This window comes from Roseibium algicola (genome assembly GCF_001999245.1).
In the GTDB taxonomy this organism is placed as follows: Bacteria; Pseudomonadota; Alphaproteobacteria; order Rhizobiales; family Stappiaceae; genus Roseibium; species Roseibium algicola.
The window spans coordinates 6057507-6113877 of the sequence record NZ_CP019630.1; the positions used below are offsets into that span (position 1 = coordinate 6057507).

58 protein-coding genes (2 of these 58 only partly in view) are annotated in these 56371 nt (G+C 57.4%); 32 read left to right on the forward strand and 26 right to left on the reverse strand.

The features are described 5' to 3' along the window. From B0E33_RS27965 to B0E33_RS27980, 4 genes are all read right to left on the reverse strand, one after another. Positions 1-1283 carry the 5' end (the start) of an EAL domain-containing protein gene (locus B0E33_RS27965; protein WP_208997728.1) on the reverse strand. It extends 1483 nt beyond the left edge of the window, so 1283 of the gene's 2766 nt are visible here — the first part of the coding sequence; the start codon lies at positions 1281-1283; its stop codon lies beyond the left edge, outside the window. 76 nt (positions 1284-1359) lie between these two features. Beyond that, on the reverse strand, positions 1360-2421 hold the full coding sequence (locus tag B0E33_RS27970; RefSeq protein ID WP_228148045.1) for a FecR domain-containing protein: 1062 nt from the start codon (positions 2419-2421) through the stop codon (positions 1360-1362). A 336-nt stretch (positions 2422-2757) separates the two neighbouring features. Continuing rightward, a complete protein-coding gene (locus B0E33_RS31680; RefSeq protein WP_439126695.1) occupies positions 2758-3699 on the reverse strand; it encodes a FecR domain-containing protein in 942 nt (313 codons plus the stop codon). 518 nt (positions 3700-4217) lie between these two features. Beyond that, positions 4218-4937, reverse strand: a complete 720-nt coding sequence (locus B0E33_RS27980) for a glycerophosphodiester phosphodiesterase family protein (protein ID WP_077293029.1) — start codon at positions 4935-4937, stop codon at positions 4218-4220. Positions 4938-5360: 423 nt separating this feature from the next. Between B0E33_RS27980 and B0E33_RS27985 the strand changes: the two genes are divergently transcribed. The 5 genes from B0E33_RS27985 to B0E33_RS28005 all read left to right on the forward strand — a co-directional run bounded on the left by B0E33_RS27985 (position 5361) and on the right by B0E33_RS28005 (position 9967). Continuing rightward, on the forward strand, positions 5361-5945 hold the full coding sequence (locus tag B0E33_RS27985; RefSeq protein ID WP_022999451.1) for a YceI family protein: 585 nt from the start codon (positions 5361-5363) through the stop codon (positions 5943-5945). A gap of 52 nt (positions 5946-5997) precedes the next feature. Beyond that, positions 5998-6582, forward strand: a complete 585-nt coding sequence (locus B0E33_RS27990; RefSeq protein WP_077293030.1) for a cytochrome b — start codon at positions 5998-6000, stop codon at positions 6580-6582. 23 nt (positions 6583-6605) lie between these two features. After that, positions 6606-7163: a YceI family protein gene (locus tag B0E33_RS27995; protein ID WP_022999453.1), complete on the forward strand. Its 558-nt coding sequence runs from the start codon at positions 6606-6608 to the stop codon at positions 7161-7163. A 151-nt stretch (positions 7164-7314) separates the two neighbouring features. Then, on the forward strand, positions 7315-8952 hold the full coding sequence (locus tag B0E33_RS28000; RefSeq protein ID WP_077293031.1) for a fumarate hydratase: 1638 nt from the start codon (positions 7315-7317) through the stop codon (positions 8950-8952). A gap of 421 nt (positions 8953-9373) precedes the next feature. Beyond that, positions 9374-9967 (forward strand): L,D-transpeptidase, encoded by a 594-nt coding sequence (locus B0E33_RS28005; protein ID WP_077293032.1) that lies wholly within the window; start codon positions 9374-9376, stop codon positions 9965-9967. An 83-nt stretch (positions 9968-10050) separates the two neighbouring features. On the opposite strand, the gene B0E33_RS28010 is transcribed toward B0E33_RS28005, so the two are convergent. After that, complete coding sequence (locus tag B0E33_RS28010; protein ID WP_077293033.1) at positions 10051-10620, reverse strand: TetR/AcrR family transcriptional regulator; 570 nt, start codon at positions 10618-10620, stop codon at positions 10051-10053. 392 nt (positions 10621-11012) lie between these two features. On the opposite strand from B0E33_RS28010, the gene B0E33_RS28015 reads away from it, so the two are divergent. Next, positions 11013-11483 (forward strand): nuclear transport factor 2 family protein, encoded by a 471-nt coding sequence (locus tag B0E33_RS28015; protein WP_077293034.1) that lies wholly within the window; start codon positions 11013-11015, stop codon positions 11481-11483. A gap of 116 nt (positions 11484-11599) precedes the next feature. Here B0E33_RS28015 and B0E33_RS28020 read toward each other — a convergent pair whose 3' ends face one another. The 3 genes from B0E33_RS28020 to B0E33_RS28030 form a co-directional block, all read right to left on the reverse strand. Continuing rightward, complete coding sequence (locus tag B0E33_RS28020; protein WP_077293035.1) at positions 11600-12310, reverse strand: DNA helicase; 711 nt, start codon at positions 12308-12310, stop codon at positions 11600-11602. A gap of 187 nt (positions 12311-12497) precedes the next feature. Beyond that, on the reverse strand, positions 12498-12866 hold the full coding sequence (locus B0E33_RS28025; RefSeq protein ID WP_055656473.1) for a gamma-butyrobetaine hydroxylase family protein: 369 nt from the start codon (positions 12864-12866) through the stop codon (positions 12498-12500). A 75-nt stretch (positions 12867-12941) separates the two neighbouring features. Further along, the gene (locus B0E33_RS28030) at positions 12942-14378 is read right to left on the reverse strand and encodes a cryptochrome/photolyase family protein (RefSeq protein WP_077293036.1); all 1437 of its coding nucleotides are present in this window, start codon (positions 14376-14378) and stop codon (positions 12942-12944) included. Between the two features lie 402 nt (positions 14379-14780). Between B0E33_RS28030 and moaA the strand changes: the two genes are divergently transcribed. Continuing rightward, the gene (gene moaA, locus B0E33_RS28035) at positions 14781-15770 is read left to right on the forward strand and encodes a GTP 3',8-cyclase MoaA (protein ID WP_031268810.1); all 990 of its coding nucleotides are present in this window, start codon (positions 14781-14783) and stop codon (positions 15768-15770) included. Positions 15771-15831: 61 nt separating this feature from the next. Here moaA and B0E33_RS28040 read toward each other — a convergent pair whose 3' ends face one another. Further along, positions 15832-17070: a multidrug effflux MFS transporter gene (locus B0E33_RS28040; RefSeq protein ID WP_022999463.1), complete on the reverse strand. Its 1239-nt coding sequence runs from the start codon at positions 17068-17070 to the stop codon at positions 15832-15834. Between the two features lie 356 nt (positions 17071-17426). After that, on the reverse strand, positions 17427-18581 hold the full coding sequence (locus B0E33_RS28045) for an Mrp/NBP35 family ATP-binding protein (RefSeq protein WP_077293038.1): 1155 nt from the start codon (positions 18579-18581) through the stop codon (positions 17427-17429). Positions 18582-18935: 354 nt separating this feature from the next. On the opposite strand from B0E33_RS28045, the gene B0E33_RS28050 reads away from it, so the two are divergent. The 8 genes from B0E33_RS28050 to B0E33_RS28085 all read left to right on the forward strand — a co-directional run bounded on the left by B0E33_RS28050 (position 18936) and on the right by B0E33_RS28085 (position 25591). Then, positions 18936-19616, forward strand: coding sequence for an SDR family oxidoreductase (locus tag B0E33_RS28050; RefSeq protein WP_077293039.1), 681 nt, complete (start codon positions 18936-18938; stop codon positions 19614-19616). A 26-nt stretch (positions 19617-19642) separates the two neighbouring features. Then, a complete protein-coding gene (locus B0E33_RS28055) occupies positions 19643-20233 on the forward strand; it encodes a GNAT family N-acetyltransferase (RefSeq protein ID WP_208997927.1) in 591 nt (196 codons plus the stop codon). A gap of 204 nt (positions 20234-20437) precedes the next feature. Next, positions 20438-20896 (forward strand): BLUF domain-containing protein, encoded by a 459-nt coding sequence (locus B0E33_RS28060; RefSeq protein WP_055653875.1) that lies wholly within the window; start codon positions 20438-20440, stop codon positions 20894-20896. Between the two features lie 137 nt (positions 20897-21033). Further along, the gene (locus B0E33_RS28065; protein WP_077293041.1) at positions 21034-22203 is read left to right on the forward strand and encodes a benzoate/H(+) symporter BenE family transporter; all 1170 of its coding nucleotides are present in this window, start codon (positions 21034-21036) and stop codon (positions 22201-22203) included. A 67-nt stretch (positions 22204-22270) separates the two neighbouring features. Beyond that, positions 22271-23149 (forward strand): formate dehydrogenase accessory sulfurtransferase FdhD, encoded by an 879-nt coding sequence (gene fdhD / locus B0E33_RS28070; RefSeq protein ID WP_077293042.1) that lies wholly within the window; start codon positions 22271-22273, stop codon positions 23147-23149. Further along, on the forward strand, positions 23146-23799 hold the full coding sequence (mobA, locus tag B0E33_RS28075; RefSeq protein ID WP_077293043.1) for a molybdenum cofactor guanylyltransferase MobA: 654 nt from the start codon (positions 23146-23148) through the stop codon (positions 23797-23799). Before fdhD ends, mobA begins: the two co-directional genes overlap by 4 nt. Further along, a complete protein-coding gene (mobB, locus tag B0E33_RS28080; RefSeq protein WP_077293044.1) occupies positions 23796-24317 on the forward strand; it encodes a molybdopterin-guanine dinucleotide biosynthesis protein B in 522 nt (173 codons plus the stop codon). The genes mobA and mobB overlap by 4 nt, the downstream gene beginning before the upstream one ends. After that, a complete protein-coding gene (locus tag B0E33_RS28085) occupies positions 24314-25591 on the forward strand; it encodes a molybdopterin molybdotransferase MoeA (RefSeq protein WP_077293045.1) in 1278 nt (425 codons plus the stop codon). Before mobB ends, B0E33_RS28085 begins: the two co-directional genes overlap by 4 nt. 36 nt (positions 25592-25627) lie before the next feature. Here B0E33_RS28085 and B0E33_RS28090 read toward each other — a convergent pair whose 3' ends face one another. Continuing rightward, complete coding sequence (locus B0E33_RS28090; protein WP_077293046.1) at positions 25628-26623, reverse strand: MBL fold metallo-hydrolase; 996 nt, start codon at positions 26621-26623, stop codon at positions 25628-25630. 177 nt (positions 26624-26800) lie between these two features. Here B0E33_RS28090 and B0E33_RS28095 point away from each other — a divergent pair, with 177 nt between their 5' ends. Continuing rightward, positions 26801-27712: a LysR family transcriptional regulator gene (locus tag B0E33_RS28095; RefSeq protein WP_077293047.1), complete on the forward strand. Its 912-nt coding sequence runs from the start codon at positions 26801-26803 to the stop codon at positions 27710-27712. 109 nt (positions 27713-27821) lie between these two features. Here B0E33_RS28095 and B0E33_RS28100 read toward each other — a convergent pair whose 3' ends face one another. Continuing rightward, on the reverse strand, positions 27822-28463 hold the full coding sequence (locus tag B0E33_RS28100; RefSeq protein ID WP_077293764.1) for a glutathione S-transferase family protein: 642 nt from the start codon (positions 28461-28463) through the stop codon (positions 27822-27824). Positions 28464-28649: 186 nt separating this feature from the next. Between B0E33_RS28100 and B0E33_RS28105 the strand changes: the two genes are divergently transcribed. The 5 genes from B0E33_RS28105 (at position 28650) to B0E33_RS28125 (ending at position 33135) form a co-directional block, all read left to right on the forward strand. Continuing rightward, the gene (locus tag B0E33_RS28105; protein WP_077293048.1) at positions 28650-29063 is read left to right on the forward strand and encodes a hypothetical protein; all 414 of its coding nucleotides are present in this window, start codon (positions 28650-28652) and stop codon (positions 29061-29063) included. A gap of 264 nt (positions 29064-29327) precedes the next feature. Continuing rightward, positions 29328-30104 carry an ABC transporter substrate-binding protein gene (locus tag B0E33_RS28110; RefSeq protein WP_031268815.1) on the forward strand — a complete coding sequence of 259 codons (777 nt, stop codon included), beginning with the start codon at positions 29328-29330 and terminating at the stop codon, positions 30102-30104. A gap of 129 nt (positions 30105-30233) precedes the next feature. Further along, positions 30234-30947 carry an ABC transporter permease gene (locus B0E33_RS28115; protein WP_031268816.1) on the forward strand — a complete coding sequence of 238 codons (714 nt, stop codon included), beginning with the start codon at positions 30234-30236 and terminating at the stop codon, positions 30945-30947. Next, positions 30944-31771 carry an ABC transporter permease gene (locus tag B0E33_RS28120; protein WP_022999479.1) on the forward strand — a complete coding sequence of 276 codons (828 nt, stop codon included), beginning with the start codon at positions 30944-30946 and terminating at the stop codon, positions 31769-31771. Before B0E33_RS28115 ends, B0E33_RS28120 begins: the two co-directional genes overlap by 4 nt. Before the next feature lie 197 nt (positions 31772-31968). Then, positions 31969-33135, forward strand: a complete 1167-nt coding sequence (locus tag B0E33_RS28125; RefSeq protein ID WP_077293049.1) for a trans-sulfuration enzyme family protein — start codon at positions 31969-31971, stop codon at positions 33133-33135. Between the two features lie 12 nt (positions 33136-33147). Here the strand turns inward: B0E33_RS28125 and B0E33_RS28130 are convergent, their stop codons facing one another. Then, positions 33148-34038, reverse strand: coding sequence for a LysR substrate-binding domain-containing protein (locus B0E33_RS28130; RefSeq protein WP_022999481.1), 891 nt, complete (start codon positions 34036-34038; stop codon positions 33148-33150). A gap of 100 nt (positions 34039-34138) precedes the next feature. Here B0E33_RS28130 and B0E33_RS31045 point away from each other — a divergent pair, with 100 nt between their 5' ends. The 3 genes from B0E33_RS31045 (at position 34139) to B0E33_RS28140 (ending at position 35993) form a co-directional block, all read left to right on the forward strand. Continuing rightward, on the forward strand, positions 34139-34291 hold the full coding sequence (locus B0E33_RS31045; RefSeq protein WP_022999482.1) for a hypothetical protein: 153 nt from the start codon (positions 34139-34141) through the stop codon (positions 34289-34291). 97 nt (positions 34292-34388) lie between these two features. Then, complete coding sequence (locus B0E33_RS28135) at positions 34389-35270, forward strand: NAD(P)-dependent oxidoreductase (protein WP_022999483.1); 882 nt, start codon at positions 34389-34391, stop codon at positions 35268-35270. 12 nt (positions 35271-35282) lie between these two features. Further along, positions 35283-35993: a DNA alkylation repair protein gene (locus B0E33_RS28140; RefSeq protein WP_077293050.1), complete on the forward strand. Its 711-nt coding sequence runs from the start codon at positions 35283-35285 to the stop codon at positions 35991-35993. Positions 35994-36028: 35 nt separating this feature from the next. On the opposite strand, the gene B0E33_RS28145 is transcribed toward B0E33_RS28140, so the two are convergent. From B0E33_RS28145 to B0E33_RS28160, 4 genes are all read right to left on the reverse strand, one after another. After that, positions 36029-36529, reverse strand: coding sequence for a DUF302 domain-containing protein (locus B0E33_RS28145; RefSeq protein WP_077293051.1), 501 nt, complete (start codon positions 36527-36529; stop codon positions 36029-36031). Between the two features lie 99 nt (positions 36530-36628). After that, positions 36629-37702 carry an FAD-binding oxidoreductase gene (locus tag B0E33_RS28150; RefSeq protein ID WP_022999486.1) on the reverse strand — a complete coding sequence of 358 codons (1074 nt, stop codon included), beginning with the start codon at positions 37700-37702 and terminating at the stop codon, positions 36629-36631. Between the two features lie 4 nt (positions 37703-37706). Beyond that, positions 37707-38942 (reverse strand): aromatic ring-hydroxylating oxygenase subunit alpha, encoded by a 1236-nt coding sequence (locus B0E33_RS28155; protein ID WP_077293052.1) that lies wholly within the window; start codon positions 38940-38942, stop codon positions 37707-37709. 148 nt (positions 38943-39090) lie between these two features. Continuing rightward, on the reverse strand, positions 39091-41127 hold the full coding sequence (locus B0E33_RS28160) for an NADH:flavin oxidoreductase (protein ID WP_077293053.1): 2037 nt from the start codon (positions 41125-41127) through the stop codon (positions 39091-39093). Between the two features lie 169 nt (positions 41128-41296). On the opposite strand from B0E33_RS28160, the gene B0E33_RS28165 reads away from it, so the two are divergent. The 3 genes from B0E33_RS28165 to B0E33_RS28175 all read left to right on the forward strand — a co-directional run bounded on the left by B0E33_RS28165 (position 41297) and on the right by B0E33_RS28175 (position 43345). After that, positions 41297-41950, forward strand: a complete 654-nt coding sequence (locus B0E33_RS28165; protein WP_022999489.1) for a TetR/AcrR family transcriptional regulator — start codon at positions 41297-41299, stop codon at positions 41948-41950. Between the two features lie 54 nt (positions 41951-42004). Continuing rightward, on the forward strand, positions 42005-42868 hold the full coding sequence (locus B0E33_RS28170; RefSeq protein ID WP_077293054.1) for a helix-turn-helix domain-containing protein: 864 nt from the start codon (positions 42005-42007) through the stop codon (positions 42866-42868). A 66-nt stretch (positions 42869-42934) separates the two neighbouring features. After that, positions 42935-43345 carry a VOC family protein gene (locus B0E33_RS28175; RefSeq protein WP_077293055.1) on the forward strand — a complete coding sequence of 137 codons (411 nt, stop codon included), beginning with the start codon at positions 42935-42937 and terminating at the stop codon, positions 43343-43345. Between the two features lie 65 nt (positions 43346-43410). Here the strand turns inward: B0E33_RS28175 and B0E33_RS28180 are convergent, their stop codons facing one another. Beyond that, complete coding sequence (locus B0E33_RS28180) at positions 43411-43902, reverse strand: Lrp/AsnC family transcriptional regulator (RefSeq protein ID WP_031268819.1); 492 nt, start codon at positions 43900-43902, stop codon at positions 43411-43413. 158 nt (positions 43903-44060) lie between these two features. Next, positions 44061-44705 carry a uracil-DNA glycosylase family protein gene (locus tag B0E33_RS28185; RefSeq protein ID WP_077293056.1) on the reverse strand — a complete coding sequence of 215 codons (645 nt, stop codon included), beginning with the start codon at positions 44703-44705 and terminating at the stop codon, positions 44061-44063. 130 nt (positions 44706-44835) lie between these two features. Here B0E33_RS28185 and B0E33_RS28190 point away from each other — a divergent pair, with 130 nt between their 5' ends. Next, positions 44836-46392 carry a sensor histidine kinase gene (locus B0E33_RS28190; RefSeq protein ID WP_022999494.1) on the forward strand — a complete coding sequence of 519 codons (1557 nt, stop codon included), beginning with the start codon at positions 44836-44838 and terminating at the stop codon, positions 46390-46392. 43 nt (positions 46393-46435) lie between these two features. Here the strand turns inward: B0E33_RS28190 and cobT are convergent, their stop codons facing one another. Then, positions 46436-47461, reverse strand: coding sequence for a nicotinate-nucleotide--dimethylbenzimidazole phosphoribosyltransferase (gene cobT / locus B0E33_RS28195; RefSeq protein WP_077293057.1), 1026 nt, complete (start codon positions 47459-47461; stop codon positions 46436-46438). Positions 47462-47567: 106 nt separating this feature from the next. On the opposite strand from cobT, the gene cobS reads away from it, so the two are divergent. The 4 genes from cobS (at position 47568) to B0E33_RS28215 (ending at position 50639) form a co-directional block, all read left to right on the forward strand. Continuing rightward, on the forward strand, positions 47568-48440 hold the full coding sequence (gene cobS, locus B0E33_RS28200; protein WP_077293058.1) for an adenosylcobinamide-GDP ribazoletransferase: 873 nt from the start codon (positions 47568-47570) through the stop codon (positions 48438-48440). A 79-nt stretch (positions 48441-48519) separates the two neighbouring features. Beyond that, positions 48520-49674: an alpha/beta hydrolase gene (locus B0E33_RS28205; protein ID WP_208997731.1), complete on the forward strand. Its 1155-nt coding sequence runs from the start codon at positions 48520-48522 to the stop codon at positions 49672-49674. A 72-nt stretch (positions 49675-49746) separates the two neighbouring features. After that, positions 49747-49929 carry a DUF1289 domain-containing protein gene (locus B0E33_RS28210; RefSeq protein WP_208993348.1) on the forward strand — a complete coding sequence of 61 codons (183 nt, stop codon included), beginning with the start codon at positions 49747-49749 and terminating at the stop codon, positions 49927-49929. Continuing rightward, on the forward strand, positions 49926-50639 hold the full coding sequence (locus B0E33_RS28215; protein WP_062488963.1) for a retropepsin-like aspartic protease family protein: 714 nt from the start codon (positions 49926-49928) through the stop codon (positions 50637-50639). The genes B0E33_RS28210 and B0E33_RS28215 overlap by 4 nt, the downstream gene beginning before the upstream one ends. A 25-nt stretch (positions 50640-50664) precedes the next feature. On the opposite strand, the gene dusA is transcribed toward B0E33_RS28215, so the two are convergent. The 6 genes from dusA to B0E33_RS28245 form a co-directional block, all read right to left on the reverse strand. Then, entirely contained in the window at positions 50665-51666 is a 1002-nt protein-coding gene (dusA, locus tag B0E33_RS28220; protein WP_077293061.1) for a tRNA dihydrouridine(20/20a) synthase DusA, read from the reverse strand. 132 nt (positions 51667-51798) lie between these two features. Next, positions 51799-52500, reverse strand: a complete 702-nt coding sequence (locus B0E33_RS28225; RefSeq protein ID WP_077293062.1) for a 4'-phosphopantetheinyl transferase family protein — start codon at positions 52498-52500, stop codon at positions 51799-51801. Positions 52501-52611: 111 nt separating this feature from the next. Beyond that, positions 52612-54252: a cyclic peptide export ABC transporter gene (locus tag B0E33_RS28230; protein ID WP_077293063.1), complete on the reverse strand. Its 1641-nt coding sequence runs from the start codon at positions 54250-54252 to the stop codon at positions 52612-52614. Positions 54253-54298: 46 nt separating this feature from the next. Next, positions 54299-54508, reverse strand: coding sequence for an MbtH family protein (locus B0E33_RS28235; protein ID WP_022999502.1), 210 nt, complete (start codon positions 54506-54508; stop codon positions 54299-54301). A 24-nt stretch (positions 54509-54532) separates the two neighbouring features. Beyond that, complete coding sequence (locus B0E33_RS28240; protein WP_077293064.1) at positions 54533-56083, reverse strand: 4-hydroxyphenylacetate 3-hydroxylase N-terminal domain-containing protein; 1551 nt, start codon at positions 56081-56083, stop codon at positions 54533-54535. Continuing rightward, a protein-coding gene (locus B0E33_RS28245) for a non-ribosomal peptide synthetase (protein ID WP_077293065.1) crosses the window boundary here: on the reverse strand, positions 56073-56371 show its 3' portion. It continues 13444 nt past the right edge of the window; 299 of the gene's 13743 nt are visible here — the last part of the coding sequence; its start codon lies beyond the right edge, outside the window; its stop codon occupies positions 56073-56075. Before B0E33_RS28245 ends, B0E33_RS28240 begins: the two co-directional genes overlap by 11 nt.

Genomic DNA, 56371 nt, shown 5'->3' on the forward strand with positions numbered 1-56371 from the left:
GACAAAGCTTCTTCAACCAGCTCCAGCGGCAGTACATTCCTGGCAGGCTTACCGACAAGAGCATCGCTTTGGAACAACGATCGGGCCATTTGGCTTGCAGCGGAGACACGACCGTCATTCTGAAGGACGACGATTGCATCAAAGCTGTCGTCGAAGACAAGACCGAGCATACGCTCGCTGTTGCGGCGTCTGACGTTGGCGATGTGCGAGAGGAACTTGTGAAAGCCCAGTTCCCGCAGGACGATGCTTGCGGCTGCCAAAAGCAGAATGAGATGCGAACTTGCGGTCGGCACAAGAACGGGAGCCGACTTCTGGATGGCAATGGCACCAATTTCAAACATGATCGCACAGAGTGCCAGAATGCTGATCTTGAGGGACCAGCCTTCGATTTTCGTCAGAAGCAGAGCGAAGAAAACAAGGAGTGCCCACAGGACCGCAATCCCCTCACCCCTGACTTCCATGGCCCTGTTCTGCAACAGCGTTTCGGCGCCGAGAGCCTGGATTACGCTTCCCGGCAAAACATCGTAGACGGGAACAGGAAACAGGTCGCGAAGCTCCTGCGCACTTGCACCGACGATCACCTTCTTGTCCAGAAACAGACCTGGAGCCGCTGACTTGTTCAGGACATCAACAAGCGATACCCGCTCAATCTGTTCCAGTGAGATACTGTAATCAATGCCGAAACTTCCGGCTGCGTCTCCGGTGTACTCACCCAGGAGAGCCGCGGCAGAGATCTCCGAATTCCCATTGATTTCGAAACCGTACAGATTTCGCCAGATGCGGCTGTCGGTTTCCATCGGAACCATGACGACGACCGGCCAGGCAACATTCAGAAACTGTTCGATCGGCTGGTTGACGACTTCCCCAGCGTGCTGTTCAGCCGAAGCAGCTTGCCGAAACACGGCAAGGCTGACGTTACCGGCGCGCTCGATCGCGGCTGCTAACAGCGTGTCATCTTCAGGATTGGAAGCTGAGCTGAAATCGATGTCGAATACGATGTCGCGGGCGCCCGCTTCCGCCAGATGATCTGTCAGGTCGGCATAAAGACGGCGCGGCAATGGCCATACGCCGAGTTCATTCAGGCTTCTGGCATCGATATCCACGACCACGATGTCGCCGGAGACCGGTCTTTCGATCGTGTGGAAACGAAACTCCCATAGAAACCGGTCGAACGCCGTGGTCAGGGCAACCGTGCGCAGAACAGCCACAGCGGCGATCACGCCGACCACGATCAAGACCGCGCTCGCTATCCGTTTCCGCTGTTCAGAGCTTCCGATCAGCACACCCACCGCCCACTTTCTCAGTCCGCACTTCAGGTGTCAGAGGCAAAGCCTCGCACCTGCGGCATCCTGATTACCGTCAATTCTTGTTTTTTCCGTTTCCGTTTCCGGAATTGCCTTTGCCGTTCCCGCCGGCATTGTTGTTGCCGCTCCCGGAATTGCCATTTCCATTGCCACCGGAATTCCCGTTGCCGTTACCACCGGAATTGCCGTTACCGTTTCCGCCTGCGTTGTTGTTACCGCTTCCGGAATTGCCATTTCCGTTGCCACCGGAATTCCCGTTGCCGTTGCCGCCGGAATTCCCGTTGCCATTGCCACCGGAATTGCCGTTACCGTTTCCGCCAGAATTCCCGTTGCCATTACCACCGGAATTTCCGTTGCCATTGCCGCCGGAATTGTTGTTACCTTTGCCGCCGGAATTGTTGTTGACTTTGCCGGCATTCCCGTTCGAGTTCGCCGATTTCGCTTCTGCTGCATTTGATGGCACGTTTTTCACGGCCGGTGTTTCAAATGCAGGCGCGCGCTTGGCTCCAGGTTTTACGGTCGGTTTGGTACGACCGCTCACAGACAAGCCAACCCGGTTTGACGGTGCACTGGCTGCAGCCTGACCGGCTGTCAGGTCCACCCTGTCGCCGGAGGCGAAATCTTCCACAGCGACAACGCCTCGTTCGACGGAAACGCGAGCCTGCTTGCCCTGGACATTGACCTCAAATCGCGTACCTTTCACCACAGCGGCAAGAAACGGGGTTTCGACGGTGAAATGCGGCTGCTGCCGCTTTTCAACATCGACCTCGATCGTCCCCTTTCTCTGCAGCAGTGTGGTCTTTGCTCCATTGCTGCGGAATGATGACATGGCAAAGGTTGTGTTTGGCCCAACGGCGATGGTTTCGCCGCCTCTGCCTATGAGAGCGCGGGCACCTGCCCTGGTTCCGATGGTGTAGCCTTTTTCAAACACCATGCCCTTTTTGACACGGAAAGCCTCCACGCCAGGCGCAACGAAATAAACGATGCCGGACACACGTTTGACGACCCAGTCCGAAGCATTCGCAGCAGCAGGAAACAGGACCAGAGCTGCAAGCAAGAGGACCCGCAGAAGTGTTCCTGCTTTCCGCTCGACTGAATACATAGCGTCTTTTTTCATCTTGCTCTTCAACACGTTACGACTGAATGTCAACGCCGTGCGCAGAACCCACGGACAGGTTTATTGAGCTCTACACATCCTGTGTAGCATTTCAGCGTTTAACCCAACGTGAAGACAGGCGGAAAATATTGCCTATGCTCGTCACTAGTTGCGATAAACGACTACTTCAAAACAGAAAGGAGCTAGGTAATCTTCCGTAACATACGGAGTTACCCAGCCCGACCTCCACGACTTGCGTCCGGCAATACGGATTGCTTGTCGTCATATTCCTGGAACGCCTTCAGCAGCAGCGAGACTTAATATCCCGGGCGATGCCTTTTCGCAGACGGAGTGGCGTTACCGACCCTTGCCATTTCCGTTGCCACCGGAATTGCCGTTGCCATTGCCGCCGGAATTGCCATTGCCGCCGGAATTGCCATTGCCGTTGCCGCCGGAATTGCCATTGCCGTTGCCGCCGGAATTGCCATTCCCGTTGCTGCCGGAGTTGCCATTGCCGTTGCCACCGGAATTGCCATTGCCGTTGCCGCCGGAATTGCCATTGCCGTTGCCACCGGAATTGCCATTGCCGTTGCCACCGGAATTTCCGTTGCCATTGCCACCGGAGTTGCCATTGCCGTTGTTCCCCGAGCGGGAATTTCCAGCATTGCCCCGGTTGCCGCCATTGGCAGCTCTTGCTTCAGCTTTGGTAGCTGGCACGTTTTTCACTACGCGCGTTTCGAATGAAGGGGCCCGTTTGGGGCCAGAACGCACCGCAGGCTTGTTCTTCCCGCTGACGGATAGACCGACGCGGCGCGAAGGGTTAGTTGCGGCCGCCTGACCGGCGCCCACGTCGGCACGATCTCCGGATGCAAAATCATGAACACCGACAACGCCCCGACCCACATTGACCGACGCAGTCCTGTTGCCGACCTTAACCCTGAACTGAGTTCCTTTGACAACAGCGGCAAGGAAAGGGGTTTCCACCTTGAAGTGCCGATACCACCGGCGCTTTACGTCCACATCTACCTGGCCACGGTCCTGGTAGACGACCATTCGCTTGATCAGGACGCCCTTCGGCTCAAGCGTCACAACAGAATTTGGAGAAACAACGAATGTTTCTTCACCCCGATTGATGACTACACGCCCACCGCCGGTCTTGATCTTCCATCCCTTGCGCACCGTCATGCCACGCTTGACAGCAAAGGTCTCGCCGGTACGCGTTTGCACCATGACCCGGCCGCTGACGCGTTCGACCGACCAGTGCCACGGCGTGCCACCCGTCTCCACGTCTTGCGACAATGCCTGTTGAGAAAACCAGAAGGCCATAAGGGCAGCCAGCAGAAGCGACGCTGCCAACCGCATCCGGCGATCCCAGAACAGCCCAACGTCATCAGCTTTTGCTGCCATGCAACTGGCCTGACCTGAGCGATTGACGTTTATTTTGTTGGACATGGGAGCCCTCTCCTGGCCCGGCTTCAGAAGCTCGGCAAGCTATTCCGCCCCCGTTAACAAGACTTGAATTATAATGGGAAACCTTTTTATTTCATTCTTTTAGTAAAAATTGTTCTATCATCCAACGTTTCCAACTTTTTCCCATATTAGATAAAATTTTAATATTAAAACTATTTAAGATTGTGTTTTTGGATAACTAGAGAAAAATCACAATCATAGATACCTGCGATGCCTGATCGAAATGGCGTATGACGCTCAAAATATTTTTTCTATCATTCCAAAACAAAACGGCCAGGAACCCGTAGGTTCCCGGCCACGCCAGTCAATGATTTCCGTCTGAATGCGAGTTGCATCACGCCGAAGCGTCAGACGGTTGCCAAAAGCTCTTTTTCCACGGACTTGAAAATTTCGACCTGGTCGATGTTCATTTGCTCGACGCCGCAGCGCACGGCTTTCTCGAAAACGGCTCGTTCAGACCCGGCGTAGAACATCTGCGTAATCAATCCGGCCTGCTTTGCCTCGTTTATGAGGTTCTCTTCCAGGTCATCTTCATGGAATTCCAGGATATGCGCACCCTGGGCAACGGCGCGCTCGACCGAACCAACGTGAGCGTAAAGAACCATGCGTCGCAGATCCGGTACCTTTGCACGGGCTTCAGCGCGGATTGCCTGATCGAACGAAAACGTCCAGGCGTCACTCAGCATGCCGCGGACTGCCAGCATGTCGCGAATTTCCGCTGGGTCGCCTTCCTTGATCTCAACATAGGTGCCAATACGGCCCTTGCAGGTATCCAGAAACGCATCGAGCCTTGGAACTCGCTCGCCCTTGAAGGTCTCCTTGAACCAGTTTCCTGCATCAAGACGGTCAATTTCGTCGGAAGTCATATCCGAAATTCGGCCACTTCCATCCGTCGTCCGGTCAACAGTTGCATCGTGCATCACGTAGAGGATGCCATCCCTGGACGGTCGAACATCCAACTCGACAACCTCGGCGCCAAGCGCAATTGCTCCCTCGAGCGAGGCAATCGTGTTTTCCGGAGCCTGAAGGCTGGCTCCGCGGTGGCACACAACGACGGCTTGTTTCACGGTTAGGTCTCCTGTGTCTCCAGAGTGATATCCGGAGCTTGGATAGGGCTGGCAAACGGCCACTCTAGAGGGAAGTCGATGAAACAGGTGCCTGAAATTCTTGATGAAATGATGACACTGCAACTTCCCTCGCAATTTCATGTGCTTACTGGCCGCGACAACCCTTAATTGAATGACTGGACAATTCACTTCAGGCTCGGAACTCTATCGCGATTCTCCCCCAATACCGCAGGGTCGACGTTCTATCCCCCTGACGCTTGAAAATCTTTCCAAAGCCACACAGTTAACGGTGAAGAAATCAACTGAATTATTGTTCAGCATTTACGAACAGTCAGTCAAATTGCACCGCACAATTTTCTTCCTATGTTCCAGTCTGCAGCGTTCATGAGCGAACGCTTCTGGTAACATCTATGAGGTTTGATCATGATCCGTCTCGCAGCTTCTGCGCTTGCCCTGTCCCTCGTCGCAGGCACCGCCCTTGCCGAACCGGTGGCCTACGACTTCGACAAGTCCCACGCCAACCTGGCTTTCTCCTATAACCACCTTGGCTACTCCACGACCGAAGGCCGTTTCGGCGAATGGGAAGGCACGCTGCTGATTGACAAGGACACGCCTGCCAATTCCTCCATCGAATTCACGATCGACGTCGGCAGCCTCGACACGTTCTGGGCAGAGCGCAACGCGCACTTCCTGAGCGCGGACTTCTTTGACGCTGAAAAATTTCCGAAGGCGACCTTCAAGAGCACCAAGGTCGAAAAGACCGGTGACAACCAGCTGGAAGTGACCGGCGACCTGACCATCAAGGACATCACCAAGCCGGTGACCCTGACCGTTGATGTCACAGCACTTGGTGAGCACCCGATGGCGAAGAAGGAAGCTGCCGGTTTTGCCGTTTCCACAGTTCTGAAGCGTTCCGACTATGGAATGGACATGTATGTTCCCTATGTAGGTGACGACATTACCGTGACCTTCCATTCCGAAGCGCTCAAGTCCGACGCGACCAACTAAGTGAACACCCTCGGAGGCCGGACAGACCGGCCTCCGTTTTCCAGGAGCCGCCATGCTGCGCAACACTTCAACCGGGTATGGAAGAATCGCCATTGCGTTCCATTGGACGATGGCAGTCTTGATCATCGGCATGCTTGGCCTCGGCCTCTACATGCACCAGCTTCCCCCGACCGAACAGGCAACCTTTGAGCTCTATCAGTTGCACAAGTCGATCGGCTTTGTGGTTCTGACGCTTGCCGTGCTCCGTCTTGTCTGGCGCCTTCTCAATCCTTCGCCGAAACTGCCTGACAACATGCACCCGCTGGAAAAGGCCGGGGCGCATCTGGGGCATGTCGGCCTGTACGCGCTTCTGTTTGCTCTGCCACTGACCGGCTGGTTCATGGTATCGGCCTCGCCGTGGGGCATTCCGACCATCCTGTTCAACACCTGGCCAGTGCCGCATCTGCCGGTTCCAGGTGTGCTTGGTTCGCAGGAACAGGCGGAAACCTTCTTCAAGCTGCTGCATGAATACGGCGCCTATCTGCTGATTGCGCTGATTGCCGTCCATGTCGCAGCTGCGCTGAAACACCACTTCATCGCCCGCGACGCCACGTTGAAACGCATGATTTCAACCGCACCCGCCAAGGCCGATAGCTGACAACACGAACTGGAAATCCGCAGATGACATTGAAGCATTTTACATATGCCGTTGCAGTCCTGTCGGCGACGACCTTCACCGCACCGGCGTTTGCCGACACCTGGAAAGTCGATCCGGACAAGAGCAAGCTCGGCTTTGAAGTCAAACAGGGCGGCGGCACGCTGACTGGCGTCTTCGCGTCGTGGGAAGCAGACATCGATTTTGATCCTGCGGCCCCTGAGACCGCCAAGATCAGCGCTGAAATCAAACCCATGAGCGCCACCACCGGCAACGCCCAGTTCGATGGCACCCTGCCTGGCAAGGACTGGTTCAACGCCGGGGACTTCCCGACGGCCGAATTCACGTCCGACACTGTCGAACTTGTCGAAGGCAACAGCTACCGGGCACAGGGCACGCTCTCCATCAAGGGAATTTCCCAGCCGGTCGAGATGGATTTCACTCTGGACATCGCGGGCGACACCGCCACAGCCAAGGGGACGGCCATTGTCAACAGGCTCGACTATCAGCTTGGCAGCGGCGTCGGCACCGACACGGTCGGAGATATCGTCACCGTTACCCTGGATCTTACGGCGATCCGCTGACATCGCGTTCGGCAAACAAGACTTCCGGCTCCGACCATTTGATCAGGCTGCGGCACTTGGCGTCCGCAGCCTTTTTGCCGTATGAGAACAGCACTCAACGTTCCAGCGCTTCCCGATGTGACGGGAAGCAGCCAGATCAGGAAAGCCTCCTATGAACGCTCCGCTCACACCTCCAGCTTATCAGCACAGCGCCCTTTTCCCTCAGGGAGAAGACAAGACCCCGTATCGGAAACTGACGTCGGACCACGTCAAGACAGCCGATTTCAACGGCGAAGAGGTACTGGTTGTCGAAGCTGAAGGTCTACGCCTTCTTGCCGAAGAGGCTTTCAAGGACATCAACCATTTCCTGCGTCCAGGCCACCTGGAACAGCTGAAGAAGATCCTGGAAGATCCGGAAGCGACCGAGAACGACAAATTCGTTGCGTTTGACCTCCTGAAAAACGCGAACATCGCCTCCCACGGTGTTCTGCCGATGTGCCAGGACACGGGCACCGCAATCATCATGGGCAAGAAGGGCCGCCGGGTCTGGACCGACGGGTCGGACGAAGCCGCACTCGGCGAAGGTTCCCGAGACGCCTATTTCAAGAAGAACCTGCGGTATTCCCAGCTCGCGCCGATTTCGATGTTCGAAGAAAAGAACACGAGCAACAACATGCCGGCACAGATCGAGCTCTATGCAGAAGGTGAAGATGCCTACAAGTTCCTGTTCATGGCCAAGGGTGGCGGTTCGGCCAACAAGACCTTCCTGTTCCAGGGCACACCATCCCTGCTGACCCATGACCGGCTGGTGGAATTCCTCAAGGAAAAGATCCTCACACTCGGTACTGCTGCCTGCCCGCCCTATCACCTTGCGATCGTCATCGGCGGCACGTCTGCGGAAATGAACCTCAAGACAGCAAAACTGGCTTCGGCCCGCTATCTTGACGGTCTGCCGACGCAAGGGTCGGAACTCGGACATGCCTTCCGTGACCTTGAGCTGGAAGCCGAGATCCACAAACTGACCCAGGCAACCGGCGTCGGCGCCCAATTCGGCGGCAAGTATTTCTGCCACGATGTGCGTGTCATCCGCCTGCCGCGTCACGGCGCGTCCTTGCCAATCGGCCTCGCCGTGTCCTGCTCTGCGGACCGGCAGGCCGTCGGCAAGATCACGAAAGACGGTATTTTCCTGGAACAGCTCGAGATGCACCCGGAAAAATACCTGCCGGAGGTCACCGACGACCACCTGTCCGACAATGTGGTCAAGGTCGACCTGACCCGGCCGATGTCCGAAATCCTGGGCGAACTTTCCAAACACCCGATCAAGACCCGGTTGTCGCTTTCCGGACCGCTGATCGTTGCCCGCGACCTTGCCCATTCCAAGCTGCGCGACCGGCTGGAAAGCGGCGAGCCCCTGCCCGACTATTTCAAGAACCACCCGATCTATTACGCTGGCCCGGCCAAGACACCGGAGGGAATGCCTTCAGGTTCGTTCGGTCCGACAACCGCAGGACGCATGGACGCTTACGTCGATCAGTTCCAGGCAGCCGGCGGTTCCATGGTCATGCTGGCCAAAGGCAACCGTTCCGCTCAGGTGCGCCGCGCCTGCCAGGCTCATGGCGGGTTTTATCTCGGCTCCATCGGCGGTCCGGCCGCTCGCCTTGCGCAGGATTGTATCAAAAAGGTGGAAGTGGTCGAGTTCGAGGAACTGGGCATGGAAGCCGTCTGGAGAATCGAAGTCGAGGATTTCCCGGCCTTTATCGTCATTGATGACAAGGGCAACGACTTCTTCAAGGAATTGAACCTCGGCTGAACGCCGCTTCAGCTGAAAACACCAGACCCGCGGCTTTTGCCGCGGGTTCTTTTTTGTCTGTCGACAGACCAACAACAGTAGCCACGCGCCGTTTTGGCGCGATCTGAATCGCGGTCATACGATTCGGAAACAGGCGCAGAATCGCCCAATCCGGATCAAAGATAGCTGACGATTTATGCCAAGGCGGGCAAATTCCACAATCTCAGCGAGCGAACGCGTCTTCATCGCGTTTTTCACGAAAAATCCGTTGCAATTTCAGCACAGACGCAGGACATGGTCGGTGGTCACATCAACGTGAGATTTTCCCGAACGCCGTTTTGCGACATAATAATTAAGAGTGCGGCAAGGACATTTTCGTAACGTCACTTTGATTGAGAATCGCATCGTTGAGGCACCAGCCCGATGCTGATGGGGGATCGGAATGAAGAAACTTTTTTTTGTAATGGTTGCGGTTCTGGCGGGCGCTTTTGCGCTGACCGCTCAGGCAGCTCCGCGATATGGCTACTTTGACCACAGCACGAACACCTGGGTCACTCCGAAATATCACCCGGGCGGCCCGTCCCCGGTCAAACGCAAGCGCGTGAAATATGATGGCCCGTACCCTGCAGGCACGATCGTCATTGATACCTCCGAGCGCCGTCTTTATCATGTCCTGCCTGGTGGCAAGGCCATGAAATATGGCGTCGGCGTTGGCAAGGATGGCTTCCAGTGGGCCGGCACGCACCGCATCACCCGCAAGGCTGAATGGCCGAGCTGGACCCCGCCTGCACAGATGCGTGCTCGTGAACGTGCGAAAGGCCGTATCCTTCCGGCTTACATGCCGGGTGGACCGAACAACCCGATGGGTGCTCGCGCGATGTACATCGGCTCGACCCTCTACCGCATTCACGGCACGACTGAGCCGTGGACCATCGGTTCGGCTGTCTCTTCCGGCTGTATCCGTCTGGCAAATGAAGACGTGATCCACCTCTACAACAGCGTGACTGTCGGTTCGAAGGTCATCGTAAAGCGCTAAACTGCGGCACCAATTATCAAGAAATAAAGCCGGGCCCTGCCCGGCTTTTTTATTTGATGCTCACTTCAAAATGACAGACTTGATCAATTTTCCGGGATGTGGGCATCGATCAGCACCGCTGCCGCGTTCTTTGCCGCACCTGACGGATCCGGGTCGAACCCCATTTGAGCGCCAACGATTGCCCCCTCCTTGAGAAGGAGGATTTGACGTGCCAGCAGATCCGCCTCGCGAGCCCCCGCCTTTTCCGCAAGGCTCCTGAGTGCCGACAGAAGCAGGCGCTTGTGTTCGGTGGACTGGGCATATGCAGGGTGTACGGGGTCCTGAAACTCAGCCGATGCCTTGATGAACATACATCCCTGGAAACCGGGTTCTTCGAACCACTCTTTCAGAATATCAAAAACTGCGAGGAGCTTTTGCTTTGGCGAAAGATCGCGTTCATCCAGCCTGCGCAGGAACCAGTTCCGGAAAGTCTCGTCCCGGTATCTCAACACCGCCAGGATCAGATCATCCTTGGTTCTGAAATGCTTGAACATCGTCGTCTTGGAGATGCCTGTTTCAGCAACAAGCGTATCCATGCCGGTCGCATGGAAACCGTCTCTGTAAAAGACAGCCAGAGACTTGCGTACCAGTTCATCGCGTTTGCTTGGTCGCATGAGCTTCCTTTCTGTACTGACTTGTAAATAGTCAAACATCTGCGATCGTTCAAGATGCCCAAAATAGGTGCTGCCCAAACTGCCGAAACACGATCTCCTCACGGTTTAATGATCTCAGGCACGAAGTTAGCGCCTTGCCATCATGTACAGATCGGTACATATATAACTCGTAACTGAACAGATCGGTACACTTTTATCTGTTTAACACTGCGAGGCAAACCCATGTTCTCACCAAGACCTGCATATCCGCGCGGCTTCTATCTCTTCGGTGCACTTGTTGCCGGGGTACTTGTGATCACATCAGCCTTGACCCCGGCCCCCCAGCCGCTGGACGCCCGCCTTCATGCGGGGTTGGCCTCGTCTCCTCAAATTCAGACCCTGGAGCTTGCGCGATGACAGAACAGCGACCCCCGCTGCCGCCTTTTACCCTTGAGACCGCCCGCCAGAAGGTGCGTGCCGCGGAAGACGGCTGGAACAGCCGGAACCCGGAGAAGGTTTCGCTAGCCTATACACCGGACACCATTTGGCGGAACCGGTCGGACTTTCCGGTTGGGCGGGAGCAAGTGGTGGAATTCCTCACCAGCAAATGGCAGAGGGAGCAGGAGTACCGCCTGATCAAGGAACTGTGGACCTTTGCCGGCAACCGGATCGCTGTTCGCTTTGCCTACGAATGGCACGATGCGGCCGGACAATGGTACCGCTCCTACGGCAACGAGAATTGGGAGTTCGCACCCAATGGCCTGATGCATCGCCGATTTGCCAGCATCAATGATCTCGCCATTTCCACGAATGATCGCAAGATGCACTGGCCTCAGGGCCCGCGCCCGGCAGACCATCCTGGCCTGAGTGAACTCGGACTTTAGCCAGCCACAACTCTAATTAGCCCGCGAAAGCCCGGAACGTTTCAAGACGTTCAAGCAACCGGTGCCCTGCGTTCAGCAGGACACCGGCCGGTGATCGAAAAGACCGGAAGGGCAACTCAATGTCCGGACAGCATCATCTCGCCGTCGTGCAGAAAACAGCCCTTGTCGAAGTGCGATAGATCGACAGGATTGGTTGTGCGGATATCGGAGAACCCTGGCAGTGACCGGATCTCGGGATCAAAGCTTCTGTGGACCTGCGACAGGAAGACGAGCGTGATACGCCGCTTGTTTGCAAATTGTCTCAGCTCCTCGATCTGCGCACCGAGCGGTGGCTGCGAGCGATGCTGGTCCATGACCTGAAGATAATCGATGACGGCAATGGAGCCCGGCACAGCGTCAGCCAGCGTCTCTTCAATATTCTCGGCGCAGACGTTGTCGGAAAGCCTAATCCGGAACGATCCCGATTTTTCCGGATCGCGGTATCCGCTGGCGGATAGCTTCATACGAACATCGCGATAAGAACATTCTGACGAAAAGAACACGGACGTTCGACCGGCCTTGGCCGCTTCTGCAAGCAACTCGAGCCCCAGCACTGTTTTGCCGTGCCCCGGCCGTGCACCAAGGATGACCATATCGCCGGGTTCAAGCGCTGACAAAAGCCTGACCGACGGGCCTTGGTCGCGTACCGCAGACGCGAGATGGCTCCAGCTTCTGAAACCTTCGCGAACAGCAATTGCGTCCAATGCGCGGCTCAACGCGATGGATTTGTTGCGGGCGAGTGTTCGGGCTTCACGCTTTAGGCGGAAAACGGGTGCAGTGAGTTTCATGGTGCGACCTCCAGATCGCGTGCATCAGCCGCAGTCCCTCCTTATGCGAACGCACGATCGTCTGGTTGCCAGTATGAAACGACCCTGCAGTTCGGCTGCTGCTCCTGATGGAGGGGGATGGCTTGGGTCGAGCCACGCCCTTTATAGCTGATTCCAGCTGGCTTCAGCCAGCCCGGCCTGCTCTCAATCAACGATCCCGTGTCAGGCCCTTGTCCGCCAGTTCCTGCAGGTAGACACCCCAGTGTGCTTCCGGATCTCTGCCTAGCTCGAGGAAATACGTCCAGGTAAAAATCCCGGAGTTATGCATGTCGTCAAAATGGATACGGACAGCATAGTTGCCGACAGGTTCGATCTTCATGATCTCGACGTTGCGTTTGCCGGGCACGGTCTGCTTCTGGGATGGATTGTGGCCCTTCACTTCCGCCGAAGGTGAACACACCCGGAGATATTCAGCAGACAATTCGTGCCGTTCACCCGTGTTGAAAGCAACAGTCAGGCTCTTCTTGTCTTTCGATACGCGTAGTTCCGTCGGCCAGGGAGCAGTCGGGTCGGTCATCTCCGGGTCCTTTGATTCCACCCGGCACATGTCGCCGGGACTTGCGCGCGGACGATACCGGTAGCACCGGCACCGTCAAGCGGCGTCTTGTCCCGCCTGCTTCACCGCTTCATAGCCGTCGAGCGCTGCCTTGCGGGCCTTGGCATGGTCGACCAGCGGTTTCGGATAGGTCTCGCCAAGCGCGATACCGGCCTTTTTCAGGGTTTCGGCCGGGGCATCAAACGGCGCAAAGAGATAGTGCGTGTCCAGATCGCGCAGCTCTGGAACCCATTTGCGGATGTACACACCGTCCGGATCGAATTTTTCTCCCTGTGTGATCGGGTTGAAGACCCGAAAATAGGGAGCAGCATCAGCGCCTGATCCTGCGACCCACTGCCAGCTTGCGGAATTGTTGGCAAGGTCCGCATCCACCAACGTGTCCCGAAACCAGGCCTCGCCATGGTGCCAATGAATACGCAGATGCTTGATCAGGAAACTCGCCACGATCATGCGCACCCGGTTGTGCATGTATCCGGTTTGCCAGAGTTCGCGCATGCCGGCGTCGACAATCGGATATCCCGTTTGTCCTTTCTGCCACTTCTCCAACGCGTCGCCCGGCTCCTGCCAGGGATAGGCATCAAAGGTTGAACGCCAGTTATCCGACGGCAATTTCGGGAAATGGTAGAGCAAGTGGTACGCAAATTCCCGCCAGGCAATCTCGGACAGGAATTTCATACCGTCACCGGCAACCGACGATTTCCGGTCCATTACCTTCTGCGTTGCATGCCAGATCTGTCGGGGTGAGATTTCGCCGAAGTGGAGATGCGGCGACAAGCGCGACACATTCGGAAGATCAGGGCGATTGCGCAATGTGCCATAGCCCTTCAAGCCTTCCTCGAAGAAGCCTTCCAGCCGCTCCGCAGCACCGGCTTCACCGGGCTGCCAGCAATCCTCCCATCCCTTTGCCCAGTTAGGCTTCGTGGGCAAGAGGTCAAAGCTCTCAAGCGTTTCACCGCCATCGTAGTCCGCAAATTCCAGCTTCTCCGGTGCTGGCAAGGCGTCATCGATGGTCTTTTGCTGAGCAGCCTTCCAGAACGGTGAATACACCTTGAAGGGGCCGCCGGATTTTGTCTCCAGTTCCCAGGGTTCGAACAAGAGGGACGCCTTGAAGCTTTTGACTTCAAACCCGTCTTCTTTCAGCACCTTCTTGAGATCGGTGTCCCGCTCGATTGCATGTGGTTCGTAGCATCGATTCCAGAATACGGCCTCGGCCTCGACTTCCTTTGCAAGCTGTGGGATCAGGTGTCTCGCGCTCCCCCGCAGGAAGATCAGACCCGGCAGATCCGCCTTCAAGGACGCCAGGCTGTGATGCAGCCACCAGAGGCTTGCCCCGCCAAGCGGGTGCGTTTCACCGGCCTGCTCTGATGGTTCAAGGATGAAGACCGGAAGGACACGTCCCTTGCGGGCCGCCTCGAACAGGGCCGGATTGTCCTTGATGCGCAAATCCTGTCGAAACCAAACAAGTGTTGTCATGCTGCTCCTGCCGCTTGCTACAGCTCAGATACGCCGCAAAACACAATCGGATCAATGGTGTGCCGGATTTTTTGGCTCCAATTCCGGGAGAGCGGCAAGTAAAGTGGAGCTCCTAGGATTGTGACCGGACCAAGCACTCGTCAGTGGGCGCTTCGATGCGGGTTCCTGGTCGCGCAGGTGAGCGAATTCCGGCATCTTTCCAATTGATTTGACAAGAGTACACTCACGAGTTTACCTGATGCCGTAAACCGGACATTTGCAGTCCGGTTTCAATTGATCTTGCCCGCATCGACGCCATATGATCTGGATAAGATAAAAATCGAGGGAGAGCGAAACGTGACAGACGGCAAGATTGTGGTCCCGGCACAAGCGGCAATCGGAACAGCGGAATCACATGGTCCGATGATTGACCCGTTCGGCCGCGCCGTCACCTACCTTCGCGTGTCCGTGACCGATCGTTGCGATTTCCGTTGCGTGTATTGCATGGCGGAAGACATGACCTTCCTGCCCAAACGCGAAGTGCTCAGCCTTGAAGAGCTCGACCGCCTGTGCACTGCCTTCATCGAAAAAGGCGTCCGTAAACTGCGCCTGACCGGCGGTGAGCCGCTGGTCCGCAAGAATATCATGAGCCTTATCCGCAGCCTTGGCCGGCATCTGGACAGTGGCGCTCTGGAAGAGTTGACCCTGACCACCAACGGCTCGCAGCTCGCCCGCTACGCGCAGGAACTCTACGATTGCGGCGTGCGCCGGATCAATGTGTCGATCGATACGCTCGATCCGCAGAAATTCAAGGCAGTCACCCGCTGGGGCGACCTTGGCAAGGTCATGGACGGGATCCGCGCAGCGACTGCCGCAGGCCTCCAGATCAAGATCAATATGGTTGCTCTCAAAGACGTCAACGAGCATGAGATCGTGACGATGCTTGAGTGGTGTCATGAGCATGGTCACGACCTGACCCTGATCGAGACCATGCCACTTGGCGAGATCGACGGCGACCGCACGGACCAGTATCTGCCACTTTCGACCGTGCGTGCGCGCCTGGGCGAGCAATTCACATTGACGGACATCCCCTACAAGACCGGCGGACCCGCCCGGTATGTGACTATCGAGGAAACCGGTGGTCGTCTCGGCTTCATCACGCCGATGACGCATAACTTCTGTGAAAGCTGCAACCGGGTGCGCGTCACCTGCACCGGCCAGCTATACATGTGCCTTGGTCAGGAAGACATGTCGGATCTTCGCGCGCCTCTGCGCGCTTCGGAAGGCAACGACCTTCTGAACGATGCGATTGACGAGGCCATCGGACGGAAGCCAAAAGGGCATGATTTCGTGATTGACCGGAACCGCAACCAGCCTGCAGTTTCCCGGCACATGAGCGTCACCGGCGGTTAAACAGCCAAAACTTCAGTTACCCAGGCAACAGCAAGTTCAGCGACCTTGAAAGCCGGCAAAACTATTCTGCCGGAACGAGGTCGGCGCGCGTGGTGTAGAACCTGATGCAGACGGTCGCGATCAGGCTGCACCCGATGCCCAGTCCCATCATCAGGATCATGCCCCAGGGCGAGGAGGCCAGCAGGCCATCGGCATACAGCGAGGCGACAATGGATCCGGCCAGCGCGCCCATGGCGACCTGAAGTGACGCCGTCAGGCCGGAAGCAGCTCCCGTCAACTCAGGCCGTACACTGACAGCACCGGACAATGCACTTGGCAGGCAAACCCCATTGCCGAGACCAAGAAGGAACATCGGCAGGAAGAGGCTGGGTGCGCTCAACGCTCCGAAATAGGCAAACCCGGAGATTATCGCCACGCAGACAACGCCGATGAGAGTGCCGGACAGTATCATCCGAAACAGGCCAACTCGTTCGGCAAACCGGCCGGAGATGAAGTTTCCAGCGATATAACCGAGCGCCACGAACATGAAGTAGAACCCCATTTCCTGCGCACTCAGGGACAGGAGATCGGCGGCGATAAACGGCGCTCCGCCCAGATATGCGAAGTAGGCAAGCGCGTTGGACGCCGCTGTCAGACTGTAGCTCCAGTAGAGCGGCTCACGGCAGAGGGTCGCGTAGGATTTCAGGATCTGCCGCCCACCGGCCGCTTTTCGGTTCAGGTGCGTTTCAGGCAGAAGCGCAATGCTTGCCCACAGAACCGCCACTCCGAACATGAGCAGCAGCACAAACCCGCCCTGCCATCCGTAATATTGATCCAGAATTCCGCCGATTGCTGGTGCCACTGTCGGCATCACCGCCATGCCCATGGTGACATAGCCGATCATGCTGGCCGCCTGCTTAGGGCTGTAGAGATCACGCAGGATCGCACGGCCAAGGACCATTCCCGTACAGCCACCGGCTGCCTGAAGAACCCGGGCGGCGATCAAGGCTTCGATTGTTTGTGCAAACAGACAGAACACGCTGCCGATTACGAACAAAGCCATGCCGAGAATGATTACCGGCCGGCGGCCGAACTGATCCGACAAGGGCCCCCAGAACAACTGGGAAACCGCAACCGCGATGAAATAAGCGGACATCGACAGCTGGATCTCGCCCGCAGTTGCGGAAAAGACCACCATCATTCCTGCCAGGGACGGCAGGTATATCTGCATGGCAAGCGGGCTGACCGATGAAATCGCTACAAGCACCGCCAGGGATGGTTTGGCATCGGTGCTGGAAGTCTGAGTTCGGCTAGTGAGCATGCCCGGGAAGGAACCTTTTGGTTTTCACCCTCGCGGGCGATATATTCATGTTCGAATATATATTGGCCGCGTGATCCGGACGTGAAAACCTGAATTGCTACAGGCCCAACATCGAAAGACGGCAGAAACCGCTAATGTTTCTCCTCATTGGCTTTGAAATTGTTTCAACTTTGCAAGCTTGACCCGAGCCTTCGCAACGGGTGGAAACTGCTGCATTTCACGGATAAATCTGCGATCAACACCGCCAGTCCTGCAGCCAGCTAAACCCGGATGAAAAAAGGCCACAGCTCTCGCCGTGGCCAAAACTTGTCTCGTCGCCTAATCAGGAATTACCCAGGGATCGACCCTGCCCTGTATCAATCGAAGACGATGTTGGGGGCCGCTCGTGTGGGTTCCGCGCTCTCCCGATCAATGCTGTCGAGTACCTTGGCGGCAATGTCCTTGTAGATGCCTGCGACCGAGCCTTCAGGATCGGACACCACCACCGGTGTTCCGGCATCGGAGGTTTCACGGATCTTCATCGTCAAGGGAACTTCGCCCAGGAACGGAACGTTCAGCCGGTCCGCTTCCGCACGCGCTCCGCCATGGCCGAAGATATCATGGCGACCACCGCAATCGGGGCACAGGAAGTAGCTCATGTTCTCGACAATCCCCAGCACGGGAACATCGACACGCTTGAACATGTTGAGGCCCTTGCGGGCATCGATCAGGGCAAGGTCCTGCGGTGTCGACACGATCACGGCTCCGGCCAGCGGCACTTGCTGGGCCATGGTGAGCTGGGCGTCGCCGGTTCCCGGAGGCATGTCGACCACAAGGACGTCAAGTTCGCCCCAGGCCACTTCGCGCAGCATCTGGGTAAGCGCGGAAATCACCATCGGCCCACGCCAGATCATTGGCGTTTCCTCTTCCACCATGAAGCCCATGGACATCACCTTGATGCCATAGCCTTCCATTGGCTTGAGCATTCTGCCCGACAAAGCTTCCGGCCTGCCGGAAACATTGAACAGCCGTGGCACCGAGGGCCCATAGATATCGGCATCCAGGACGCCGACCTTCTTGCCGAGAGAGGCCATCGCCAAGGCAAGGTTCGCCGTGGTGGTGGATTTGCCAACACCGCCCTTGCCGGACGCAACCGCAACAATGTGCTTGATGCCCGGCACGCCCGGTTTTGCAGGCGCCTGCTCTTCCGCAGGTCGCCGAGGCTGTTGAGGGGCTGGTTTGGGAGCTGATTGTGGTGCCGCATTGCGAGCGCCACCCGCCGCGCGTTCGGCAGTTAGCGCGACCATCACGGTTTCGACGCCATCCACTTCCTTGACCACCTTTTCAGCGGCCTGGCGCAGAGGCTCAAGCTCCTTTGCGCGTTCTGCGGGAACTGTGATGGAAAAAACAACACGGCCATCGGACACAAACACGTCCGAGACAAGGCCCAACGAGACGATATCGCCTTCAAGGTCTGGTCCCTTGATCTGCCTCAGTCGTTCCATGACTGCGCTTTTTATGGTGTCGGTCATCTTTCGGTCCTGTTTCGTACACCGGCCACTGTGTTCAACCGGCTATTTCCGGTGCGAACTCTAGTTCGCCGCTCCATTCAGGCAACCTGCCAAAATGAAGCACGGCGCGTTCCGGTTTCAGACCGCGAGTCATAGAAGGGGTGAAAATCCGACACAAGCCCTGCGCAGTTGAAAGCCGCAAGCTTCAGAAGCTTTCATAACCATGGCATTGGCCATGGTTGCTGCTGGATCTCGCAATTGTTACCTCTCCTAAAAGGGAGACAATGTTTTCGTTGAACAGCCAGACGGCTCGGTTAATTTGTTACGGCCCTACACAGCGTCCTTCCCAAAACATTCCAGCTTCAGGAATTTGACATGCCAACCTGCCTCATCACCGCAGCCAATCGCGGGATCGGTTATGAACTTGCCCGCGCCGCACTGGACAGTGGTTGGACCGTTTACGGCTCCGTCCGCACGCAGCAGTCGGCTGACGAGACAGCGGAACGGCTCGGCAAAGATTTTCATCCGCTGGTTTTCGATGTGAGAGACCATGCCGTCGTTCGCGCGGTCGCCGGCGACCTCGCCACCCCGCTGAACCTTTTGATCAACAACGCGGGCATCATCACTCCGGAACGTCAAAGCGCACTCGATATGGATTTCGAGGGTTTTGCCGAAACCCTGGCCGTCAACACCCTTGCACCTTTGGCGGTCTCACAAGCTTTCCTACCTCATTTGTGCCGGTCGGGATCCGGTCGAATCCTGACCATCTCCAGCCAGATGGCCTGGATGGGATACCGGAAGTCGGACACCCTCGCCTACCGAGCCTCCAAGGCGGCAGTGAACAAGGTCATGCAGGGGCTGGCGACCGATCTGGAATCCGAAGGCATTCCGGTCGCGCTGATAGATCCGGGCTGGGTGCGTACAGACATGGGCGGCCAGTTGGCAGACAATGACCCGGTGGATGTGGCGCGGGGCGTTCTGAAGATTGCCGGTTCCCTGTCTGTTACCGATACCGGAAAGTTCTTCAAATGGAGCGGTGAAGAGCGCCCGTTCTGACCTGCCAATTCGACTGGAGACACATGATGGCCTGGCCTCTCCCCGTAACCCTGAAGGGCAGTACCGGCACACTTGCGCCCTTGAGCCTATCCCACGCCGCCGATCTGTCTGAAGCTGCCGCCGACGGCGAACTGTGGAAGCTTTGGTATACCAGCGTCCCGAAGCCGGATGCCGTTCGGGCGGAAATTGAAAGACGGCTGTCGCTTCAGGAAGCCGGCTCGATGCTTCCGTTCGCCGTGTTGACGCCAACCGGCAAGGCCGTCGGCATGACCACCTATATGAACATCGATGCGGCCAACAAGCGCTTCGAAATCGGTTCGACCTGGTATCGCAAGGCCGTGCAGCGCACTCGCCTCAACACGGAATGCAAACGCATGCTGCTGGCACATGCGTTTGAGGAACTGGACTGCATCGCGGTCGAATTCCGAACGCACTTCATGAATCGCCAAAGTCGCGCCGCCATCGAAAGGTTAGGTGCCAAACTGGATGGTGTTCTGCGATCCCACCAGCGCTCGCCCAACGGAGCGCTCAGGGATACGGCAGTTTATTCGATTCTTCCTCACGAGTGGCCTGCCGTAAGAGCCGGTCTGGATTTCAAGCTCGAAGCTGGTGCCTGACCTCCTTATCCACACAAAGATGTGCGCACGTTGTTTTGCACAGTTTTCTTGTTCTGTTCACCGGACCGCAAAGCACACTTTTGCGGAGGACTTGGCAACGCTTCGGTAACACGAAAAGCTCTTCTTCGTATTTGATTCAAATTTTAAGCAAATGTGAGGAATTGAAGCGCAGGCTGGTTTCATCGGCAAAAGGATGGATACGCCATGGAACTTTACCGCGCCTGCTACCGAAGCAAGATCAACTGGGGCAACATGCGTCTGCCCCTGCCCGACGAAATCGACAAGACGTTGCTGCGTATTCGGCGGATCAACAGAAAGGCCGGCGTAACCGGTGCGCTTCTGCTGGTCGATCAGCACATCATCCAGGTTCTGGAAGGCCTGACCGGCCCGGTGCTTGATACCGTCTATTGCGTGATGAACGATCCGCGTCTTGAAGCCATCGAGGGCATCATTCACGAACCGGCGGATTTCCGGCTGTTCCCGAATTCACTGATGTTCTTTCGGGATCTGACCGATGGCCTGGCCGCTTCCAAGCACGACGTGCTGCGCCCTCTGCTTGACCACCCTGCCGACGTAACGCGGGAAGAAGCCTACCGGGCGTTCGGACATTTCGCGCAGGAACTTCAGGAAGGCCGCCTGACCAACGACATGTTGATGATCTGAGCCGCTCCGGGTTTTCTGCCGCGGAGCCCCAGCTCATCACATGTTTCGCAAAATTATCCGGTTCGTGGCCGTAGGGTCCTAGTCCGATTGCCAGGCATGCCGATATTGTGCGCCCTTGTTAACTGGGGGATTGCATCATGTCAGGCAGGTTCGCCGGCCTTCAGCCGGTATCAGCCGGCTTTCTTGCCGCCATTGTCGGCTTTGCAAGTTCATTCGCTATCGTCATTCAAGGACTGACAGCAGCCGGCGCTTCCCCAGCCGAAGCAACCAGCGGCCTGATGGCGCTATCCATTTCCATGGGCCTTTGCGCGATCGTTGCCTCCGTCGCCACGAAGATCCCCGTCAGCATCGCGTGGTCGACACCCGGTGCCGCGCTCCTTGCGACAGCCGGCCCGCTCGAAGGAGGCTTTTCGGCAGCCGTTGGTGCTTTTCTGGTTTGTGGCGCGCTTATCGTACTCGCGGGCCTGATCAAGCCTTTCGGGCGGGCGGTCGCAGCCATTCCGGCACCACTTGCCAACGCGATGCTGGCAGGGGTCCTGTTCGGACTTTGCCTTGCGCCGGTAAGAGCCGTCGCAGAACTGCCTTACAGCGCACTAGCCATCATTGCCGTCTGGGCGATTGCCCTGGGCTTTTTCAGGCTCTTCGCGGTTCCCCTTGCCATGGTCATGACATTCGCGATCGGCCTTTGGAGCAGCGGCCCGATCGACCTGAGCAACGTCCAGCCGATCACCGAACCAGTCTGGATCGCACCCTCGTTTTCTCTGGAAGCATTGATCAGTATCGCGCTGCCGCTCTTCATCGTAACGATGGCGTCCCAGAACATCCCGGGTGTCGCTGTGCTGTCCGCCTATGGCTACCACCCCAAAAGCGGTCCGCTTTTCACTCTCTCCGGCGTCTTCAGTGTGTTGTCCGCCCCATTCGGCGGACATGCGGTCAACCTTGCTGCCATCACGGCAGCAATGTGCGCGGGTGAAGATGCGCACAAGGATCCGGCAAAGCGTTACTGGGCAGCCGTGACCGCAGGTGCGGTCTACATCCTGTTCGGCCTATTCGCAGGGCTGGTGATGGCCTTTGTTGCGGCCACGCCGACTATCCTGATCGAAGCCGTTGCGGGATTGGCCCTGCTGGGTGCTTTTACCTTTTCCATCAGCGAAGCCACAAAGGCTCCCGCGGACAGGGACAGTGCCATCATTACCTTCATGGTGACGGCTTCCGGGGTTAGTTTCCTCGGTGTTTCGGGTGCATTCTGGGGACTGCTGGCCGGCGGTGCCTTCATGGCACTTTCGCGAACCAAAACGGCAAAGTAACACCTTGCCCCGCGGCAATCGCGTCCCATAGTGTTGAGACAATCGAAGCAAATGGAGTCGTTTGCCTGTGTCAGGCTCATATGTGCTGCAACCCGACCCGGAAGATTCGCGTCTTTCGACGTCCGTAACCGGTATCGATCAGAACGGACAGCCGGTCGAAACGCGTGTCGTGACGGAAAAACCCCTGACCCTCTACCTGAATTCTCAGGAAGTGGTCACCATGATGACCATTGGCGATCATCCGGACCTTCTCGCCGTCGGTTATCTGAAAAACCAGAACATGCTGGCCGAAGACGATGTCATCACCGGCATCGACCATGACGACGATCTGGATGTTGTGGTGGTTCGCACCGAGCGCGAAACCAATTTCGAGGAAAAGCTGAAGAAGAAGGTTCGCACCTCCGGCTGCGCCCAGGGCACGGTCTTCGGCGATGTCATGGACGGCTTCGATACCGTTCAACTCGACGAGGACGCCCGTCTAAACACTTCCTGGCTCTATGCGCTGACCAAAACCATCAACACAACACCTTCCCTCTATCTCGAGGCGGGGGCGATCCATGGCTGTGTTCTGTGCCAGGAAGACCGTGCGCTGGTCTACATGGAAGATGTCGGCCGCCACAATGCGGTCGACAAGATCGCAGGCTGGATGGTCCTGAACGACATCCCCGCGCACGACAAGATCTTCTATACCACTGGCAGACTGACCTCCGAAATGGTCATCAAGACCGTGATGATGGGCATTCCGATCCTCGTGTCACGCTCGGGGTTTACCGCCTGGGGCGTCGAACTCGCACGCAAGGCCGGCCTTACGCTGATCGGCCGCGCACGCGGCAAGCGGTTCGTTGCCTTGTCCGGTCACGACAGGATCGTGTTCGACATGTCCGCAAGCGACGTGGAAGACGAGCCGGATACGGCCCGCCGAAAAGGGAGCGTCCCGGCAGAATGACCAGACACAAGAAGACCCTTGAGAGCAGCAAGGTGCTTGGTTGCGTACTTGCCGGCGGCCAATCCCGCAGAATGGGCGGCGGCGACAAGAGCCTGATGGATCTTGGCGGCAAGACGATGCTTGATATGATCCTCGCCCGTCTGAAACCGCAGCTGCACGATATAATCCTGAACGCCAATGGTGACCCTGACCGGTTTGCGCGCTTTCAGCTGCCTGTTGCCGCTGATCCGGTAGGCGATTTCGCAGGACCGCTGGCAGGTGTCCTGGCCGGCATGACTTATGCTCACAACGAACGACCGGATATCACCCATGTGATTTCGGTAGCCGGTGACACGCCGTTTTTCCCTACCAGCCTTGTCAGCCGGTTCTGTGCTGCAGTCCCCGGTGACAGACCGGTCATTGCCCTCGCCTCCTCTGCGGACAAGCTCCACCCTGTCTTCGGCCTCTGGCCTGTCAGCCTGAAAGCGGATCTCGAGGATTGGCTGCAATCCGGCAAGACAGGCAAGGTGCTTGCCTTTGTCGACTGTTACGACAGTGTCGAAGTCGCCTTCGATGCGGATCCCGACAGCGGGTTGGACCCCTTCTTCAATGCCAACAAACCTGATGACCTTTCGACTGTCAGAGACGCGCTGAGCTTACATTCCAGATGACCACCACCCCTGTATTCGGCATCACCGGCTGGAAGAATTCCGGCAAGACACAACTCGTGGCGAGCCTCGTGGCCGAGTTCTCCGCGCGGGGCCTGAAGGTTTCGACCGTAAAGCATGCTCATCACGGCTTCGATATCGACAAGCCGGGCACGGACAGTTTCCGACACCGCGAAGCAGGTGCAGTGGAAGTTGCACTGGTGTCCGGACGCCGCTGGGCCCTGATGCATGAACTGAAAGAGGAAGACGAGCCGCCGTTGGAAGACGTCCTTGAGCGGCTTGCTCCCTGCGACCTGATCCTGATCGAAGGCTACAAGAGCGAACCCCATCCGAAGATCGAGGCACGCAGAACCGAGGCAAGCGAACGCGGCCCTCTTGCCGTTTCCGATCCGAATATTCTGGCCATCGCAACCGATCACGATTTACCGGACGAGGTGTTGCCGGTGTTTCATCTGGACGACATTGCCGCCATGGCGAATTTCATCGAGACCCATCTCGGGCTGAAAAGGTCGACAACATGACCGGCAAACAGCTTCTGGATGACTGCTTCCTGCACGACAAGGACCGCCTGCGCCACCACGAGGCGCTGGAGATCCTGAAACAGCGGCTGCATTGCATTGCCGAGACCGAAACCGTGCCCCTGCAGGATGCCGCCGAACGCATCCTTGCAAGTATGGTAACCGCTCCCCGCAACGTGCCACTGGCCGACAATTCGGCCGTTGACGGTTACGCCTTCCGCATCGCCGATTTCGAGGAAGCCGGAGGTTTCTTCCGTCTGGAACAGAGGATAGCTGCAGGGCACGCGAGCAACGCCGACCTTGGCCCATGGGCTGCAGCCCGGATCTTTACTGGAGCGGTGATGCCACCCGGTGCGGATACGGTCGCCATGCAGGAAGATTGTGAAACGCACCAGCAGGATGGGCAGGACTTCGTGATCGTGCCGCAAGGCCTGAAAACGGGTGCCAACCGCCGCAAGGCGGGAGAAGACGTGGCGGAGGGAACGACGCTGCTGAGCCCCGGTCAGCGCTTGCGCCCGCAAGATATCGCGGCAATCGCGTCCACCGGACAGGCAGACGTTTCCGTTTACCGGAAACTGAAGGTGGCCCTTGTGTCGACAGGCGACGAGCTACGCCGGCCCGGCGACCTTATCACGCTCGGAGACGTTTACGATTCCAACCACTTTCTGCTGCGCAGCCTGTGCGCAACGCTTCCTGTCGAGATCGACGATCTGGGCATTCTGAAAGATGACGCCGACGCCCTTGAAGAGGTGCTTTCGACGGCAGCAGCCAGCCATGACGTGATCCTGACCACCGGCGGAGCAAGCCGCGGCGAGGAAGATCACATGCTCAAGGTTCTGGACAAGATCGGAAAACGCCACATGTGGCAGCTTGCTATCAAGCCTGGCCGCCCGATGATGTTCGGAAATATCGGATCCTGCGTTGTCCTCGGACTGCCGGGAAACCCGGTTGCCGCGATGGTCTGTTTTCTGCTCTATGCACGGCCGGTCTTCAGCGTTCTTGGCGGAGGTGCCTTTCTGGAGCCACAGGCCTTTCAGGTTCCGGCAGCCTTCGAAGTTCCCAAGAAAAAGCCGGACCGCCGAGAGTTCTACCGTGCCTATCTGAAGCCTCGTCCAGACGGATCACTTGCAGCGCATAAATTCCAGCGCGACGGCTCCGGCCTGATCACTGGCCTGCGCGAGGCCGACGGTCTTATCGAAATACCTGAAGACGTGACCTCGATCCGCAAGGGTGAGCTGGTGTCCTTCCTGCCCTTCTCCGGGTTCGGACTGCGCTGACCCGGCAGCGTTGCCGGGCCAGCGAGAGGTTCTTCGTTAGTAGGCGTAGGGCCAGTTGGCCGGGACGAAGCGATAACCCTCGCCGTCCTTTGCAACGCGGCCCATACCGGGGAACGGAATATGCGCGCCTGCAAAGAACAACTTGTCGGCGGCGGCCTGGTCCAGGAATGTCTTGCGTGTCGACACTGCCTGCCCTGGATCAATGTCGAACCCGATACCCCAGTCCGGCCGGTTGAACTGATAGACGGCCATATGAACGATATCGCCCGCAATCACGAGGGTTTCGCCGTTGCTGTCGAACAGATAGCCGGTATGCCCCGGCGTGTGCCCCGGGAGAGCCATCGGCCGGATGCCGGACAGGATTTCCTTGTCGCCGGAAATCAGGGTCTGGCTGTCCTTGTAGGCATCGGCAGCCTTGCGAGCACCGAGGAAGAACGGTTTGAACTGCTCGGGAGCGCCGTTCATTGCCGCATCATCGTACCAGAAGGCCTTGTCCACCTCCGGGAGGATCAGTTCCGCATTCTTGAACACCTTGTTGCCGTCACCATCGATCACGCCGAAGAGGTGGTCCGGATGCATGTGGGTGATCAACAGCGCGTCCACCTGATCGGGTGATACACCTGCGGCTGCCAAGGCATCCGGCAGACGCCCCATGGTCGGGCCCAGAGCATCCGAAGTGCCGGCATCGACAAGGATCAGCCGATCACCGGTGTTGACGAGGTAGGCATTGACGGGAATACGCAATGCCTCACCTTCAACCATGGCTGCATCTCTCAGGCGCTGCCCTTCTGATGCGTCGTAGCCGATCACCAGTTCCGGCGTGACATCGAGATAGCCGTCGAGCAAGGCGGTGATTTCAAGATCGCCGACCTTGTAGCGGAGTGCACCTGCCATCGGCTTTCCGACCTGATCGACAGCGGCCTCTGCGGGTGCGGAAAGAAAAGTGACACCACCGGCAGCGGCGAGCGCCCCTGCCCCGGCAGCCGCACCAAGCAGCGAACGTCTGGAAACGGAAATCTGTGAAGTGGTCATAATTGGCCTCCCGGCTCGACCTGATGGAAAACTTTGACGCTCGAACCGTTGGATCGGTCCGGCAGTCCTAAAAGTGTTTCATTGGCTTTGTTTTTAAAGCAGCCAATATCTTATATTACTCATAACCCGTGCTTATGTATGAGGTCGCTCTTCACTCGCTCTCCAACTGGGGCCGCCATGGACAAGCTTTCCTCCCTTTCCGGCTTTGTGCAGGCTGTCAATCTCGGCAGCTTCTCGGCAGCTGCAAAGCTTCTCGGCATCTCGCAACCTGCCGTCAGCCAGCAGGTTCGGGCGCTTGAAGACGATCTGGGCATCAGACTGCTGAACCGGACCACACGTCAACTCAGCCTGACGGAAGCCGGGGAACGCTATTATGCCTATGCAAGGGATATTCTGGAGCGCCTCGATGAGGCCGACCGCTCGGTTCAGAGCGAGGAGGCCCAGATGTCCGGCCCGCTATCGGTGGGGCTGCCTCTTGGCTTTGCGGAAACAATCCTTTCGGACTTCCTGATCCGCTTCAAGAAGGATCATCCCGGCATCCTGCTGGATGTGTCGTTGTCCGACCAGTTTGTCGATGTCATCCAGCAACGGCTCGATGTGGCAATCCGCATGGGTGAGATCGAGGATGACCGGCTGATTGTTCGAAGGCTCGGGCTTGCTCAGCGCTGCCTGGTGGCATCACCAGACTATCTGGATAAACGTGGACGCCCTGTCCATCCCGACGAGCTGCCCGATCACGATTACTTGCTTTACAAGAACATTGCGACCGGGAACCGGGTTCCGTTCATCAGTCCGATCGGTGAAAAGTTGTCTATCAAGATCACGCCGACAATGCTGGTCAACAACTCTTCGACCCTGCGCCGTGCGGCACTCGCCGGTCTCGGAATTGCGCTCTCCAATCGCTGGCTTATCGAGCCGTACCTGCGAACGGGAGACCTGGAAGTGGTGCTGCCACAATGGCAATACCCGCCGCATCCGGTCCATGCGGTCTATCCGTCCAATCGGTTCATTCCGCTGAAAGTGCGCCGGTTTGTCGACAGCCTTTATAGCTTTTTCGAAGACGAAGGCGCATTCCAGTACGCCGGCTAGCCTGCTTCAGGCACTAGTGATTTTCAGCAACATGAGGATACTGCCTTGGCCAGCGACGCGGTTACGGCCTGATGGCCGCCCGGCGGCTGGCGCCGGGCTGGCAGGAATCTCACTCGGTATCGACGACCCAGGTTTCCTTGAGTGCAGCCACTTCCCAGACTTTCCAGGCCTCGGTTGCCTTCATGGCTTCGCTGTATTTGCTCACCACAGGGTCGTTGGATAGCTGGTAGGTCTCGAAACGGCTGACGACGGGTGCATACATGGCGTCGGCAATCGTGAAATCGCCAAACAGAAAAGGACCTCCTGACGCTTCCAGGCATTCTTTCCAGACGGTCACGATGCGGTTGACCTCACCCTTAACCGCGTCGCTGACGGCTTTTGCCGCTACGGGGCGCTGCATGTTCATGGAACATTCGCTGCGAAGAGCGGTAAAACCGGAATGCATCTCCGCCGAGATGGACCGTGCCCAGGCGCGTTTGGCCTTGTCCGTTGGCCACAGGCCTTTGTCCGGAAAGCAGTCGGCGACATATTCCAGGATCGCCAGGCTGTCCCACACCGTCAGGGTGCCATCCTTGAGCACCGGTACTTTTCTGCTTGGTGAAAATGCCGCGAATTCCGGATTTCCATTCTCGAAATCGAAAGGAACCAGGGTCTCCCGGAAGGGAATATCCTTATGCCTGAGAGCGATCCACGGTCTGAATGACCAGGAGGAGTAGTTCTTGTTTCCGATGAAAAGTTCGTAGTCCGACATTGCAGGGCCCTTTTCCGAAACCCGGCAGAAATAACCATGTGTCACCGGGTAGTCTTTTCCTAGGAAGTTCGGCTTCCAGCATCAAATTCAATAAGTTCATGAGATTCATCAGGGTTTTTAATATCCCCTCTCGGCACAATTTTTGCTTGCATATTTGGCAATGCTTGCAGCCAGAATGAGGATCCGATGACATCTGCTCTGCCGCCCACGCCTTCCGTGTTACCGCAATCCGCCAAGGCGCTCCAAAAGCAGCCGAGCGAAACCGAAAGCCGGTTTCTGCAATTCCGCAGCATTCTTGCGGAACAATATGCAGATTGGCGTGAACTGCCTGAAGAAGAGCGAATTCGGCACAAGTATCTTGAAGATCATGGGCTGACCGAACTCGGTCTGGACAACCTTTCCCCCAGAAACAGGGCTGTTCACGAAGAAAAGATCGCCGAAATGACGAAGCAGCCGGTTGTCTCGCCGACACCCTATCGTGGGGCCGATGCAGGGGACGCGCTTTCCCGCCCGGTGATTACCCTGCAATCCGTTCTCGATGTTCACGACGCTTCCCAGGAAGCTGAAGCGGCAGAGGCAACAGCCGACTCAAAGGCCTGATTTCTGCCCTTCGGCCGACATTCGTTTAAGGGTGACATGCTTCTACGACACGAAGAAACGGTCTCAGGAAACAGTCAGGTTTCCACAATGACTTGACGCTTCCCCAACGACATGCCGGAAAAATTGAAAATTCGGCGAAATCGCGCTGTGTTTTTTTCGTAGGCATGCTTGAAATTTGAACCGAAGTGTATGGAATAGAGCGCTCGGGCAAGAAGGCGGGACGAACCCGCTTGCGCCGCGAAGAAGATATTAGGGGAACAAAATATGCGTGTATTGCGTATGGCTGCGGCCGCAGTAGCAGTACTGGCTGCCGTGAGTGGCGCTGAGGCGAAAGACTGGTCAAAGGTGCGTATCGGCACCGAAGGCGCTTATCCTCCGTTCAACTCCCTGACCGCAGACGGCCAGCTGATAGGTTTCGACATCGATATTGCCAAGGCACTCTGCGAAGAAATGAAAGTCGAGTGCGAATTCGTTACCCAGGATTGGGACGGAATGATCCCCGCCCTGCAGGCCGGCAAGTTCGACGCCGTGATCGCTTCCATGTCGATCACCGAAGAGCGCAAGGAAAAGGTCGACTTCACCAACAAGTACTACAACACCCCGCCGGCAATTGCCGTGCCGAAGGATTCCGCTCTGACCGGTACGTCGGATGAAGACCTCAAGGGTGTCGCACTTGGTGCACAGTCCTCCACCACCCACTCCAACTATGCTGAAGAAAAGCTGCCGTCCGCAGATCTGAAGCTTTATCCGACGCCGGATGAATACAAGCTCGACGTTGCCAGCGGCCGTGTCGATGCCGTCATTGACGACGTTGTGGTTCTGTCCGATTGGCTGGCGACCGACGACGGTGCCTGCTGCAAGCTGCTGGGCACCCTGACGCCGGATCCGGTGATCAACGGTGAAGGCGCCGGCATTGCCATCCGCAAGGACGACGGCGAGTTGAAGGAAATGTTCAACAAGGCCATCGAAGGCATCCTGGCGAACGGTAAGTACAAGGAAATCAACGACAAGTACTTCACGTTCGACGTTTACGGCGGCTGATTGGCCTCCAGTTGATCGCATTCCGGTGCAGCGCGCCCTGTGCGCTGCACCACCTGCAGGGAAAAATCCCGCAGTACGGCCGGAGGGGCGGCCGGAATAACAACGACAAACAGAAAGAAGCGCCGGCTTATGAATGAAGCTTTGACGCTACTCTCCTTCGGACCAGAGGGTTGGGGAGACGAAATTGCCTGGGGCGTGGTTGTAACCGTCTGCCTGGCAATAGTAACTTTGCCGTTCGGATTGTTTCTGGGATTTCTGATTGCGCTTGCGAAAAAGTCATCGGAACCCAGCTTGCGCCTGGCGGCCAATATCTACACCACTCTTTTCCGGGGCTTGCCGGAACTGCTGACCTTGTTTCTGGTCTACTTCGGACTACAGATCGCGATACAGGTCTTGCTGAAGATGGCCGGCTTCGACTTCTATTTTGAAGTCAATTCGTTTGTCGCCGGTGTCATCGCACTGTCCTTCGTCTTTTCTTCCTATGCTTCCGAAGCGTTTCTTTCCGCCTTTCGCGGGATCCCGCAGGGACAATACGAAGGCGGATATGCGCTTGGACTGTCGAAAGGCAAAACCCTTCGACTGGTTGTACTGCCGCAATTGATCCGGCTCGCACTGCCCGCACTTGGAAACAGCTGGCTCGTCCTTCTCAAGGACACCTCACTCGTTTCGGTGGTCGGCTTGTCTGACGTCATGCGCCAGTCCGGGATCGCCGCAAGGGTGACCAAGGAACCCTTCATGTTCTTTGGCATTGCCTGCCTGATCTACCTGGTCCTGGCAATGATATCGTCCACCGGTCTCGTGCGTATCGAGCGCTGGAGCAAACGCGGAGATACGGCACGATGATCTCCGCAAACCCCGCCACAGGCCTGAAACGGCCGCCCGCACCGCCCCGTGGCTGGACCAAGACGCGAATTCTCGGCCATGTCCTCATGGCGCTCTGGATCGTCTCCGGTGCCTGGCTGCTCTACTATCTGGCGATAAACGTCGCCAGTCCTTTCGTGCTGAAGTATTGGCCCGAGTACCTCAGCGGTTTTCTGGTCACCCTTCAGATCGTCGGCCTGTCGTTGCTGATAGGTGCGGTGCTGAGCGTGCCCATCGCAGCTGCACGGGCGTCGAAATGGTGGCTTTTATCGAAGCCTGCCTATTGTTTCGTCTATTTCTTCCGCGGCACACCGCTGCTGGCACAGACCTTCCTTGTCTACTATGGCGCAGGCACCTTCCAGGCACAGCTGGAGGCAGTCGGCCTGTGGGGTCTTTTCCGGGAAGCCTGGTTCTGCGTGATCTTCGCGTTTTCACTGAACACCTCCGCGTATCAGGCCGAAATCCTGCGCGGTGCCATTCAAAACGTGCCCAGAGGTCAGTGGGAAGGGGCTGCTGCTCTCGGCCTCAACAAGCAGATTACCTTCTTCAAGATCATCCTGCCGCAGGCACTGATCGTTGCCCTGCGGCCCTATGGCAACGAGATCATTCTCATGCTCAAGGGTTCCGCCATTGCGGCAATCGTGACGGTGTTCGATCTGTTTGGAGAAACCAGACGGGCCTACTCGAGATCGTATGATTTCCAGGCCTACATCTGGGCAGCGGTGATCTATCTGTTCCTGGTAGAGATGCTGCGCCGCCTGTGGGACAAAATCGAAGCACGCCTGACGCGGCACCTGATACGCTGAGCAGACTTTCAGCGTTCGAAATAATTGGGCCGGGCTTTTCAAGTACCGGCCCGTTTTTCTGTTACCTGTTCCGCGTACGCCTTCTCGATATTTCTTTGGAGGCAAGTCGGCACCGCTCTCCCAAATGGATTGATTTCATTTGATTATCCAAGCGGACGGCGATAACCCGAAGGGACACCCATTCACGGAGCTCTCCCATGCCGAAAACGCCCTCCATTGCCCATGGCCTTCACCTGGACAGCCTGCTGGCCCATGGCGGCGGCGGTTTTGATGCAGCAACAGGCGCTGTCGTGCCGCCGATACAGACTGCTACCACATTCGTGCGTGACGAAACCTATGAGCTGGTCAACCCGGGGCATATCTACAGCCGTGACGACAATGCGCTTTTCAAGAAGACCGAAAAACTGATTGCCGCTCTTGAAGGGGGAGAAGACAGCCGGCTGTTTGCATCCGGCATGGCCGCTGTCGCCGCCGTCGCCCGCATCGTCAAGCCAGGCGGCACACTGCTTGCCCAGTCCGGCATTTACTGGGGGACCACGTTGTTCCTGCGCAAGATGTGTGCACGCAACAACATTGCCCTCGTAGAAGCTGATGCAAGCGACCTTCAGTCCTTCCAGGACGAGATAGCCGTCACGCGCCCGGATCTTGTCTGGCTTGAAGTACCCAGCAATCCATTCTTGAAGGTTGCCGACATCAAGAGCATTGCCAACCAGTGCAAACAGGCGGACGCCCTGCTTGCCGTCGATGCGACCGCCGCAACACCGCTGATCCTCAAGCCTCTGTCGCTCGGAGCGGACCTGGTGATGCATTCGGCGACCAAGGCCCTCAACGGTCATTCAGACCTTCTGGGTGGCGTCGTCACAACCGACAACGCGGGCAGCGAAGCCTGGGCGTTTCTGACCGAGGAACGCAAGTTGGCCGGCGCCGTGCTCGGTTCGTTCGAAACCTGGCTTTTGCTCCGGGGCCTCAGGACACTTGCCTTGCGTGTGGAGCGCATGAACAGATCGGCACAGGTTTTCGCGGAACACTTCGAAAAACACCCGAAAGTGGAAGCCGTGCTTTATCCCGGCGTCAAGAGCCACCCTCATCACGAACTTGCAAAAAGCCAGATGACCGGCGGTTTTGGCTCGCTCATGTCCATTCAGGTCAAGGGCGACAAAACGGCCGCCCTGAATGTCACCGGTGCGCTTGACCTGTTCCAGCGAGCAACCTCCCTCGGCGGCACCGAGAGTCTTGTCGAGCATCGTTTCACCATCGAGGGCGAAGGCTCCGGCATTCCGGAGAACCTGTTGAGGCTGTCCATCGGCATCGAGCATTGCGACGACCTGATTGCGGACATGGAGCAGGCCCTCACTGCGATCTGACGTCTGCCCAGGCTAATCGGCGAGCTGTTCGGCGCGCATGGCCCTGAGCCAGCTCATGAAGGCCTTGAGCGGTGGACGGTTGACACCGGGGCGGGTCACCAGATGGTACCCCGTCCCCGGATAAACGCCGTCTTCAAATAGGACCCTGAGGTTACCTGCCTCGATTTCAGGTTCGACAAAGGTCTTGGCGGTGGCTGAAATACCATCGCCGCGCCGTAATCCTTCCAGCACCATGTAGCCAGGCAAATGGGTGATGTTGAGCTTGCCCTTGGGCACGACGCCTTGGCGCTCCAGCCAGATGGTCAATTCGTTGGTGCCGTATTCCTGCAACCAGGGAAACTCCAGAAGATCTTCAGGGCTTTCGATCTTCTTGTCTCCGATCAGGCAATTGGCACCGATCACCGCAAAATTCGTCGGGATGAACAGTTCCGATTCAAGCCCTGTCCAGTTGCCCTTGCCGAAACGGATCGCCAGGTCGACGCCGCCAGGTCTGAGTTCAACCACTTCGGCCGTCGGATTGAGCATCAGTTCGATGTCGGGATGCTTGTGCCGGAAATCGCTGATCCGCGGCATCAGCCAACTTATGGCAAAGGACGGCGTCATGGTGATGTTGAGCGGACGGACCAGATCTTCCCGCGTCAATTCATCGACTGTCTCCCTGATGATTTCAAAGCCTTCGCTCAGACCTTCAAAGAGCTGCTTGCCTTCAGGGGTCAATGCAATGCCCCTGCCCTCACGGACAATCAGTTTCAACCCCAGAAACTGCTCCAGAGCCTTGACCTGTTGACTGACGGCCGCGTGAGTGACGTTCAATTCTCTTCCCGCGGCCGAGAGACTGCAGGTCTCGGCAACGGCAGTAAAGGTTCTCAGACTGTTCAGGGATGGGAGAGATCGCCAATCCATATGTAATTTCACCTTACATTTTGAAAATCTTCCTGACTGGCATCAGCAGCCGTAAACAGCCACATTACTCTCACACAACGCAGCGAGAGGATGTAAGCATATGTTTGATATTTACGCACGTAGCTTCCTGGAAGCAACCCGGTTCTCCAGCAACACCCGTCCGGATCCGCGCACCCAGCGGCACCTGGACGCCCAGTCGGCGAAGCGGGAACGTCATTTGCGGCTCTGGCAGCGCGGGCCCTATTGGATCTAAGCTGACAGCAAGAGGCAAATGGCCTAAAACCATGATGAACCAGTTCAATTAAAGGCCCGGCTCGTACCGGGCCTTCGCATGCGAAGGGAGCGTCGTCATGGCAAAGGTTGCATTTATCGGTCTGGGCGTCATGGGATATCCGATGGCCGGATACCTGAAAACCAAAGGTGGGCACGACGTCACGGTCTATAACCGCACGACTGCGAAGGCCGAGAAATGGGCTGCCGAATATGGCGGCAACTTCGCCAAGACCCCGAAGGAAGCAGCTGAAGGTTGCGACTTCGTCTTTTCCTGCGTCGGAAACGACGACGATCTGCGCTCCGTGACGACCGGCGAAGATGGTGCCTTTCATGGATTGAAAGAAGGCGCGATTTTTGTCGACAACACCACCGCGTCTGCCGAAGTTGCCCGTGAGCTTTATGCAGCGGCCAAGGACAAGGGCTGCGGCTTCATCGATGCTCCGGTTTCCGGTGGCCAGGCAGGTGCCGAAAACGGCGTCCTGACAGTAATGTGCGGCGGAGATCAGGATGCTTTCGACAAGGCCAAGCCGGTCATCGAATGCTTCGCAAAATTCGTCGGTCTGATGGGAGAAAGCGGCGCAGGGCAATTGACCAAGATGGTCAACCAGATCTGCATTGCCGGCCTGGTGCAGGGCCTCTCCGAAGCCATCCACTTTGCCAAGAAAGCGGATCTCGACGTCGCCAAGGTCATCTCCGCAATTAAAGGCGGGGCTGCCCAATCCTGGCAGATGGAAAACCGGTGGGAGACCATGAATGCCGGCAAGTTCGACTATGGCTTTGCGGTCGACTGGATGCGCAAGGATCTCGGCATCTGCCTGAAGACCGCAAATGATACCGGTGCCCGCCTGCCTGTTACGGCGCTGGTCGATCAGTTCTATGCCGAAGTTCAGGCCATGGGCGGCAAACGTTGGGATACGTCCAGCCTGATTGCCCGCCTGGAAAATGCCGACAAGTCATAAACGGGCACCCATATGCCCCAAGTCCCGGACACGACCTTCACGCTTGAAAACGTATTGAACGATCTGCGTGAAGCGGGAACGGAGCCGAACCGTGCTGGAATGGCGCGGTTCGGCATCGAAACAGATCGGGCCTTCGGCGTTCCACTCTCAGTGCTGCGTCCGTTGGCCAGATCCATAGGCCCTTCCCCGGACCTTGCACGGGAACTCTGGGCCAGCGGCTTTCACGAAGCGCGGCTCTTGGCAATCCTTCTGACCCCACCCAGGCACCTGGCACCCGAGCTTGCCCTTCAATGGCTGAACGACATCAATTCCTGGGATCTGTGCGATCAGCTCATGAATGTTCTGGCCCGTCGTGCCGGTTCAAATGAACTGGTTCCAGCACTTGCCGCAGACGAACGCGAATTCGTCCGGCGGGCCGCCTTTGCACTGATCGCCTGGCGCGCCGTCCACGCCAAGACAGCGCCCGAATCCGAGTTTCTGGACTACTTTCCCTTGATCCGCGCTGCTGCCACGGACGAGCGAAACTTTGTCTGGAAAGCGGTGCACTGGGCCCTCCGCCAGATCGGCAAGCGCTCCTTGCCTCTGCATGGCGCCGCTCTCGCGATTGCCGAAGACCTTGCAGCATCCGAAAACCGGACAGCCCGCAAGGTCGGCAATGCGGCTGCCCGGGAGCTTTCGTCCAAGAAGGTTCTGAACCGCCTCAACAAGGCTGCAGACATCTAGTTAAATGTTGCTGTCGATCTATTATCGACTGCCGCTTACTGACCTGCCGCTTCCTTGGCGATGGCATCCAGCAAGGCATTCACTTCACCGATAGCCGCCTTGGATTCCTCAGAGCCTGTTTCGCCGAGGTGACGATATCCGACCGTTACGGTGCCAGGCTGGTCCGGAGTTTCGTAGACGAATACCGAATAGGGGCAATAGGCGATGTTCGCAGCGTCAGCCTCCATCACCTTGCGCGAGAGATTGGCCGAGCAGAACAACATGGCCTGCGCCTTGACGAAGATCTGCTTCTGACCACCGACATCTTGTGATGTGCGATCCAGCATGTCGCCTATGTGTGAGACGTAATCGATGACCAGGCCATGATTGACGATGGCATTTTCAAGATCGAAACGCACATCATCAAAGGCCGCAGAAACCTGGTAGGCGGTAACGCCTTCCGGAATTGACTGGGCGCTGGCGGCTCCGGTGCCGCAAACTGCGAGGCCCACAAATGCAATTGCAATCCGAAACGGCTTCCTGAAACTTTCAAACATGCGACGTCCTCCCGAGCATGAAGACCAGAATACTCCGCTCTTCATGCCCGCGCCATTGATACATCGCAAATTTTGAATATTTCCTCGACTATCTCCGGCTCAGATATCGACCTCGACGGTACCGATCGGATTCGAGCAGCAGGCCAGAATGAAACCGGCCTCGATATCTTCATCGCTGATGCCGCCAGAGTGGACCATGTGAACTTCACCGGAGAGTTTCTTCACCTTGCAGGTGCCACACACACCGAACGTACAGCCCGACGGGATATTGAGCCCTGCATCCTTTGCAACTGCCAGAACCGTGTCGGTTTCCGAACACCAGGAAGACACCTTGGAGTTGGCAAAGACGATCTGGGCCTGCACGTCGTCCTGAGGTACGACGTCATCGAACTCTGTCAGTTCAGCCTTGGTTTCTGCCGGCGCCTGGAAGCTTTCCTGGAAATAGTTTTCCATGTTGAAACCGAGCGAGTTCAGAATCTCGCGCACGGATTCCATGAAGCCTTCGGGGCCGCAGCAATAGACTTCGCGCTCCAGATAGTCGTTGCACATCAGGCCCAGCATCAGCTGGTTGAAGTGCCCGCGATAACCGGTCCAGACCTCGTAAGGATCGCTCTTCGTGACGACGAAGTGCAATTGCAAACCGTTCACGCGGCTTGCCATGTACTCAAGCCGCTTGCGGAAGATCAGATCAACAGGCCGGGTTGCGCACTGGATGAAACAAATGTCCGGATCCTCACCGCGCTCGAAAAGCGTCGTCGCCATCGACATCATGGGCGTAACGCCGGAGCCGGCTGAAATGAACAGGTACTTGTTGTCCGGATTGCGCGGCAGATGGAACAGCCCAGCCGGTCCATAAGCCTTGATCTGCATGCCGGGAACAAGGTTCTCCAGCATCCATTTCGTACCGACGCTGTCCTGCTGGACCTTTACCGTAACCGAGATATAGGCGTTCGTCACCGGCGAAGAGGAAATCGTATAGGTGCGTTGAACGTTTCCGCCAGGCACCGGGAGATCGAGCGTGATGAACTGGCCGGCCCGATAGACGAAAGTCGCGCCTGATGGCGGACGGAAGGTGAAGGTTTTCACCCCCGGCGCCTCGGGCAGAACACTCACGCATTCCAGAACTTCACTGTCGGACCAGACCGGCGTATCGCGTCCGGGCATCGGGATCATCGTACTACTCCGCCGCGACACGGAAACGGCCCATCAGACCGTTTTCCAGGGTTCGGGCATACCAGTCGACGAACTGGATGACGCCGCTTTCCTGAGCCGGAGAATACGGCCCCGGTTCATAGGCCGGTGACTTGATGCCGATCTGGTTTTCCTCAACGATCTGACGGTCCTCATCGTTGGTGTGGACCCAGACTTCCGTCAGCCGCTTGAGGTCGTAGTCGACCCCTTCCTGAGCGTCCTTGTGCACCAGCCAGGTGGTTGTCACCTCGGTTTCCATGGGACTGATCGGCAGAACGCGGAAAGTCAGCACCTGGTCGGACAGGAAGTGGTTCCAGGTGTTCGGATAATGGAAGAACAGGCAAGACCCCGCGTTGTCGAAGGGCACGGACCCGATACGCTTGGAAACGGCTGCCTTGCCATCCATGGTGTAGCTGACCGCATCTCCCAGGAACGGAATGCGCACGAAACGCCATTGCTCGGACGGCGAAATCAGGAACCTGGACGGAAGTCCTGCGCTTTCGCAGCGTTCCACATGCGCCTTGCCGACGTTTGAAGAGGTTGAATCGTCACCACCCACGAGGTTGGGATCGTCCGGGAACGTCCGGCATAGCGACGGATGCGACCCGGAGCAGTGATAGCACTCGCGGTTGTTTTCCAGAACAAGCTTCCAGTTACCCTGCTCAACGATGGTCGACTGGTGGGCAACCTTGAGGTTGGAAAGATCGTGCGGGCCGAGATAGCGTTCAGCCTGCTTTTCAAGTTCCGTGGTGTCGGGAGCAACTGCAGCAAGGCAGATGAACACCATGCCTGAAACGGTCACGCAGTGCACGGTCTTCAGTCCATGGTTTTCCGGCTTGAACTCCGGACCCATTTCGCGCGCCCACAGAAGCTTGCCGTCGAGTTCGTAGGTCCACTGGTGGTACGGACAGACCAGCTTGGGCGCCGAACCCTTGGATGCTGCACAAATGCGGCTGCCGCGGTGACGGCAGGAATTGTGGAATGAGCGAATGACACCGTCGGCTCCGCGCACGATGATGATGTTGTAATCACCGATCTGAAGCGTGACGTAATTTCCCGACTTCGGCAGCTCGGCAGACGGAATGGCGAAAATCCATTCCTTCTGCCAGATGTTCTTCAGGTCCGCCTGGTAGACGTCGGCATCGGTGTAGAAGGCCTGGGGCAAAGAATACCCGGCTCGTCGGCCCATCAGAAGTGATAGAATTTCCGCATCGCTGAACATGGTGACACATCCTCTTTGGCCGAGTCTCCCGGCCTGTCCTTGCCGGGAACGTTAGGCCCACCCGACCCCACCGCCGTAGCGCAAAAGCGTCATTTGGTTATCCATGTAAGACGCTGCCCAAATTTTCCGCGTGCAGTGCAGCATCACGTCAAATGTCCTTGACCAAACGTAACGCATCATAGATTGCCGCATGGGTGTTACGAGCCGCAACCGCATCGCCAATGCGGAAAAGCGCGAATGTGCCATCCGGGTTGGCCTCGAGAGGCTGCGGGCGGCCAAAAATCAACGCTTCCTGCTGAACAGCACCAAGGTTTTTCGACATCGGCTTCAGCTCGAAATAGAGTTCGTCCATCGGTATTGTACCGTGATTGACGACGATTTGGTCAAACTCCCGCTCTTCCGTGTGGCTGGAATAGTCTGTTCCGACGACCGCGGTGATCAAGTTCCCGGAACGCTTTGCAGCTTTCAGGCGGTAGGTGACCGTGAAGCGAACGTCCTTGTCTTGCAGCGATCGCATGTAAGGCACCAGGTTCATTGCCATGACATCCGGGGCGAAGGACCTGTCCGGCGTCATGATCTCCACGTGAGCGCCGGATTTTGCGATCATCTCGGCCGCCTGAAGTGCGGGATGATCACCGGCATCGTCGTAGACGAGTACACGTTTGCCCGGCTTGACGTCGCCAGCAATGATATCCCAGGCAGAGACAACAAGATCATTGCCTTCGCTCAGGACTTCCGTATGCGGCAAGCCTCCTGTTGCGACGATCACCACATCCGGGTTTTCTCCCGTGATATCTTCTGCTTCTGCAAAAGTGTTGAAACGGAACTTCACGTCTTTCGCCAGGCACTGGTCCATTCGCCAGTCGATTATGGAGATCATTTCGCGCCTGCGCTCGGATTGCGCTGTCAGCCGGACCTGACCACCGGCATGTGGCGCTGCCTCGAACACGATCACATCGTGCCCCCGTTCACCTGCAACGCGCGCCGCTTCCATGCCGGCGGGCCCTGCGCCAACGACGACCACCTTCTTTTTCGTGTCCGCGAGTGGGATCTCGTGGGGCATGGTCAATTCCCGACCGGTTGCCGGGTTGTGGATGCAAAGTGCATCGCCAGCCTGATAGATGCGGTCGAGACAATAGGTTGCTCCCACACAGGGGCGGATATCCCCTTCTCGCTTTTCGGCAATTTTCCTGACCACCATCGGGTCGGCCATATGTGCCCGCGTCATGCCGACCATGTCCAGAAGCCCTTCGGCGATCGCATGGCGCGCTGTTGCGACATCGGGGATCTTGGCCGCATGGAAGGTCGGCATGCCGACTTCCTTCTTGATGCGGCCGGCAAAATCCAGATGCGGGGCGTTGCGCATGCCCTGGACGGGAATCACGTCGGTGAGCCCCGGATCAGTGTCGATGTGGCCCCGAATGACATTGAGGAAGTCGACCTGTCCCGTAGCCTTCAGGCGACGGGCAATTTCAAGACCTTCGTCTTGCGTGATGCCTCCGTCCAGATCCTCATCCGCGGTAAAACGGATGCCCAGAATGAAGTCGTCACCAACCCTCTGCCGAACCGCCTCGATGACTTCGAGCGAAAAGCGCATCCGGTTTTCCAGTGAACCACCGTACGGCCCATCCAGCGTGTTGGTGACCGGCGACCAGAACTGGTCCATCAGGTGACCGTAGGCCTGCAGCTCTATGCCATCCATTCCGCCGGCCTTCATGCGTTCAGCCGCGTCGGCATAGTCGGCTATGATGCGGGCGATGTCCCACTCTTCGACCTGCTTGGGAAAGGCCCGGTGCGCTGCTTCACGTTCATGGCTGGACGAAACCGCAGGTAACCAGTCCCCCTTGTTCCAGTGTGTCCGGCGACCAAGATGGGTCAGCTGGATCATCACCGCACAATCGTGTTCGTGGCAGGCATCCGTAAGCCGCTTGATCCACGGCACGACTTCGTCCTTGTAGGCAAGGATATTGTTGAAGACGGGCGGCGAGTTGCGAGAGACGGCCGCGGAGCCGGCGGTCATGGTCAGTGCGACACCGGCCTTTGCCCGGACCTCGTGATAGGCGCGATACCGGTCCTTCGGCATGCCATCCTCAGGATACGCAGGCTCGTGCGACGTGATCATGATCCGGTTTTTCAGCGTCAAATGTTTCAGCTGATAGGGCTGCAACAACGGATCTTTCGACATCTCTTTCCTCTCCGGGCATTCCACCGCGTCACGGATTTCCTCAGGTTTGCAAAGATTAATTCCCGCCGATCATCTTTGAAAAGTCTAAAAAGCGACATATGTGTCGCTTTTGTCGACATTGGTGTCAATTTTGATTGCCGGTAGGCCGGTGCTTTGTTATCGCAAGCACATGAGCGACCTATTGATCGAAAAAACGTCCGGTTGGCGCGGCACACGTGAAATCTGGATCGAAGCTGCCTACCAGGCGCTGATTGAACATGGCATTGATGCCGTCAAGGTGATGCCCCTGGCCGACAGGCTCGGTCTGTCGCGGACCAGTTTCTACGGCCATTTCTCAGACCGGAACGACCTGCTCGACGCCTTGATCACCCAGTGGCAAACGAAAAACACCGGCAATCTGGTCAAACGGACCGAGGATTACGCGGAGACAATCACCGAGGCGATCCTGAACCTTTTCGATTTGTGGCTGCTGCCGGAGCTGTTCGATTCCCGGCTGGAATTTGCGATGCGCAACTGGGCACATGCGGATCCGGACCTGACACCCATGCTGGAAGAAGCCGACCGTGTACGCATCGAGGCTTTTACGGCGATGTTCGAACGTTTTGGCTATGAACACGCCTCGGCCGACGTGAGAGCCAACACCATGTATCTGACGCAGATCGGCTATATCTCCATCGTCAAGGATCGGCCGAGCGAGCCGCTTGGCCCCAGGCTTCAGCGCATGCCCCACTACATCGAGATCTTTACCGGGAAAACCGTATCCGATGCCGAATTCGCCAGGTTTCGCGCGCGTCATCCGCTGGGTCCCGGTAAGACTGAATGATTATGGGTGACCACGACCCGAGTTGATCCTATCCTGCCCCGACAAGGAAGGATCATGACCACCTCGCAAGACGCCTCAACGCCCTCCTCCTCGGTTCCCCCCGGCATTGATGCCGGTTTCTGGCGCCGGACAGCACCGCCGGACTTGCGCAGCCTTTTCACCGACATCATCGGCTACGAAGAGCGAAACCCTCAGACGAACAGGCAGGTTGAAACCGCCTCGCTGACCATTCCGCTCATCCTGAGTTTCGGCGATCCGTTTGAAATCGCGCTCGGTCAGCATCCAACCGCTGAAAACGAGCGTCCCACCTTTCTGGCTGGGCTCAGCAGTTCTCCGGTTTTCATTCAGTCAAATGGCCGTGCCAAATGCCTGCAGATCAACTTTACTCCCATCGGTGCCCGTCATTTTTTCCGGTTCCCCATGGACCTGCTGACAGACCAGATGTTGCCGTTTGCCGATGTCGCGGAACCGGAACTGGCTGAATTTGTCCGCTGGATCGAGGATCTGACAAGCTGGAATGCGCGGCTTGATCATGCCCTTGCCTACGTCATCAAACGCCTACGGCAAGACACCGTCCAACGAACGCCGGCGGACCATGTGTTGCGACGGCTACTTGAAACCGGAGGCCAGGTCTCAGTCACATCGTTGGCTAAGGAGATTGGCTGGAGCCGAAAGCACCTGGCACAAAAATTTCGGAAGGATATCGGCCTTCGACCCAAGACGGTTGCCCGGGTGATCCGCTTCGGCAAGGTACTCAAACATGCTCAGAACTGTTGCGACATCGATTGGGCCGGCTTGGCGGTCGATTGTGGTTACTCCGATCAGGCCCATCTCATTCGGGACTTTTCCGAGTTTTCCGGTCAGTCACCGGAAGCCTGGCGCGCACGGCTGCTGAATGGCACTGCCAACACCTGGTAGGTAACAAAACTTCAATCCCGCAAAATCGCGAAGAGCTATCACCTCCTTCATCAAAGGAGGTACGACATGTCTCATGAAGCAAGCAGAATTTATCCCGTTTTCCGGTTCGGCAATGCCAATGCGATGATCAAGTGGCTCGCAGATTCATTCGGGTTTGTCGAACACGAAGTGCACAGGGACGACCAGGGCACTGTGGTGCATGCAGAGCTGGCTTTCGGATCAGCCATGGTCATGGTCGGTCAGGCTCGCGACGACGCTTTTGCAAAGATCATCGGGCATCCGGACGGCCCTTGCGGCAAGGCAATCTACCTGGCAGTGGAGAATGCCGACAAACTGTTCGACCGCGCCACTGCGGCTGGGGCGACAATCCTGGAGGGGTTGACGAACCGGGACTACGGCAGCCGGGAATTCATTTGCCAGGATCCTGAAGGAAACATCTGGAGCATCGGCACCTATTGGCCCAAAACGTCCACGTGAACCAACCAGAAGACCGAATGAACCTCAGGGTTCGCTGGCCGGAACGGATCGTGTTGCCGGCCAGTTCACTTGTCCCGGTCGGGTTTAGGCTTTTCAGGTGCCACATAGCTGAGCGGCAAGGCCGTGGTGTTCTTGATCTGCTCCATGGCGAAGGTGGTCGAGACATCCGAAATGTCGATCCGGGAAATCAGCTTCTTGTAAAAGGCGTCATAGGCCTCGATGTCCGGCACGGCGACACGCAACAGATAGTCGACCTGACCTGCCATCCTGTAGAATTCGACCACTTCGGGAAACTCCCGGATGACATCGGCGAATTTCTTCAGCCAGTCTTCGGAGTGCTGGCTCGTGGTAATGGCGACGAAGGCCGTTACTTTCGCATTGACCTTTGCCGGGTCCAGCAAGGCGACGCGGCCGGTGATGACACCGTCCTCTTCCATTTTCTGGATGCGCCGCCAGCACGGCGTGGTCGACAGCCCCACCCTGCGGCCGATTTCAGCCACCGGAACGGTACAATCTTCCTGGAGAATGGACAGGATGCGACGGTCGATACGATCAATCATGAATTCAAGATCCGGCCAGGAGCAACAGAGATTCCCGACCGCGCAGACCGCAACATGTTGGGAAATCATTTTCATTGAAGATAAAAACTCGTAACTGAGTTTCAATGAAAATGTCAATTCTCACCGAAATGAGAATTATTTTCGAATTCCAGCAATTAGGGCACCATTGTAAGGCGCTGAACCTCGCCTCTAAGAACTGGCAGCAGCTCGGTTTCAAACCACGGGTTCTTTCTCAGCCACGCATTGTTGCGCCAGGAAGGATGCGGCAACGGCAGGACCGCCGGTTTGCCGTCCATCTGCCGAGCAAAATGCTGACGCCAGTTCGACACTGTCTCGGTAAGGGATTTCTGCCGGTTTGACCTAAGATGATAGGCTTGGGCGTATTGGCCGATAACCAGCACCAGTTCGATCTGCGGCATGGCGGCAAACAAGCGGTCATGCCAGGCCTTGCGGCATTCGGTGCGCGGCGGCAGATCGCCCCCTTTTGCGTCCAGTCCAGGAAAACAAAACCCCATCGGCACGATGGCCAGTTTACCGGCGTCGTAGAAAATATCCTCCTCGATGCCCATCCAGTTTCTCAACCGGTCACCTGAAGGATCGGTGAACGGTCTGCCGCTCTGGTGAACGCGTGTGCCTGGCGCTTGTCCGCAGACACAAAGCCTTGCTGTTCCAGACACTTGCAGAACTGGTCTGGGCTCATGCGGTAACGCCGACTTTTCAGGGTTCTCAACGCAGATCCGGCACGACCGCACGTCAGCGGCAAGTCTGTCGAGTGTTTTCGAATTCGTCTTTTCTGACAATGAGTTGCACCTTGGCACAGCCTGTTAACACTTCCCTTACCACGATCTTGAGGATGATCTTAAGGAATGGTGAGTCAGGTTGAATAAACACGCGGCAACGCGATAACAAAATCAAAACTTTGGGCAGCAAATGGCATCGGTTGCGTCAGAAACCGGCGACGACAAAGTCACCATCAACGAACAGCGCGCCAAGCGCCGTCGTGAGATGGCGCGCTCGGCCAACGATGTGCGCAGCCGCCTTGGTACGCCTGAAAACTGGTACACGTCTTTCGATCTGGAACGGCAGCATCTGTTTGCCGACACCCGCATCAACGCTGCCTACGCGGTCCCCCTTCTCGCCCTGATCGTTGCCGCGATCTCCGTTCTGTGGATCAACCCGCTCTTCATCGGCGCCTGGTTTACGGCGACGCTTTGCACCCACTTCATGATGGTGATCACCAGCCATTCCTACGAGAAGGCTCCGTCCGACCAGAAAGCCCGCATCTACTGGCGGCGCAGGTTCGCCTTTGGTGACTTCGTCTACGGTTGCAGCTGGGCCAGCTTCTTTCTGCTGCCCCAGACCAGCGAATCCGGCGACGGATTTGTCATCTTTCATTTCGCAACGCTGCTGATCGTGGTTGCCATGAACACGATGCAGTCGGCCACCCTGCCGAAATGCCTGCTTGCCAGCACCTTGCCCATGACACTGATCGTCACCGTCAGCTTCCTGCAGCAGGTGAACCCGATCCACTATACACTCGCCGCCATGGCGATCGGCGCGCAGGGTTTCTTCCTGATCCTGGGCAACCAGCTTCTGAAGAACGCCAACACGATGCTGGAATACCGGGCCGACAAGGATCACCTGATCGCCGAGCTGGAAACTGCGAACGCGATGTCGGACGAAGCACGTCGCCGCGCAGAGGCTGCCAACCTTGCCAAGTCCCGCTTCCTGGCCACGATGAGCCATGAACTGCGGACACCGCTCAACGCCATCCTCGGATTTTCCGAAATCATGAAGGATGAAGTGCTCGGCAAGATGCACAACAAGAACTACCAGTCCTATGCCGAAGACATTCACGGCTCAGGACAACACCTGCTCAACCTGATCAACGAAATTCTGGACCTGTCCCGCATCGAGGCCGGTCGGCACGAATTGCACGAGGAACCGATCTTCCTGGACGATATCGTCGAGGAATGCGGGACCATGATGAAGGTTCGGGCAAAGGCCAAGACGATTTCGCTTCACCACACCCACGAGCCGGACTTGCCGCGCGTTTGGGCGGACGAGCGAGCCCTGCGTCAGGTGGTGCTCAACCTCCTGTCCAACGCCGTGAAGTTCACACCGGTGAACGGCGAAGTCTGGATCAAGGTCGGACCGACGTCAGATGGCGGACAATACGTCTCGATAAAGGATACAGGCCCCGGCATTCCGGAAGACGAAATTCCGACCGTACTGGAAGCTTTCGGTCAGGGGTCTCATGCCATCAAGACGGCAGAACCGGGGACCGGTCTTGGCCTGTCTATCGTCCAGGCGCTGATCAACATGCACGACGGCAAGTTCTCGCTGAAGTCCAGGCCCGGCGAAGGCACGGAGGTGATCGTCACCCTGCCGAGAGCCAGGATCATGAACTATTCGCCGGATGTCATCTGGGTGGACCCGAACGACAAGGACAGCGGCGTCCCCTCCGGCAAGGCAAGATCGGCCTGATCCGCATCAGCGGTTTCAGGCCGCTTCAATTTCAAAAAGAGCTTCAGTCGTCTTTTTCGGACACACCAGCGTCTGCGAAGGTGGCCATGCCGGAGTGCATTTCGGCGGCGGCCTTGGCAATACCTGCAGCGAGTGCAGCACCGGAGCCTTCACCCAGACGCATGCCAAAATCGAGCAGCGCATCCTTGCCCATGTGCTCGAGCACCTTCGCATGGGCCTGCTCTGCCGAAACATGGGCGAAGAGGCAGTGGTCGAGACCGGCCGGGTCCATCGCATAGACAACAGCAGCAGCAGCCGTCGTGACAAAGCCATCGACAATCACCGGAACGCGCTGCAGGCGTGCGGCAATGATGAGGCCTGTCATGGCTGCAATCTCGCGGCCACCGATGCGACGCAGGATCTCCAGCGGATCGCGTTCGCCGTTCAGTCGAGCAACTGCTTTTTCGACAGCATCGCGTTTGCGGGCAAGGCCCTCGTCGTCAACGCCGGTACCGCGCCCGATCCAGTCTTCAGCCTTGCCGCCGAACAGCGCATTGATGACCGCAGCAGCGACTGTGGTGTTGCCGATCCCCATTTCGCCAAGACAGATCAGGTCAATCCCGCCGGCGAGCGCTTCCATGCCGTATGCCATGGTCGCAGCGCAATTGGCTTCGTCCATCGCGTCTTCCCGCGTGATGCTGGGGGTCGGCATGTCGACCGCCAGGTCGAAAACCTTCAGGCCGATGTCATAAGCGCGGCAGATCTGGTTGATTGCAGCACCGCCAGCCGCGAAGTTCTCGACCATCTGCCGGTTGACAGCACTTGGAAACGCGGACACGCCTTCATCCGCAACCCCATGGGCGGTCGCGAAGATGCCGACCATCGGTCGCGTGATCTTCGGCGGTGCCTTGCCGGACCAGGCAGCCAGCCATTCGGCAATTTCCTCAAGCCTTCCGAGCGAACCGGCAGGTTTGGTCAACTCCGCATCCCGGGCCTTCACCTTCGCGAGCGCATCCTCGTCCGGCCCCGGCATGGATTTCACCAGATTGCGGATATCGTCAAAGGGCAGCGCGGTCTCGGAGAGGGACATGTTCTTTTGGTTCCGGTTGTTCGCGGCCGTCGAGTGGCCACTTGGTCTCGCTTAGCCGCTGTTCTATAACTTCGCCCGGTAAAAACTCAAGCACGGGACCGGCCTGATGAGCTCTGAAACCGACCAAGAGCCTGATTCACAGGTTGAAACGCGGTCCAGGAAAACCCGGGATCAACACCAGGTCTGGCTGGACGGGGGCAAGGCACTCGCCGCGGACACGGCAGCTTGCGTACGATTCTTCTCCCGGCTGCCGCTGCCTGCAGTCAACACCGAAGACGACCCGATGTCCCCTCCGGAATTTGTTCGGATCGCCCGTGCAGCGCCTCTGGCAGGTGCAATTATTGCCCTGCCCGCGGCCGGCATCGGTGTTGCGCTCGGTTTCACTCAACTGCCGCTTCTGGCCATTGCGGTTCTCCTGACCGCGGTTCTTGCGGCAACAACCGGAGCGCTTCACGAAGATGGTTTGAGCGACGTAGCCGACGGCTTCTTCGGCGGTGCAACCCGCGAAAGACGCCTCGACATCATGAAGGACAGCCGCATCGGAGCCTTTGGGGCTCTCGCCCTGATGATCTCGGTACTCCTGCGCGCCGTCCTGCTTGCAGCGCTTTGGCAAAAATTCGGGCCGGCTGATGCGGCGCTGCTTTTTCTTGCCGGAGAAGCCCTCAGTCGGTTGCTGCTTGTCTGGCAGTGGCAATGCCTGCCATCTGCAAGACCTGAAGGGCTTGGAGCTCGCTTTGGAAAGCCGTCCCGGTCAACCGTGCAACAAGCTTTTCTTGTGACGTTGCCCGTGATGCTGCCTGCGTTCTTCCTGCTCTCCCTGCCGGCCTTGCTGCTGGCCCTTGTCATCGCCATCGCCGCGGCACATGCGACCGGTCGGCTTGCCGTGTCCAAGATTGGCGGAGCCACTGGCGATGTTTTAGGCGCAGTTCAACAACTCACTGGTCTTGGCTTTCTTGCAGGGATGCTTATGGTGCCGTGAGTAGCGGATAGAGGCCTTGGTGGCGGGAATAGCTCACATGTCAGTATCGGGCAATTCAGTTAGACGAGAAGCAACAGGTTTGCGCGCAGCAACCCTGTTGATCGTTTTTGCCATCTTGTCCGCCTGTTCCGGAAGGCCGGAAGTCGGAGCGCTCGCGCTCAACGAAGACCCGGTCGTTGGTGCCAGGGTAAATGATATCCTGATCGTCACCACCCGCCAGCGGGACGACCGCCCCGACACCTATTTCAGCGGTGAGCGTTCAGCCGCGGTCAATTACGCTGAAGCCTCGATTTCGGTACCGCCTTCTCACAAACCGGGCCAGATCGAGTGGCCCGAAAGTCTGCCGGGTAACCCCAAGACCGACTTTGTTGCTCGCAAGGCCGACTACATTGCCGACAAGGCCGCCTTCCGGCGTTCCGTCAACGCCAGGCTTGCCAGTTTGCCACGTGGCGAACGCGACATAATGCTGTTCATTCACGGCTACAACACGCGCTTTCCGGAAGGGCTTTACCGGTTCGCGCAGATTGTCAACGACAGTCAGTTCCAGGGCGTCCCGGTTCTGTTTACCTGGGCCTCGCGCGGCAAGCTTCAGGATTACGTCTACGACCTCAACAGCGCCGCGATTGCTCGCGGAGCCCTTGAAGAAACGCTTGTGGAACTTGCCAAGACCAATGCCGACAACATCACCATTCTTGCCCACTCAATGGGCAATTGGCTGTTGATGGAAACCGCGGTACAGGCACGACCGGAAAACCGCCGGCTTGTCGCAAAGCATGTCAACGACATCGTTCTGGCGGCGCCCGACATCGATATCGACCTCTTCAAGACCCAGCTCAAGCGAATTGGCCCGATGCCTCGGCCCTTTACCGTTATCGTTTCGCGTGACGACAAGGCCCTGCGCATCTCGCGCACCATTGCAGGTGGTAAGGAACGTGTCGGGGCTTTTTCCAACGATCAGGAACTGGCGGAACTCGGTGCTGTCGTTATCGACGTGACCGAGCTTGAATCGCTGGACAGCACGAACCATTCGAAATTTGCACAGCTTGCACAGCTGCAGCCTGACTTGCGCAAGGCACTCGGCAGCTCCGCACTCGGGTCCAGTGCCGACCACAACCGTGGCGCCAATCTTGGTGACGACCTGGGGTCCTTTGTGGGCACGACGGCACAGGCAGCAGTTACCTTGCCGATCAAGGTCATCACCGCGCCGTTCACCTATGCGTCAGGCGGCTATTGATCCGGTCATTATTCGCTGTTTTCCGCCCAATACAGTCTTGGCAACGCCACAATCTGCGGCCATATGCGCTTCATGAAGTCACCTTGTATCAACATCTGCCAGATCGACGCCAAATCAGGCCTTTGCGCAGGCTGCCTGCGCACTCTTGACGAAATCGCGTCCTGGGCGAGTTACAGTGAGGCCAAGCGCAACCAGATCCTCGCAGAATTGGCGAACCGGCCTCAGTCGACCACTCCACCCGGAGTGCGAGGATGAACAATCCCAGAAACTACCGCGGCCTGATGGTTGTCATTCTGGTGCTGGTCATGGCCGTTGCCGCTTTCTATGCGTTTTTTGGTGACCCGACCGACCCGGCGAATGTCAACTTCGATGACACTGGCCCCCGGGTTGTTGCCCTTTCCGCACTCGCCTTCGTTTTTCTGGCCAGTTTCCTGTTCGGCCAGCCGAAAGCCCGCGAAATCCTGCATGGCACGGTTTTCTGGGGAGGGTTCTGTGCCCTGCTCGTTGTAGGCTATGTCTACAAGGCGGAACTGGTCCAGGCGGGTTACCGCGTTCTTGGAGCACTGGCACCCGGACTTGCCGTGACCCAGCCCGACGGCACCATTCTGATTGTCCGCGATGCTGGCGGACATTTTGTACTGGATGGACGCATCAACGGTGCCCGTGCGGAGTTTCTGCTTGATACAGGTGCCAGTGCCGTTGTCCTGACCTATGAAGACGCGCTGCGTGCCGGCTATCGCCCACAAGACCTGACATTTTCAGTACCGGTTTCCACCGCCAACGGCCGTGCACTGGTCGCGCCGGTGAAGATCGACACGATCACCATCGGCGATCACACGCTGCGCAACATCCGCGGTTTCGTCGGGCGCCAGGGGACGCTCGATTCCAGCCTTTTCGGCATGACCGCACTTGATCATCTGCGCAGTTGGCGCATCGAAGGCGACAAGTTGATCATGACGCCTTGAGCGGATCGGGAACCGCGCGATAGTCCTATTCGGCTGCCGCCAGTTCGGCTCCTGCAGGACTGACCGCTGCAAGCGCCTTTTCGACCACTTCCAGACCAGCACCGGGCTTGATCGCCTCAACTGTCAGAATGCGCCGCCAGGACCTCGCCCCCGGACGCCCGTGGAACAGGCCCAGCATGTGCCGCGTCATATGTGCCAGCTTTACGCCCTTGCCCAATTGTTCTTCCAGATAAGCCATATGCGCCTTCACCGCATCCCAGGGCGAGACGTCCGGCCCGCTGGCGCCATAGAGCCGCCGGTCGACCTCTCCCATGATCTGCGGAGTGTGATAGGCAGCGCGGCCAAACATCAGGCCATCCAGGGTCTCCAGGAATGGTTCCGCCTGGTCCAGCGTCTGCAAGCCACCGTTGAGGCCGATGAACCTGTCCGGCAGACGCTGCTTCAGGCGCAGAACCCGCTCATAGTCGAGCGGCGGAATGTCCCGGTTTTCCTTTGGGCTGAGTCCCTTGAGCCAGGCCTTGCGCGCGTGCACCCACAAGGCATCTGCGCCCGCAGCAAAAACGGCATCCGCCATGGCGTCAAGCGCCGCTTCAGGGTCCTGTTCGTCGACACCGATCCGGCATTTCACGGTTACGGGAATATCGACGGCGGCCTTCATGGCCTCGACACATGCCGCCACCAAGGTGGGCTCTTCCATCAGGCACGCGCCGAAGCGGCCGGATTGAACCCGGTCGGACGGGCAACCAACGTTGATATTGACCTCGTCATAGCCAAAATCAGCAACGATCCGCGCGGCTTCCGCCATGTCCTTCGGATCAGATCCGCCCAACTGACAGGCAACCGGGTGCTCAATATCGGAAAAGCCTAGCAGATGCTGCCGGTCGCCATGGATCACCGCTCCAGTCGTCACCATCTCCGTATAGAGCAGCGCATGCCGCGTCAGTTGCCGGTGAAACGCGCGGCAATGGCGATCCGTCCACTCCATCATGGGGGCGATGGAAAACTTATGCTCTTGATACTGTTGCATTTTTCTTCAACTGCAAGGAACTGGCTCCGGACGTCCACCGTCCAGGCTGGACACGCAGTGAGGTGCGTTATCCAAGTTTGTTCTCATGTCGACCGACTTTAGTAGACGCGAAATAACAAATTTCGGAGCTTTTCAAAAGCTCCGCTTTTCACAAAGGATGATTTCAACGTCCCTAGCGTCTATTCCGCCAAAGACCGCCAGCGCGACACGCCAGTGCCCTGGACGCCGGCTGATCTGGAAGGAACTGGCCGGACGGCGGAGGTCGGGCGGCGCAGAAATAGCGATGTCCCGATCGTCAGCCAAGGTAAAGCTGACGGTGGTCAGATCGGCTGTAATGCCCAGGCCAACAGCTTTCAGATACGCCTCTTTCAGCGTCCAGAAATCCAGAAATCTGGAGGTCTTGTGAGCTCCTTCAACCTTCGCCAGCTCTTGTCTTTCTCCGGGTGAACAAACGTCGCGCATCAACATGTCTACTTCGACCGCACGCTGATCCGTTTCCGCATCAATGCCGATCACGCTCTTCCTCGTCACGGCGCAGGCAACCAGGCCACGTGTATGCGTCAGGCTGAAGTCGAGGTCTGACCGTCCGGCGACTGCCGGCTTTCCCGCAGCCATTGGCACGAACTGCCAGTCGCGCGGTGCCGTACCGGGTTCCAGATCACTCAGGGTTTTCCGCAGCAACGCATGTGCAAGCGCGTAGTCCTTCCGGTCCTGATCGAAATGAAACGCATGAAACCGCTGTAGTTCATCCTCCGAGAGAATTTCCAGCGCAGATTCGAGATCCTCGGAGCTGCAGCCGGTCGTCTCCAGAATGATCGCCTTGGTGCCTGGCAAGTTAACTCCCGGAACTCTGGAGATGGTAATCGGAGGGCAGACTGTTTCACCCTGTTGAGAAGTGACCTGGACACTGGCCAGGCCCTACCGTCAAGACCTCAGCCGAAGGTTTCAGACCGTGGCATCAGCCGGACTGGACACCTTGCTGATCCTGCCTTCTTCCATCCAGACGATCTTGTCTGCAACATCGAAATACCGGTCGTCATGCGTGATCGCGATGACTGTGCGGCCCTCTTTCTTCAGTTTCATTAGGAAATCTGTATAGAACCAGCGCCGATACTCCGGATCCTGATCGGCGGCCCATTCGTCAAAGAGGTAGACATCCCTGTCTTCCAGCAGGGCAACGACCATGGCGAGCCGCTTTCTCTGGCCGGTGGATAGGTTCGTCGTGCTGAACCTGTTGTTCCGGTAGTGAACCTTCTCGTCCAGTTTCATGTCTTCCAGCAGGTCGTAAAGCTTCTGCTCGTCCGTCAGATCCACACCATAAAGCCGGTCGAAGAGGTGGAAATCGGAGAAGATGACCGAAAACAGGCTGCGATACCGGTCGATGTTTTCAGGTTTGACGACCTTGTCGTCCCAAGACAGATGACCGCCATCCGGCTCATAGAGACCGGTCAGGATCTTCGCGAGAGTCGACTTGCCGCTGCCGTTGCCCCCCACGATGAAGACCATTTCGCCCGATGCAATTTCCAGGTCACAAGGCCCGATCGAAAACGGGCGGTCGCCATCTTCGCTATGATAGGTGTAGGCAATCTTCTTCAGGGATATACCTTTGGAAAGCCTTGCCTGCCGCACTTCGCTGCGCTCATTCATGGCTTCGCTGTGTTTTTCCAGAAGCTCTCTCAATTCCTCGATATTGGACACCGCCAGATTGGCACGCGAAACCACCGGCAACATGCGGATGATCGAGGTGATTGCGCCGCTGGCAAAGACGATCACCGTGACAATCTTGCCTGGGATCGAGAGGTCCGACACATAAAACGGTATCGCAAAGACCAGCGTTCCCATGAGCGTATAGAAGAAGACATCACTGACAGACTGGCCATAGTTGAAGGAGCGGCCGGATTCCACACGTAGATCCTCGACCTGCTCTGATCGCGGAATGATGTAGTTGTGGAAGAGATCGTCGCTGCGCTGCGCGTTCAGTTTCACTTCCTTGAAGCCGCTGAGAATATTCTCGAAGCTGTTGTGAAAGGCCTGTTCGCTCAGGCTTGCCTGGCGCATCAGTTCCTCCGCATCGCGGTAGCTCTTGCGATAGAAGAAGATGGCGCCGGCCAGAAACGCCAGGGTGACGACAAAGGCAAGCGGCGAGAGATAGCAGATGTAGAGCGCCGACATGACCAACTGCATGACGAAATAGATCAGACCGACAAGCGCAGGCGCTGTTTCCTCGATTGTCTGATGGTCACGACCAACTGCTGCCCTGATACGCGTCAGGCCGATTTCTTCTACGGTTGCGAGGTTCAGACTGCGGACTTGCGCGGTCACCCGGATCCGCAAGCGACACAGATAATCGGCGATGATTGCGGTTGCCATGTTGAGGGCGCGATTCATCGTGAAGAGAACGGTCGCGCAGCCAAGCACGAAGAGACCGAGATACTGCCACTGCAGACCGGTGTTCTGCTGATAGTTCGTCACCGCGTTGATGACGGCGATGATCAGCCCCATGACCAGCCCGGGCACCAGGGAAAGCAGCAGGAAGGTGCGTTTGCTGTCGCCCGCTTCACGATACAAGAGACGAAAGAAATTCATCGAAGACCAGGCGCTCCAGGTGGATCATCACCGTTTGAGAAATATGTCAGTTCAGGGCAGCATCCCGAAGGCTTTTCGGGCGGATGTCGGTCCAGTTGGCGTTGACGTAGTCCACGCAGTCCTGCCGCTTGCCGGGGCCGAAGACCGACCGCCAGCCATCGGGAATCGGCACGAATTCGGGCCAGAGAGAATGCTGTTCCTCGTCATTCACCAGCACATGGAAAATGCCGTCCGGATCGTCGAATGGATTTGTCATCGCCGTCTCTCCCAACCTTGCGCGTCAGTCTTTCCACGCCGTGTTGCACCAGCCGAATTCATCATAATCATCAAGGCACTGGTCAACAAGCGACAGCATCTGGTCCATTGAACCGTCGCGCCGTGCGATTGCAGGAAGCTGCAGTTTCACCTCTTCATGATTGCCGGCATAATTGCGCTCGTAAAGCTCGTGACGCCCTGCAAATTCCGAGCCCGTGGCGTCCCACAGCAGCTTCATCAGCTTGATACGGTCCTTGTAGCCAACGCCGTTGGAGCCGCGCACGTACCGTTCCAGATAACCGTCGATTTCAGGGTTCTGGAAATCCTTTGCGGAAGACGGCAGATAGATCAGCGCGGACGCGACGATCTTTTGGACAATCTCCTTCACACGACCGTAGGCATCGGGCGCAAGCGCGCGATAGGCCTGCGCGGCCGATAGTCCAGGCAGGAAAGCGCCGTCTGCAAAGGCTTCCGGTGTCCGGGCCATTGCATCCGACAACGACCAGAACAGGTGACGCAGGGCGATCACCTCCCCTTGCAGAACCTGATTTCCGCGAAACTCGTCACCACTGGTGATGTGCAACGCCCTGGTCAGCAGACCGGCGAGAAAGTCCAGCTTCACCGCAAACCGGGTGCATCCGTGGAAACAGGTGCCTTGCAGGTAGCCCGTGTCCATCAGGAAGTCGATCGGCTTGTGTGCAGGCCCATAGACCAGCACGTTCTCCCAGGGCACGAAAACGTTGTCGAGAACGAGAATGGCGTCGTTTTCGTCGAAGCGGGAAGACAGCGGACTGTCGAACGGCGTCGAGGATTGGCTCGCCGCATATTCGTAGGAGTTCCGGCAGATCAGCTTGATGCCCGGCGTCGACATGTCGAGAAAGAACATGAAAGCCGTAGGCGGTTCGTTGGTTTCCGAGACCGCGTGGTGGCTGAGAAAGTTGTAGTGGGTCAGTGCTGCCGAAGTCGCGACAACCTTTGCACCTGAAAGATAAAGCCCCGCGTCTGTTTCCTTGACAACGTGAACCAGGATGTCTTTTGCATCGCTGAAAGGCTTCGCCCGGTCAATCGGCGGATTGGCCACAGCATGGTTCATGAAATAGGTGCGCTGCTGAGCCAGATGATACCAGCAACGCGCGTTGTCTGCGAAAGGCCCATAATAGGCCGCGTTGGCTTCCAGCGTGTTGACGATCGCTGCCTTGTAGTCCGGTGAGCGCCCCATCCAGCCGTAGCTCATCTTTGCCCATTCCGCGATCGCCTTCTGTTGACCGAGCAGGTCCTCTGCCGATCTGGCCACCTTGAAATATCGGTGTGTGTAACCGGTTGGATCGGCATCGGCAGGTGCGGTCAGGACATTGGTGCCGCTATCGTGATCCTGATGCAGGGCATCGTAAAGCCGTGCCAGGGAACGTACCGAGTTGCGAAAGGCAGGATGACCCGTCAGGTCGGTCACCCGCTCTCCATTGAAATAGACACAGCGCTGGTCCTGGAGACTGTCGATGAACTCCGCGCCGGTCATGGGTATCGCGCGCTGTACAGCGTGTTCAGGTTCCACGGGATTGAGGATATCAACCGACATTCTTTAGTCTCCCTTCCGCAACGGCCTGCCTGAACGGCTGATCGCCAAGGTTCATCAAAGCATTCAGCCCCTCGCCGATTTCGCAAAGGGCCTGCTGCGATGTCATTTCATGGTGTGTACAGTCGAGTCCGTGCGCCTCGAATTGTCCGTTTGTCCGGTTTTCCCAGGGATCGGCCTCAACACCCAGCATACGCTTCGTATTGTTCGAAGCGTAATGCACCAGGGGACAGTTTAACGTCTTGGGCCGATAGCCATGTGCGAGCAGCGCGTTGTTTCGGGCGATCCGCA

Bases quoted from the DNA above. Each gene is read 5' to 3' on its own strand.
- B0E33_RS27970 (WP_228148045.1), bottom strand. From the start codon at position 2,421: ATGAAAAAAGACGCTATGTATTCAGTCGAGCGGAAAGCAGGAACACTT.
- B0E33_RS27985 (WP_022999451.1), top strand. From the start codon at position 5,361: ATGATCCGTCTCGCAGCTTCTGCGCTTGCCCTGTCCCTCGTCGCAGGC.
- B0E33_RS27990 (WP_077293030.1), top strand. From the start codon at position 5,998: ATGCTGCGCAACACTTCAACCGGGTATGGAAGAATCGCCATTGCGTTC.
- B0E33_RS27995 (WP_022999453.1), top strand. From the start codon at position 6,606: ATGACATTGAAGCATTTTACATATGCCGTTGCAGTCCTGTCGGCGACG.
- B0E33_RS28000 (WP_077293031.1), top strand. From the start codon at position 7,315: ATGAACGCTCCGCTCACACCTCCAGCTTATCAGCACAGCGCCCTTTTC.
- B0E33_RS28005 (WP_077293032.1), top strand. From the start codon at position 9,374: ATGAAGAAACTTTTTTTTGTAATGGTTGCGGTTCTGGCGGGCGCTTTT.
- B0E33_RS28010 (WP_077293033.1), bottom strand. From the start codon at position 10,620: ATGCGACCAAGCAAACGCGATGAACTGGTACGCAAGTCTCTGGCTGTC.
- B0E33_RS28015 (WP_077293034.1), top strand. From the start codon at position 11,013: ATGACAGAACAGCGACCCCCGCTGCCGCCTTTTACCCTTGAGACCGCC.
- B0E33_RS28020 (WP_077293035.1), bottom strand. From the start codon at position 12,310: ATGAAACTCACTGCACCCGTTTTCCGCCTAAAGCGTGAAGCCCGAACA.
- B0E33_RS28025 (WP_055656473.1), bottom strand. From the start codon at position 12,866: ATGACCGACCCGACTGCTCCCTGGCCGACGGAACTACGCGTATCGAAA.
- B0E33_RS28030 (WP_077293036.1), bottom strand. From the start codon at position 14,378: ATGACAACACTTGTTTGGTTTCGACAGGATTTGCGCATCAAGGACAAT.
- moaA (WP_031268810.1), top strand. From the start codon at position 14,781: ATGATTGACCCGTTCGGCCGCGCCGTCACCTACCTTCGCGTGTCCGTG.
- B0E33_RS28040 (WP_022999463.1), bottom strand. From the start codon at position 17,070: ATGCTCACTAGCCGAACTCAGACTTCCAGCACCGATGCCAAACCATCC.
- B0E33_RS28045 (WP_077293038.1), bottom strand. From the start codon at position 18,581: ATGACCGACACCATAAAAAGCGCAGTCATGGAACGACTGAGGCAGATC.
- B0E33_RS28050 (WP_077293039.1), top strand. From the start codon at position 18,936: ATGCCAACCTGCCTCATCACCGCAGCCAATCGCGGGATCGGTTATGAA.
- B0E33_RS28055 (WP_208997927.1), top strand. From the start codon at position 19,643: ATGGCCTGGCCTCTCCCCGTAACCCTGAAGGGCAGTACCGGCACACTT.
- B0E33_RS28060 (WP_055653875.1), top strand. From the start codon at position 20,438: ATGGAACTTTACCGCGCCTGCTACCGAAGCAAGATCAACTGGGGCAAC.
- B0E33_RS28065 (WP_077293041.1), top strand. From the start codon at position 21,034: ATGTCAGGCAGGTTCGCCGGCCTTCAGCCGGTATCAGCCGGCTTTCTT.
- mobA (WP_077293043.1), top strand. From the start codon at position 23,146: ATGACCAGACACAAGAAGACCCTTGAGAGCAGCAAGGTGCTTGGTTGC.
- mobB (WP_077293044.1), top strand. From the start codon at position 23,796: ATGACCACCACCCCTGTATTCGGCATCACCGGCTGGAAGAATTCCGGC.
- B0E33_RS28085 (WP_077293045.1), top strand. From the start codon at position 24,314: ATGACCGGCAAACAGCTTCTGGATGACTGCTTCCTGCACGACAAGGAC.
- B0E33_RS28090 (WP_077293046.1), bottom strand. From the start codon at position 26,623: ATGACCACTTCACAGATTTCCGTTTCCAGACGTTCGCTGCTTGGTGCG.
- B0E33_RS28095 (WP_077293047.1), top strand. From the start codon at position 26,801: ATGGACAAGCTTTCCTCCCTTTCCGGCTTTGTGCAGGCTGTCAATCTC.
- B0E33_RS28100 (WP_077293764.1), bottom strand. From the start codon at position 28,463: ATGTCGGACTACGAACTTTTCATCGGAAACAAGAACTACTCCTCCTGG.
- B0E33_RS28105 (WP_077293048.1), top strand. From the start codon at position 28,650: ATGACATCTGCTCTGCCGCCCACGCCTTCCGTGTTACCGCAATCCGCC.
- B0E33_RS28110 (WP_031268815.1), top strand. From the start codon at position 29,328: ATGCGTGTATTGCGTATGGCTGCGGCCGCAGTAGCAGTACTGGCTGCC.
- B0E33_RS28115 (WP_031268816.1), top strand. From the start codon at position 30,234: ATGAATGAAGCTTTGACGCTACTCTCCTTCGGACCAGAGGGTTGGGGA.
- B0E33_RS28120 (WP_022999479.1), top strand. From the start codon at position 30,944: ATGATCTCCGCAAACCCCGCCACAGGCCTGAAACGGCCGCCCGCACCG.
- B0E33_RS28125 (WP_077293049.1), top strand. From the start codon at position 31,969: ATGCCGAAAACGCCCTCCATTGCCCATGGCCTTCACCTGGACAGCCTG.
- B0E33_RS28130 (WP_022999481.1), bottom strand. From the start codon at position 34,038: ATGGATTGGCGATCTCTCCCATCCCTGAACAGTCTGAGAACCTTTACT.
- B0E33_RS31045 (WP_022999482.1), top strand. From the start codon at position 34,139: ATGTTTGATATTTACGCACGTAGCTTCCTGGAAGCAACCCGGTTCTCC.
- B0E33_RS28135 (WP_022999483.1), top strand. From the start codon at position 34,389: ATGGCAAAGGTTGCATTTATCGGTCTGGGCGTCATGGGATATCCGATG.
- B0E33_RS28140 (WP_077293050.1), top strand. From the start codon at position 35,283: ATGCCCCAAGTCCCGGACACGACCTTCACGCTTGAAAACGTATTGAAC.
- B0E33_RS28145 (WP_077293051.1), bottom strand. From the start codon at position 36,529: ATGTTTGAAAGTTTCAGGAAGCCGTTTCGGATTGCAATTGCATTTGTG.
- B0E33_RS28150 (WP_022999486.1), bottom strand. From the start codon at position 37,702: ATGATCCCGATGCCCGGACGCGATACGCCGGTCTGGTCCGACAGTGAA.
- B0E33_RS28155 (WP_077293052.1), bottom strand. From the start codon at position 38,942: ATGTTCAGCGATGCGGAAATTCTATCACTTCTGATGGGCCGACGAGCC.
- B0E33_RS28160 (WP_077293053.1), bottom strand. From the start codon at position 41,127: ATGTCGAAAGATCCGTTGTTGCAGCCCTATCAGCTGAAACATTTGACG.
- B0E33_RS28165 (WP_022999489.1), top strand. From the start codon at position 41,297: ATGAGCGACCTATTGATCGAAAAAACGTCCGGTTGGCGCGGCACACGT.
- B0E33_RS28170 (WP_077293054.1), top strand. From the start codon at position 42,005: ATGACCACCTCGCAAGACGCCTCAACGCCCTCCTCCTCGGTTCCCCCC.
- B0E33_RS28175 (WP_077293055.1), top strand. From the start codon at position 42,935: ATGTCTCATGAAGCAAGCAGAATTTATCCCGTTTTCCGGTTCGGCAAT.
- B0E33_RS28190 (WP_022999494.1), top strand. From the start codon at position 44,836: ATGGCATCGGTTGCGTCAGAAACCGGCGACGACAAAGTCACCATCAAC.
- cobT (WP_077293057.1), bottom strand. From the start codon at position 47,461: ATGTCCCTCTCCGAGACCGCGCTGCCCTTTGACGATATCCGCAATCTG.
- cobS (WP_077293058.1), top strand. From the start codon at position 47,568: ATGAGCTCTGAAACCGACCAAGAGCCTGATTCACAGGTTGAAACGCGG.
- B0E33_RS28210 (WP_208993348.1), top strand. From the start codon at position 49,747: ATGAAGTCACCTTGTATCAACATCTGCCAGATCGACGCCAAATCAGGC.
- B0E33_RS28215 (WP_062488963.1), top strand. From the start codon at position 49,926: ATGAACAATCCCAGAAACTACCGCGGCCTGATGGTTGTCATTCTGGTG.
- dusA (WP_077293061.1), bottom strand. From the start codon at position 51,666: ATGCAACAGTATCAAGAGCATAAGTTTTCCATCGCCCCCATGATGGAG.
- B0E33_RS28230 (WP_077293063.1), bottom strand. From the start codon at position 54,252: ATGAATTTCTTTCGTCTCTTGTATCGTGAAGCGGGCGACAGCAAACGC.
- B0E33_RS28235 (WP_022999502.1), bottom strand. From the start codon at position 54,508: ATGACAAATCCATTCGACGATCCGGACGGCATTTTCCATGTGCTGGTG.
- B0E33_RS28240 (WP_077293064.1), bottom strand. From the start codon at position 56,083: ATGTCGGTTGATATCCTCAATCCCGTGGAACCTGAACACGCTGTACAG.